The following is a 57,671-nucleotide window of genomic DNA, read 5'->3' on the forward strand; positions in this document are numbered from 1 at the left end:
CACCGACGGCGCGGGCGGCGGCCGTCACGGCCACGCCGCGCGAGCCAGAGCCGCCGCGCGAGCCCGAGCCCACGCGCGCGGCCGAGCCCCCCGCGGCAGCCCCGGAACCCAGGCCGCGCGACGTCGCCGTCGTGGGCGCCGCGGTCAGGCTCCCCACCGCGGGCGACCTGACGGCCTTCGCCGAGCTCCTCGTCCAGGGCCGCGACACGGTCCGGCCGCTGCCCGAGGGCCGCCGGCAGGACGCGGACGGGCCGGTCCCGCACGCCTCGTTCCTGGACCGTGTCGACGAGTTCGACCCGGCACCCTTCCGGATCTCGGCCCGCGAGGCCCCCCTGATCGATCCGCAGGCGCGCATCGTCTACGAGACCGTCTGGGAGGCCCTGGAGGACGGCGGCCGGATCGGCTCGCGCTCCCACGGCCGTACCGGTCTGTGGATCGCGTACAGCCACGACCACTACCACGAGGAGAGGGTGCGCCACGGCGTCCCCGACGGCCGGGGCCTCGGCCTGGAGGCGATGATCGCCAACCGGCTGTCCTACCTGATGGACTGGCACGGCCCGAGCGGACTGGTCAACACCCTCTGCTCCTCCTCGCTGGTCGCCCTGCACTCGGCGCTCCAGCACCTGCGGACCGGCGACATCGACACCGCCGTGATCGGGGCCGTGCACGCCGGCATCAGCCCGGAGTACTTCCGCTCCATGGGCGACCTCATGGCCCTCTCGCCCCGGCACCGCAGCCGCGCCTTCGACAGCACCGCCGACGGCTTCGTCCCGGGCGAAGGAGCCGTGGCCGTGGTCCTGCGCCGGTACGACGACGCCGTGCGCGACGGCGACCGGATCCGGGGCGTGGTCAAGGGAGCCGCCGTCAACCACGGCGGCCGAACCACCCGCTACTCCGCACCCAGCCCGCGCGCCCAGGCGGACGTGATTTCCGCCGCGTTGCGTGATGCGGGGGTGCCGGTGGAGTCGATCGGTCTGGTCGAGGCGCACGGGACGGGCACCGGGTTGGGTGATCCGATCGAGGTGGAGGGCTTGACGCGTGCGTGGCGTGCTCTGACGGGTCGTTCGCAGTTCTGTGCGATCGGTTCGTTGAAGGGGAACGTGGGGCATCTGGAGCCGGCCGCGGGTTTGGCGGGGTTGGTGAAGGTGTTGCTGGCGATGGAGCACGGTGTGGTTCCGCCGTCGTTGCACGTGGTGCGGCCCAATGATCACATCCGGTTCGAGGAGTCGCCGTTCTATCTGGCGGACCGTGCTCTGGAGTGGCCGAGGAGTGGTGGTCCGCGTCGGGCGGCGGTGAGTGCGTTCGGGATGGGCGGTGTCAACGCCCACGTGATCGTCGAGGAGCCGCCTGCCACACCCGTACGGGAGGTGGTGGCGCAGGACTCGTACGTGGTACGGGTCAGCGCCGCCGACGAGACGGCACTGCGCAACCTCGCCGGCACCTACGCCGGGGGACTGGAGGGCGGGTCCGCACGGGAGACGGGGGACTTCGCCTTCACGGCGAACGCCGGGCGTGCCGGGCACCGCTTCCGGGCGGTGGTGCAGGGTGCGGATGCCGGTGAGCTGGCCGCCGGACTGAGGAGTGTGGCGGAGGGCCGGGTTCCGGCCTCCCGCACCGGGGGTGTTCCCGCCCCGAACGTGTTCGTGTTCACGGGGCAGGGGTCGCAGTACGCGGGTATGGGCCGTGGTCTGTACGCGGCGGAGCCGGTGTTCCGGGCGGCGTTGGAGGAATGTGCGGCTCTGCTGGTGCCGCATCTGGACGTGCCGCTCCTGGAGCTGTTGTTCGGTGGTGAGGCGGGCCGGCTGGACCGGACCGGGTATGCGCAGGTCGGGATCGTGTCGGTGCAGGTGGCTCTGGTGCGCTGGCTGGAGTCGGTCGGTGTCCGTCCGGACGCGGTGGCGGGTCACAGTCTGGGTGAGCTGACGGCGGCGTGGGTGGCGGGGGTGCTGCGGCTGGAGGACCTGCTGCGGTTGACGGCTCTGCGCGGGCGGTTGATGGAGGCGCAGCCGGGCCGGGGGGCCATGGCGGTGGTCCACGCGGACGCGGATGCGGTGGTGTCGGCTCTGGCGGGTTGTCCGGGTGTGGAGGTCGCGGCGTTCAACGCTCCGCGTGTGGTGACGGTTTCCGGGCCCGCGGACGCGGTCGCCGCGTTCCGTGAGGGTTCGGGGCTGCGGTCGACACCCATGGTGGTCAGCCACGCGTTCCACTCGGCGTTGATGGAAGGCGCGGTCGCCCCGTTCACCCAGGCGGTGGCGCAGGCCCCGTTGTCGGCTCCGGGGATCGCCTTCGCCTCGTCGGTGTCGGGCGGGTGGCATTCGCCCGAGACGGCCGTCGACCCCGCGTACTGGGGTCGCGCGATACGGGAGCCGGTGCGCTTCAGCGAGGCGGTGAGGACGCTCGCCGGACTGCGCGCGGGCGCGGTGTGGGAGATCGGTTCCCACCCCCAGCTGACCCCGCTCGCGCGGGCTTCCTGGGGCGAACCGCAGCCGCTGTGGCTGAACACCCTGCGCCGCGAGCGCACCGATCAGGCCGAACTGCACGCGGCCCTGGCCGCCTATGTGAACGGGACCCCGGCCGATCTGGACTGGCAGGGTCTGCACGCCGGCAAGGGGCAGCGCACGACCACCATCCCCACCTACCCCTTCAACCGCCAGCGGTTCTGGATATCCACCGACCCGCACGGCACGAGCAACAACACGAACAACGAGAACGAGACGAAGAGGCACCTCAACCATGGCTAGCGAATACGGACTGAAGCGACACTTCAACGGCGGGGCGGCACGCCTGATCGGCGACCGGATCCGAGCCGTCCACCCCGGGTTCGACGTGGAGGGATACGCGGCAGAGGTCGAGGCGCGCATTCCCGGCAAGGAGCTGAAGGACCGCGTCCTCGTCCTGGCCGAAGGGCTGCGCACCCGCCTGCCCGCCGGATACCCCGACGCCCTGCCGATCCTCCTGTCCGTCCTCGGCGACGAACTCGCCGAAGGCGAGGGCATGTTCAACGCCAGCTGGTACCTCATGCCGGTCGCCCGCTTCGTCGAGGAGTACGGGCTGGACCACCCCGAGGCGTCGCTGGACGCCATCGAGGAGATCACCAGGCGGCACACCGGCGAGTACGCGATCCGCCCCTACCTCGAACAGCACCACGTGCTGACGATGGAGCGCGTCGCGCGGTGGGCCCTGAGCCCCAGCCACAACGTGCGCCGCCTGGCGACCGAGGGCGTCCGCCCCCGGCTGCCCTGGGCCCGCACCCTGACCGTGTTCGTCAAGGACCCGCTGCCGGTCCTGGAGATCCTCGAACCCCTGCGCAGCGACCCCTCCGAGTACGTGCGCAAGTCCGTCGCCAACAACCTCAACGACATCTCCAAGGACCACCCCGACGTCGCGCTCGCGACCGCGCTGCGCTGGCTGGAGGAGAGCCCGACCCCTGAGACCAACTGGATCGTCAAGCACGGGCTGCGCACCCTCGTGAAGAAGGGCGACCAGCAGGCCCTGGCCATCCTCGGAGCGACGGGCGGCGAGCACGTCAGGGTGCCCCGGCTGCGGATCACCCCCGGGTCGGTGACCATCGGCGACACCCTCCTCATCGGCTTCGACATCGAGAACACCGACGACCGGCCGCACAGCATCGCCGTCGACTACGTGGTGCACCACGTGCGCAAGAACGGACGCAGCATCCCGAAGGTCTTCAAGCTGACCACCCTCGAACTCGGCGCCGGCGAGCGGCGGTCCCTGGAGAAGGCGCACGCCATCAAGGAAGTGCAGACCCGCCGGTACTACCCGGGCGAGCACAGCATCGACATCCAGGTGAACGGCCTCGTCCAGGCCACCGGACGATTCGACCTCCGCACATGAGCGGCCTCCGGTCACGCCTGCGCGCCGCCGACCCGCTCGTCTGCGACCACCGGATCGGCGGTGTCCCGGTCGTCCCCGCCGCCGCCCAGATCGACGCCGTGCTGTCGGCCTGCGACGCCGGACGCCCCGACTGCCAGTGGACCCTGGCGCAGGTCGCCTTCCGGGCGCCCCTGCTCGTGGCGGGGGCCGACGCCGAGATCGAGGTCCGTGCGGGCCAGGACGGCCGGTGCACGCTCCGTTCCGTCCGCCCGGAGGGCGACGGCGGCCCGGTCGAGCACAGCACCGCCCGGGCGTCCGCCAGCCCGCTCCGGCCGCCCCGCTACGTCGACGTGGCGGCGCTGCGGGCCGGCTGCACGGAGCAGGTGCCGCTGTCGGCGGTGACGGCGTGGCGCGAGGCGAGCGGGATCGCGTACGGGCCGGCCTACCGGGTGATCCGGTCGGCGTACCGCGGCCCGGACCGCATGGTGCTGATGCTCCGGACCGCCGACGGTCCGGAGGCGGCGTCGGCGTCCCCCTTCGTGCCGCCGCCGTTGCTCGACAGCGTCTTCCAGGCGCTCGGCATGCTCGACGACGGTACGGCCGGGGCGTGCCTGCCCTGGTACGTCGGCCGGCTGGTCGCGCGTCGGCGGATCTCCGGCACGGTCATCGCCCTGGTCGAGCGGGAGGAGCCGGCCGACGCCGGGAGCCGGGGCGGCGCCGTACGGGGACGGGCCATGGTCTGCAACCAGCAGGGGGAGGTGCTGCTGGAACTGGACCGCATCACCCTCAAGTCCGCCGGACACGCGGTGCCGGCGAGCACCGGGGAGCCGGCGGCCACCGCGGCGCCGCCGGTGGTGTCGTCCGCGACGCCGTCCGTGACGCCGTCCGAGGTGTCGTCCGTGGTGCCGTCGATCGAGACCGTCGTCTGGCGGGAGACCGGCCCGGCCGTCGCGCCGCCGCGAACGGGCGAGGGGTCCGTGCTGGTCGTGTCCGCACACCCCCTCCGCGGCCCGGAGGGCCGGCACCTCCTGCACCTGACCCCGGGTCAGCTCTCGGCCGGGGGCGAGGACGCCCTGCCGGCCGGCGCCGACGTCCGGGACGTGGTCTACGTGGCACCGCGCGGGCTCACCGGCGGGGCCGAGGTGACAGGCGCCCTTCAGGAGGTGTTCGCGCTGGTGCGCCGGCTCGCGGCCCGCCCGCCGATGCCCGCCCTGCTGATCGTCACCGCCGGCGCCCACCAGGTGACGGCGCGGGACCTCGTCGACCCCTTCATGACCGCCCTGTGGGGCCTCGGCCGCACGCTGCGGGTCGAGCACCCCCGCAGCGGAATCCGCCTCCTCGACCTGGGCGCCGGAGAACGGACCGGCCCCGGGGGCGAGGACGCCGCCGCCGTGTGGGAGGCGCTCGGCCGGGACCGGCCGGAACTCGCCCGGCGCGGCGACACCTGGTACGAACCCTCCCTGCAACCCCACGCGCCCGCGGGCGCCCCCCGCCCGGAGCACTACCGGGGCGGCCGCTTCCTGATCACCGGCGGCATGGGCGGCATCGGACTGCGCGTCGCCGAGTTCCTCGCCGCGGAGGGCTGCGCCCACCTGACCCTGGCCGGGCGGACCGTGCCCGACCGGGGACGGGCCCGAGAACGCCTCGACCGGCTCGCGCAGCGCTGCGACCTGGCCCTCGTCGCATCGGACGTCCGCAACCTGCGCGAGGCGCTGCCCGCCGACGCACGCTACGACGGGGTGTTCCACGGCGCCGGAGTGCTGCGCGACGGACTGGCGCGCGGCCTCACCCCGGAGCAGGTGGACGCCGTACTCGGACCCAAGATCGGGGGAGCGCACGCGCTCGCCGACCTGGTCTCCGGGTACGAAAGGCCCGCGTTCGTCGCCCTGTTCTCCTCGGTCGCGGCGGTACGGGCCAACCTCGGCCAGAGCGCCTACGCCGCGGCCAACGCCTACCTGGACGGCTACGCCGCCCGCCAACGCGCCGAGGGCCGGCCCTGGTACAGCCTCGGCTGGGGCCTGTGGACCGTCGGCATGGGCGAGTCCGTCGCCCCCAAGGCCGCCGCCCACGGCATCCCGGCCCTCACCGAGGACGACGGCATCGACCTGCTCCGCACGGCCCTGACCCGGCCACCCGCGCACTACGTTCTGTCCGCCGCCGCGAAAGCGAGGGAAGTAACCATGACCGCTCCCACGTCCGCCCCCGGACTGTGGCCGTCGCTCACCCGGGCGATCAGCCAGGTCCTGCTCGTCGACGGCGTGGCCGCCGAGGACGACCTGCTGGAGCTGGGCCTGGACTCGATGATGGCCGTCGAGCTGGCCGCGGCACTGACCCCCGACGGGCTCGACGTCGACCCGATGGCGTTCTTCGAGCACACCAACCTCGGCGCCCTGCTCGCCCACCTCGAATCGCTCCCGCGCGACCTCCCCGCCCCCACCACCCGGCCCGCCCCGACCGCCGCCCCCGTCCCCGCCCCAGTTGCTGCTCCCGCCCCGGTAGCCACCCTTGCCCCGGTTACGGCCCCCGCGCCGGTGCCCGCCCCCGCCCCGGTCGCGGCTCCCGCCCTGGCCGCTGCCCCCGCCCCGGTAGCCGCCCCCGCCCCGGTCGCCGCTCCGGCGCCGGTGTCCGTCCCCGCCCCGGCCCGCGAGGTGCCCGCGGCGGCTCCGCGGCACCGGCCGGCGGCCGCCGACTCCTTCGTCCCCGACTGGGACCGCTTCAGGGACGCGCCGCAGACCCCGCCCTCCCCCATCCCGGCGCCGGCCCCCGCCCCCGCCCCCGCCCCCACACCGGTACCGGCAGCGGCACCGGCGGCCGACCGGATACCGAGGCGGACCCTGCCCGGCCGGCTGGCCGACGCCCCCCACGGCCGCTTCCTCGACCGCCGCATCGACGCCCTGTCGGCGGAGGACCGCCTGATCGTCGCCAAGGACGAGTACTTCTACGAGCCCGTCATCGAGGAGGCGACCGGCCCCCGGATCAAGTTCGACGGCCGCTGGTTCCTGAACTTCGCCTCCTACAGCTACCTCGGACTCATCGGCCACGACTACATCGACGACCAGGTCCTGCGCGCCGTCGAGCGGCACGGCACCGGCGCCCACGGCGTACGCCTGCTGGCCGGCACCCTGCACCTGCACCGCGAGCTGGAACTGGCCCTGGCCCGCTTCCTCGGCACCGAGGACGCCATCGTCTTCTCCAGCGGCTACATGGCGAACGTGGCGACCGTCGGCGCCCTCGTGGGCCCCGGGGACTTCGTCATCGGCGACGTCTACAACCACGCCAGCATCCTGGACGGCTACCGGCTGTCCGGCGCCTCGGTCATCACCTACGCCCACAACGACCTCGCCGACCTGGAACGTGCCCTGCGCAAGGCGGGCGACGCCGGCCGCCTCGTCGTCACCGACGCCGTGTTCAGCATGGACGGCGACGTCGCCGACCTCCCCGGCATCGTGGAACTCTGCGAGCGCTACGACGCCCCGCTCATGGTCGACGAGGCGCACAGCCTGGGCGTGCTCGGCGACACCGGCCGAGGCATCACCGAGCACTTCGGCATCGACCCGGCACGGGTCGACGTCAAGATGGGCACCCTCTCCAAGACGGTGCCGAGCGCGGGCGGCTACGTCGCCGGGTCCCGCGACCTCGTCTTCGCGCTGAAGAACAACGCCCGGGGCTGGATGTTCTCGGCCGCGGCGACCCCCGCCCAGGTGGCGGCGGCGAAGGCCGCGGTCGAGGTGATGGCGGCAGCTCCGTCCCTCACCCGGGAACTGCGCGCCAAGACCACCCGCTACCGCGACCAGCTGCGCGCCCTCGGCTTCGACACCATGGCCAGCGAGACACCGGTGGTCCCGATCATCTGCACGTCCGCCGAGCAGGCGGGGGCGATGGCCCGGCTGTGCCAGCTCGACGGCCTCTTCGTCCAGCCGATCGTCTACCCGGCCGTGCCGCGCACCCTGCCCCGGCTGCGGACCATCGTCAACCTCAGCCACTCCGACGCCGACCTGGACGCGGCCGTCGTGACGCTGGAGAAGGCCGGCCGCGCCTGCGGCCTCATCAACTGAGCAACGCCACACCTCGCACCGCACCGCACCGCACCGCACTGCATCGCAACCGACCGGACGGACACCACCGTGCGCCGACCGCGCGCACGGCGACGAAGGGGGTACCGAGATGACCGACATAGACACCACGGCGTTCTTCGGAGCGGTTCTGAAGACCATCGCCTCGACCCGCAACCACGGCACCGACCCGGGAGAGTTCGCGTCCGGAGTGGTGGAGCCCACCGTGCGGATCCGCAGCTTCGAGAAGGAGGTCGGCGACCGTCGGCTCACCACCACCGAGGCCGGGGAGGTGCTCGGCCTGCTGGAGACCACGCTGCGCACCAAGCGCACGGCGGACGAGGAGCGCGAGTACTACCTCCAGTACATCGAGAAGGCCGCCGGGATCAGCCGGGCGTCGCTGGGCGCGTACGTCTGATGAGCGCCTCCCGTCTCGCGTGGTACAGCCACGAGATCTGCTTCTGGCACGACCCCGGTCCCGGATCGGGGTACGTGCCGGTCGGACCGGGCGTCGAGCCGCTGCGCCAGTTCGCGGTCGACCCGGACCTGCGGCGTGCCGAAGGACTGGTGAAGGCGTCGGGCGTACTGGACCGGTTCACCTGCCTCACCCCGGCGCCGGCCTCCGACGAGGACCTGCTGCTCGTGCACGTACCCGAACACGTCGAGCGGGTCGAGGCGGCCTCGGCCGCCGGCGCGGGTGACGCGGGGGTCTACGCGTACGTCAACTACCACAGCGCGCAGGCCGCACGGCTCGCCGTCGGAGCCTGCGTGGAGGCCGCCACCGGCGTCGTGGAGGGCCGCTTCGACCGGGCGTACTGCCTCGTGCGGCCGCCCGGCCACCACGCCGAGCCGGACCGGGCGATGGCCCTGTGCCTGTACAACAACCTCGCGGTGGCCGCCCGCGCCGCGCAGCGCCGCGGCGCGCGCCGGGTGATGATCCTGGACTGGGACGTCCACCACGGGAACGGCATCCAGCGGACCTTCTACGAGGACCCCGACGTGCTGTACGTGTCGGTGCACCAGGAGGGGCTGTTCCCGGCCGCGTCCGGTCTCGTACTGGAGACCGGCGCGGGCGCGGGAGCGGGCAGCACGCTCAACGTGCCGCTGCCCGCCGGCTCGGGCGAGGGCGCCTACCTCGCCGTGATGGACCGGATCGTGGAGCCGGCCGCCCGCACGTTCCGCCCCGACCTGATCCTGGTGGCGGCGGGGCTCGACGCGAGCGGTCACGACCCCATGGGCCGGATGCTGTGCACCAGCCGCACCTTCCACAGCATGACCTCGATGATGTGCCGGCTCGCCGGTGAACTGACCGGAGGCAGGATCGTCTTCGCCCACGAAGGCGGCTACTCGGCCTGGTACCAGCCGACGCTGGTCCTGGGCACGGCGACGGCGATCGCCGGTCTCCCCGCCCCGCAGGACCCCTTCCTGCACTCCCTGGAACACCTTCCCGGCCAGCGCCTCCAGCGGCACCAGGAACGCGTGATCACCCACCTGGAGGAACACCACCCCCTGCTGGCGGGCGCCACCTCCGGGACCGCGCCGAGGGCCGTGCCCGTACCCGCGGCGGCGTCCTCCAACGGGGGGCCGTGATGGCCGGCTGGTGGATGACCGTGGGCAGCGGTGCCCGCCGGGCGGCCGGCACCGGCCCGGTGCCGGGCCACCGGGTCCGCCCCCGGTTCCGGATCGTGGCGCTCCCGCACGCCGGCGGGTGGCCCTCCGCGTTCCGCTCCTGGTGGCAGGTGCTGGCCGAGGACGTCGAGTGCGTGATCGCCCAGCTGCCCGGCCGCGGCGCCCGGATCAACGAGCCGCCGCTGACCCGCGTCGAGCCGCTGGTCGAGGCCCTCGCACGGGACCTCGCGGAGCTGGAGCCGCTGCCGTACGCCGTCATCGGGCACAGCTTCGGCAGCGTCCTCGGATACGAACTCACCCGCGCCATGGAGCAGAAGGGACTGCCCCCCGCCGTGCTGGCCGTCTCGGCCCGCCAGCCGCCGTGCTTCCCCAGCGAACCCCCGTTCGCGCACCTGCGCGACGACGCCGAGCTGATGGGGCACCTGACGGACATCGGCGGGATGTCCCCGGGGCTGCTCGACCGCGCCGACCTGATGCGGCCGTCGCTCCGTGCGATCCGTGCCGACCTGGAGGCGATGGAGACCTACCGGCGCCCCCTGTCCGGAACCCGCGTCCCCATCCTGGCGCTCAGCGCGGTAGACGATCCGGTGGTCATCGACGACCGGATGCACCTGTGGTCGCTGGAGACCTCGGGCGGTTTCGGCCGGCAGACCTTCACCGGCGGCCACTTCTACCTCTACACCCCCGCCAACGCGGCGACGGTCGCCGCCCACCTCGTGCCCGGCCTCGACGGACCACGGTCGAGGACGCTCACCCCCGCACCCCCGCCCCACGACCGTGTCGGGCACCGATGAGCACCACCCCGAAAGGAAGCACCATGAGCACCCACACCGAAACCCCCTTACTGGCCGGCCCCCGGGAGTGGCTGGGCCTGGCCGTACTGGCGCTGCCCACCCTGCTGCTGTCCATCGACGTGAGCGTCCTGCACCTGGCGGTGCCGCACATCAGCCAGGGCCTGGACCCCTCCGCCTCGCAGATGCTGTGGATCATCGACATCTACGGCTTCCTGATCGCTGGCTTCCTGGTGACCATGGGGACGCTCGGCGACCGCATCGGCCGCCGCAAGCTGCTCCTCATCGGCGCGGCCGCGTTCGGTCTCGCCTCCCTGGCCGCCGTCTTCGCCGACGGCCCGGCCACGCTGATCGCGGCGCGGGCGGCGATGGGCATCGCCGGAGCCACGCTGATGCCCTCGACCCTCGCCCTGATCATCAACATGTTCGCCGACGCGCGGCAGCGCGGCGTGGCCATCGCCGTCTGGGTCACCATGTTCTCGGTCGGCATCGCCCTCGGCCCGGTGGTCGGCGGCGCCATGCTCGAGTACTTCTGGTGGGGTTCGGTCTTCCTGCTCGGCGTCCCCATCATGGCGCTGCTCCTGGTGGCGGGCCCCCTGCTGCTGCCGGAGTACCGCGACGAGGAGGCCGGCCGGCTCGACCTGGCCAGCGTGGTGCTGTCGCTCGCCGCGATCCTTCCGGTGATCTACGGCCTGAAGGAGATCGCCAACGAAGGGTTCGGCCCGGTCCCGCTCGGGACGCTCGTCGTGGGCCTGTTCCTCGGCGTGGTGTTCATCCGCCGGCAGCGCACGCTGGAGAGCCCGCTGCTGGACCTCGGCCTGTTCCGCAGCCGGACGTTCCGCACCGCGCTGGTGACGCTGCTGCTCAGCATGCTCGTGGCCGGCGGCACCTACCTGACGGTGACGCAGTTCCTCCAGCTCGTCGGCGGACTGTCCCCGATGGAGGCGGGCCTGTACCTGCTGCCCGCGGCCTTCGCGCTGATCGTGACGGCGGTGGTGTCCCCGATGGCGGCGGCCAGGTTCCGTCCCGCGTACGTCGTCGCCGCCGGCCTGGCCCTGTCCGGCATCGGTCACCTGGTGCTGAGCACCGCCGACAGCTCCTCGGGCATCGCCCAGGTGGTGACCGGCTTCGCCCTCGTCTACGCCGGAGGCGGTCCGCTGATCGCCCTGGGCACGGACATCGTCGTCGGATCGGCCCAGCCCGAGCAGGCCGGATCGGCCGCGGCCCTCTCCGAGACGAGCACCGAACTCGGCATGGCGCTGGGCGTGGCCCTGCTCGGCAGCCTCGGGACCGCCGTGTACCGCAGCGGGGTGGACGTCCCCGCGGGTGTGCCACAGTCCGCCGGTGACACGCTCGCCGGAGCGGTCGAGGCGGCGCAGGGGCTCTCCGGGGACGCGGCGGCCACCCTGCTGGCCTCCGCCCGGGAAGCCTTCGCCAATGGCCTGAACCTCATCGCCGGCATCGGGGCGCTCCTGGCGCTCGCCTCCGCCGTACTGGTGGCTGTCGTCATCAAGCTGCCGGCCACCGCAGCGGACGGGGACCCCGCCGCCGCGGACGCTCCGGCCGACGGCGCCGTCCCCGCCGTCAACGTGGAGGCGTGAGTCGCCCCACGCCGGCGTGCGGCCCGCGTCGTCCCACGGCGCGGGCCGCACCCGTCAGACCCCGGCCCCGGAACCGTCCTGGTGGGCGGCGGCGTAGGGGGCCGTGGGGGCGATGGGGGTGATGACGTCGATCAGCACCCCGTCGGGGGCGGCCACGATGAAGTGCCTCTGACCGAACGCCTCACTGCGCAGCGGGAGTTCGGGACGCAGCCCGGCCCCGTCCACGAGGCGCTCGTACTCGGCGTCCACGTCGGCCACCTCGAAGTTGAGGAGCAGCCCCCGCGCCGGCCGCCGGAAGGCCTCCGGCACGGTCTCGTGCCCAGCCGAGACCAGGGCGAGCTCGTAGTGCGGCGGCTCGGGCCGCCGCAGGCTGACGTACCAGTCGCTGCTGTAGGTCGTCTCGAATCCGAACAGCGAGGTGTAGAACGCCACGGACTCGCCGAGCCGCTCGGTGCAGAGCACGGGATAGAAGCTGGTCAGGGAAGAAGGGACCATCGCGGAACCGAACCAATCTAAGCCGGACATACGGTCGTATCGTCCCAACGATGCGCCCGCCCCGTGCGTCACGCCCGTCCCGCTCGACGGGCCCTGGCCGGAAACCGTCCATGTCGCTTGCGCAGCACCCTTGTTGGGGCCCGAGGGCCCGTGTTGACACGCCGAACGGCATGTCACTAGCGTCAGTTCGCATACTGTTGGTACGCGAACGGAGATGGCGTTCCATGCTGAGCAGCTTCTGTCCCGTGATCTGCACCTCGCGGCCGGAGGAATCCCGCAGCTTCTACAACAGACTGTTCGGTTTCACCGCCACCCGCATGACCCCGTGGCAGACCGGCCTCAGCCGCCCCGGCTCGCCGCGCCACGAGCTCGCCCTGCTCGACCACGCGCACCCGGACCTGCCCGAAGCCCTCCGCCGACCGGTGCGCGCCGTACGGCTCACCCTCACGGTGGAGGACCGGCCGCAGGAGTGGGCGCGCCTCGCCGCCCTGGGGGCGGTGGGACACCCGGGCGGGAAACACCTGGTCGTCACCGACCCCAGCGGAGTCCGCATCGACATCGTCCCGTCGACCTGACGGGACCTCACCTCACTGCACCCGCAGCGCCTCCAGCATCCGCGCCAGCGCCCGCCAGGTGTCCTCCATGTCCGCGGGACCCTCCGACGCCGCCAGCCACAGGACCGCCTCGTTCATCGCCCCCGACAGCAGGTGCGTGAGCGGCGCCACCGGCTGGGCGGGAATGGTGCCCTCCGCCATCAGGACGGTGAGCGCCTCCGCCAGGTGGCGGCCCGAGGTGGCCTCGTTCATCGCCCTCCACTCCCGCCAGCCGAGCACCGCCGGCCCGTCGACGAGCATGATGCGCTGGAGCGCGGGGTCCGTGGAGGCGCTCAGGAAGGCCCGGCACCCCGAGACGAGCTGGTCCCAGGCGTGCGGCCGGGCGTCCGCGGCCGCCGCCACCTGCGCGGCGACCTCCTGCTGCACCTCCTCCAGCACCGCCCGGAACAGCTCCGCCTTGCTGCCGAAGTGGTGGTAGAGCGCCCCCTTGGTGACCCCGGCGGCCCGTCCGATCTCCGACAGCCCCACGCAGGCGTAGCCCAGGGCGGAGAAGAGCCGCCGGCTCTCCAGGAGCAGGGTCTGCCGCGTCTGCTCGCGCTGCCGCGCCCGAACCCCGTTCCTCATGGTGGTGCCCCCCGTCCCAGGCCCGTCGAAGCCCTGGGCACAACATACTTCGCGGCCGCCGTGCCCCTGTCCGTCGGTATCAGCACGCATCCGGGTGGGGAGGGGACACGTAGATCGCGGACAGCACCCCGTCGCCGCTCACCGTGACCGGGACGGGGGCGGTCGTGTCCAGCAGCTTCAGGTCGTACGGCAGGTCCCGCAGAGAGAGGTCCTCGCCGAGGTAGGCCACCGAGACCGTGCCGCGACAGGCGGAGGGCCCCGGCGGCGCGGTCTCGGGCACCCGGCCGTCCTGCGGGCCGGCCGCGTGGGAGGCGGCGCCGATCAGGGTGTACGAGTACTCGTAACGGGCCCCGCTGACGACGTTGGCCTCACGCGTCTTCTTCAAGTCGACCCAGTAGTGCGCGAGTTTGACCGCGACCGCCTCGCACGGGCGCCTGATGTCCTCCGGGGTGAAGTTCAGGCCGGAGGAGTCCAGCGTCAGACCCTTGGTCTGGTAGCCCCCGCTGGTGCTGCGCAGTTCCTTCAGGTACCCGGTCAGCTGCTCGACGACCATGCCGGCGGTCCGCACGCACTCCTTGGGCGCGGTGGACGAAGGGCTCGCGGCCGGGGCGGCGGACCCGGTGGCGGGCGTGTAGTGCGCGAGCCCGGAGGGCGTGGGAGCCGGAACCCGGGCGGCAGCCCCGCCGCCACCCCCTGAACATCCCGAGAGCGCCGCCAGCACGGCCACGAGGCCGGCGGGCAGTACGAACAGCGCACGCGCGCGGTGCATGTGTCCCCCTGGTGCGGATCGAGACGGCTTCGCCAGGCGGATCCTCTCAAGCCCGGAAGAACACGCGCAGGCGTTCGGACCAGGAACCGGGGCGGGGCAGGACCCGGTCGACCGCGCCGACGGTGTGGAGCCGTGCGGACGGGTCATTCCTCGTTGAGCCAGCCGCACACGTAGTACTGCTGGTCCGCGGCCCTCTCGATGATCCACTGGTTGAGGACGTCACCCGCGAGCGCACCGGTTTCGGGGTCCCGCCGGGTGATCCTCGCTTCCACGCTGAGCTCGCTCCGGCCCGGCGGGATCTCGTAGTGCAGGAGTTCCCAGCGGTCCACGAAGTATCCGTTGAGGGCGAACCCGAGCAGGGTCGAACGGAGCCGTGGGCACGTACCCCGGCGCAGCGACGTCATGTCGTGGTCGGCCAGCCCGTTCATGTAGAGGGTGAAGACGCGCTCGATGGCCTGCCGGTCCAGGGGCGTGCGGGTCGGCACGGGCGTGGGAGTCGGTGTGGGCGTCGGCGTCGGCGTCGGCGCGGGGCTGGAGCCGGGGCCGGACGTGGCGACCGACGGGGTGGGCTCGGCAAGGGGGGAGGACGAGGGCCGGGACGGCCGACCGGGCGTGACGGCCTCGGCCGAGCGGGCGGGGCCGGCGCCGTCCGAGGCTCCGGAGTCCGGTAACCACCAGGGCACCGCGACCAGGACGGCCACGACCGCCGCCAGGCCGCCCAGCACGTAGCGCCATCGCGCGGCGGCGCGGCCGGCATCCGGCGGCGCGGCCGCCCCCAGCCGCAGCGTGCCCGAGCCCGCGGGGCCCGGCCGGGAGGGCTCGGCCGCGCCCGCCGGTCCGGCGAGAAGCCCGTACGCCTCCTCGGCGGTGAGACGCTGCGCCGGGTCCTTCCGGAGCAGCCCCGTCAGCACGGGGGCGAGCTCCCCGGCGCGGACGGCGGGGGCGGGATCCTCGGTGGCCACGGCGGCGAAGACGGCCCAGGAGCCGGAGCCGCCGAACGGAGGACGTCCCTCCACGGCGGTGTACAGGGTCACGCCCAGGGACCACAGGTCGGATTCCGCGGTCGCCGGGAGACCGCGCATCTGCTCGGGGGACATGTAGACCGGGGTCCCCATGACCGCCCCCGAGCGGGTCAGACCCGGCTCGCCCTCCACGGCCGCGATCCCGAAGTCGGTCAGTACCACCCGGTCGCCTTCGAGCAGGACGTTGGCGGGCTTGATGTCCCGGTGGACCACGCCCGTCGCGTGCACGGCGCGCAACGCGTCCAGAACCTGCCGGCCGATCACGGCCGTACGGGCGGGCGCGAGCGGGCCGTCCTCCTTGACGAGGTCGTCCAGGGAGCGGCCGCGGACGAGCTCCATCACGATCCACGGGCGGCCGTCCTCGTCGGCTATCCGGTCGTGGACTGTGATCACCCCCGGGTGTTTCAGCCTGGCGGCCGCACGCGCCTCGCGGTCCAGCCGGGCGATCCACGCCTGCCGCCGGGAAGCGTCGAGGTCCTCGGGCAGCCGGAGCTCCTTGAGCGCGACCTCCCGGTCGAGTTGCTCGTCGTGCGCCCGCCACACGGTCCCCATGCCGCCCTGGCCGAGCAGTGCGGCCAGCCGGTACCGGCCGGCCAGCAGTCGTCCGCGATCGTCAGTCACGACCGGGAACCTAACCCAACGCCTCCGGCGAGGAGAACGCCGCCCCCGTGCCGGTCGTGCCGGTCGTCTGTCGGTGGCCTGCCGGTGCTGTCGGTGCGATGTCGGACGGGGCTGACACCGTTCGAGAGGTCCTGGCCGGACGACCGTCCGGCCAGGGGACAAGAGGAGGGGAACCCTCGTGCATGACGTACTGATCGTGGGAGCCGGTCCGGTGGGCCTGGCTCTGGCTTGCGAGCTCGGCCTCGCGGGCTGTTCCGTATTGGTGCTCGAACGGGAGCCGGGGGTCGGCTCCCCGTTACGGTCGGCCCCGCTCGGCAGGCGCGGGCTGTCCGCCGCCTCGGTGGAGGCGTTCTACCGGCGCGGACTGCTGGAACCGCTGCTGACGGCGTCGGGCGCGCAAGAGGTGTTCGGTGCGGCCCCCGACGAGGGTGCGCCGACGCGCCCCCGGCTGGTCGGCCACTTCGCCGGCATGATGATCGACGGGGACCAGGTCGACGTCACGGCCCTCCCGTTCCGGCTTCCCGGCCCGGCGCCCGAAGCCGTGATGACGGACCTCGAAGCGGTCGAGACGGTGCTGTCCGGGCAGGCGTCCAAACTCGGCGTGGAGATCAGGCGCGGCGTCACGGTCTCGGCCGTCACCCAGAACGGCGACAGCGTGGTCGCACGAGCCGGCGCGGACGCGTACGAGGCGCGCTGGCTGGTCGGCTGCGACGGCGGACGCAGCACGGTGCGCAGGCTCGCGGACTTCGAATTCCTCGGCACCGAACCGGAGTTCACCGGCTACACCATGCAAGCCGCTCTCGCCGATCCCGAGAGCCTGCGCCCCGGGTTCCACCTCACGCCGACGGGCATGTACCTCCGGCTGCCCGCCGACGGGCACATCGCCATGATGGACTTCGACGGCGGTGCGTTCGACCGTTCACAGCCGCTGACCCGCGACCACCTCCAGGCGGTCCTGCGCCGCGTGTCCGGCATCGACGTGACGATCGGAGAGGTCCGCATCGCGTCGAGCTTCACCGACCGGGCGATGCAGACGACGTCCTACCGGCGGGGACGCGTCCTCCTCGCGGGCGACGCCGCCCACATCCACTCCCCCCTCGGCGGCCAGGGGCTGAACACCGGCATCGGCGACGCCGTGAACCTGGGGTGGAAGCTCGCGGCGACCGTGCACGGGCACGCGCCGGACGCGCTCCTCGACACCTACGCCGACGAGCGCCATCCGATCGGTGCGGCGGTGCTCGACTGGTCGCGCGCCCAGGTGGCGACCATGAGGCCCGAACCGTACGCCCAGGCGATCCAGGCGGTGGTCCGCGCTCTCATAGGGACCCGTGACGGAGCGGCCTACGTCTTCGGGAAGCTGTCGGGATCGTGGATCCGCTACGACCTCGGCAGCGGGCACCCGCTGGTCGGCCGCAGCGCCCCCGACTTCCGCCTTGACGACGGCACCCGCCTCGGCGACCTCATGGAGGACGGACGCGGCGTCGTGCTCGACTTCAGCGCCGACCGGCGCCTGCGCGCTCCGGTCACCGGCTGGGAAGGCCGCATCCGCTACGCGGCCGGGACACCGGAGGACGACCTCGGCTTGGGCGCCGTACTCGTCCGGCCGGACGGCGTGGTCGCCTGGGCAGGGGATCGCCACCCCGACCGCGAGGAGTTCGAGCGGACCGTCCGCCGCTGGTTCGGCGCTCCGACCCCGGCCGGGACCCTCCCCACCGCCGGACCCGTTCCGTCCTGAGGACGCGCGGCCGGGCCGCGCACGGCCCGGCCTCCGCCGCACGGGCGGACGGGCGGACGGGCGGCGGCAAGTACGCGGTGCGGTCCGTTCGACTGAGCTGTTGTGGTCGATCCCGCCGCTGTAGGCTGTGTGTTCGGCTGGAACTCGTTCTTTGGCTCCCGTGGGTGATCTTGGACGTCTAGCGTGCTGACCGGCATCACCTGCACCGCTTCGCCCTGATCCTTTCCCGTCTGGAGCACGCTATGGCCAACGAGGTGGCACGCAAGGACGTCGTCGTGGTGTCCCTGGACGATGACATCGACAGCGGTGACTACCGCAGCCGGGCCTACCGGGAGTTCCTGGCCCGCCACACCCTCCCCGCCCGTACGAAGCCCGAGCCGCCCGCGAAGCCAGACGCCGACGAGCTGGTGGACGAAGAGGCCTACGAGGCGCGGTGGCAGCAGTTCCTGCGGAAGAAGGCCTACGAAGCAGCGGGCCTGAAACCCGTCGACGAGCAGCGGCTGCGTGCGATCCTCGGCGTGGACGGCGGCGTGGACGGCGAATCCGACGAGCTGTGGGTGAAGGCCAACGAGAAGGGCGACGAGCGTGCTGCCGCCAGCCTCAACGCGAAGGCCCGTCCGGACCTCGGGAACCTGGCCCGCGAGTACGCCCTGGCCACCGTGGGCATCGCCCCGGGCGGCACCCTGACCGTGACGGTGCGGGCCGAAGGTCTGGTCTACTACCGCGGAACCGGCCAACGCCGTTATGAGGAGGCGGAGTTCGGCGCCGGGACGGAGAAGGCGGAAGTCTTCCGCACCTCCGCCGAGGACGCCTGGAAGGTCGAGTCCTCCACCGCGCCGGCCGGCCCGGTCACCGGTGTGGTCAAGGCCTTCCACACGAACGGAGTCACCGGCGAGCCGCTCTCCGTGAGGGAGTACCCCTTCAGGATCGAACCCGCCACCGGCCGTACCACCGTCACCGTCGAGCGGGTCTTCCCCGCAGAGGCCTGGGAGCCCGTCGACGGCGGGTCGCGAATAGCGTTCCGCTGGAACAAGCTCGCCCTCGAAGTCGTCGAGGTCGCCTGCGCCGCCGATTCCCGGCCGGTCGTCGCGGGCCTGACCATCCGGGAGGAGGGCCTCACCGGGGCCGAGCGCGACTCCGTCCGCCGTGTCCGTACCGGCGAACGAGGAGACATCGTCGTGACCGACCCCGCCCCGCTCGACCTCGCCGCGCGGTGGGGCCGCGACACCGCGGAAGAGGCCTTCGGCGTGGCCCGGCACCTGCGCGGCCAGGCCGGTTCGAAGGCACCCCGCGGGACCCGCACCCCGTAGCCCCCGCTCCCCGTCACCGCGCGCCCGTCCGGATAGCCAACTTCCAATGGAATCAAGGGTTCCGGGGTGTGAGACAAGGGACAGAAGCACTGGCTTCCGGCCCCGTCCGAGCGCCGTTCGCTGACGTAGATTGGGGCCCATCACATTGATCGCCAGGAGAGTCGATGCACCTCTTTTCCCTGATCGGCGGGGTCGGACACCACCAGGGCGCATGGCGCCGTCCGAACAGCCGGGCTGAAGGGGCCACCTCGCTGGACTACTACAGCGACATCGCGGCAACGGCCGAGCGCGGCATGTTCGACGCGTTGCTCATGGCCGACGGCCTGTCCCTGAACAGCACCCACTTGGCGAGCGGCTGCTTCCCGCACATCGAACCGCTGACCATGCTCTCCGCCCTCGCCGCGCGCACCAGCCGGATCGGCCTGGTGGGCAGTGTGTCGACGACGTTCAGCGAGCCGTACAACGTCGCCCGCCAGTTCGCGACCCTCGACCACATCAGCGCGGGCCGCGCGGCGTGGAACATCGTCACCTCCGGACACGGCGAGGTGAACTTCGGAGGCGGGCCGCTGCCGCAGCACTCGGACCGCTACGCGCGGGCGGACGAGTACGTCGAGGTCGTGACCGCGCTGTGGGACAGCTGGGACCCTGACGCGATCGTCCTGGACCGCGCGAACGGCGTGTACGCCGATGCCGCGAAGGTCCGCCAGATCAACCACGTGGGCAAGCACTTCACGGTCGAAGGGCCCCTGAACGTCCCTTACAGCCCCCAGGGGCGACCCGTGCTCGTCCAGGCCGGCTCGTCGGGCACCGGCCGGTCCTTCGCCGCGCGCCACGCCGAGGTGGTCTTCACGGCCCAGCAGACGCTGGACGGCTGCCAGGACTTCTACGCCGACATGAAGGCCAAGGTCCGCGCCGCGGGCCGTGACCCCGAGCGGGTCAAGGTGCTTCCGGGCGTCCACCCGCTCGTCGGCAGCACCGAGGCCGAGGCGCTGCGGATGGAGGACGAGCTCCGCCACCTGATCCGGATGGACATCGGGATGGCGTGGCTGTCCAAGCAGCTCGGCGGCGTCGACCTCACCGGACTCGACCCGTCGAAGCCCGTACCGGAGGAACTGCTTCCGCCCGTCGAGGCGGTTCAGGCCCGCAGGAGCAGGTACGAGGTCTTCCGGCAGCTGGCCGTGGAGGAGAAGTACAGCATCAACCGGCTGATCGAGGCCGAGACGGTGTCCCAGGGACACCTCATGATGGTGGGCGCCCCGGAGCAGATCGCCGACCGCTTCGAGAAGTGGGTCTCGGAGGGCGGCGCGGACGGCTTCATGATGCTTCCGTCCTACCTGCCGGACGGCCTGGAGCTGATCGTGGACGGGGTGGTTCCGGAGCTGCAGAAGAGGGGGCTGTTCCGCACCGAGTACACCGGTACGACCCTGCGCGACCACCTCGGTCTCGAACCGCTCTCCGGGCCGGAAGGGGCGTAGCGCCGTGGCGGCGCCGCCACGGCGCCGCCACGCGCGAAGGGGCGGCGTGCACCGCACGCCACCCCTTCGACGACGGCCGCCGCACGGCCGGATCCGCGCTCGTCAGCGCCGCGGCGTGTGGAAGGCGCGCTGGTACCAGACGAGCGGCGCGCCGGACGGTCCGGTGCGGATCTCCAGGAGTTCGCCGAGGACGAGGTCGTGGTCGCCGGCCGGCACCACGTCGGCGCGCCGGCAGCGGAACGCGGCGGTCGCGCCGGGCAGGTACGGGAGGCCGGAGCCCGGCCACGCGTCGAAGCCCCCGGCGGCGGCGAAGCGGTCGGTGTCGCGCGTGGCGAAGACCCGGGCGGTGGCGCGGTGCTCCTCGCCGAGGAGGTTCACCACGAACTCGTCGGCCGTGGTCAGCGCCAGGTGGCAGCTGGACTCCCTCCCGATGCCGACCAGCAGCAGCGGCGGCTCCATCGAGACGGAGGTGACGGCGCTCGCGGTGAAGCCCCAGCGGCGACCGGCCGCGTCGAGCGTCGTGACCACGGTGACCGGGGCGGCCAGGTGCGCCATGGCGTCCCGGAATTCCGCCGCTCCCACGGCGGCCGTCGCGGTCCCGGTGGACATGGTCATGGAGTGCTCCTCTTTCCTCCGGTCCGTCCGTTGACGGAACCGGCGAAGTGACGTGTCGTGAAGCTGCTGGACGGCCCGGCCTTCCGGTCGCCCGGTCAGACGGCCGCGTTCCGCATCTCGCGCAGCACGTCCGCGAGTCGGTGGACACCCTCCGTGATCACCTTCTCGTCCGCGCTCAGGCTCAGACGGAAGCACCGGGTCGCGTGCTCGGCGAGGCCGGGCGTGCGCAGCGGGTCGACGAAGAAGTGCCGGCCCGGTACCACGAAGACCTGACGCTCCTTGAGCCGTTCGTACAGCGTCGTGTCGTCGAACCACGGGTGGTCCACCCACAGCCAGCAGAACATGCCGCCGTCACCGGAGTGCATGCGCCAGTCGATGTCCGACGGCAGCAGTTCGGCGAGCAGCTCCTCGACGAAGCGTTTCTTCTCGCGGTAGTACGGCGTGATCGCGGTGCCGGTGGTGGTGTCCATGCGCCCGTCGGCCAGCACCCGGGCGAGGGCGTGCTGGGCGAGCTGGGGCGCGTGCAGGACGGAGTTGGACATGAACGAGGCGAGCGGCCCGATGTACTTCGGGTGCCCGACCGCGAAACCGATCCGCTCACCCGGAAGCCCCGCCTTCGACGCGGAGAAGCAGTTGACGACGTTGTCGTCCAGCACCGGCTCGGTGTGCACCTGCGCGATCCGGGGGAAGGGGGAACCGTAGGCGTTGTCGACGAACAACGGCACCTCGCGCTCGGTCGCGAGCTCCGTCAGCGCCGCCAGGTCGGCAGCGGTCAGGGCCCGCCCGGTGGGGTTGCCCGGACTGGAGACCAGCAGCATGCCGATGTCCGTGCGCCCGCGCAGCGCGTCGATGTCGATGTCGTAGTGGAAGCGGTGGCCTTCCTCACGCCGGATCAGCGGGGCGACACCGGCGATGCCGTCGTCGTGCATGCACAGACCCTGGTAGCCGGTGTAGTCGGGCACCATGGGGAGCACGATCCGCCGGTCGCCGTGTGCGCCGGGGCCGGCGAAGAGGGCGGCCGCTGCGAAGCAGACCATCTGGCTGCCGGGGCCGACCACGATGTTCTCGGGGCCGATCTGCCAGCCGTACCGCTCCCGGAAGTAGCCGGCGACGGCCTCGACGAGGGCGTGACTGCCCCGCGAGGGCCCGTACCGGCAGCCGGCCTCGTCGAAGTCCTCGGCCGCGGCTTCCGCCAGGGCGGCCCGCCACATCTCACGCGCCGCGGGTACCGGGGCGGGGTTGCCCACGCTCAGGTTGAGCCATTCGTCGGCCGAAGACCCGGCCGTGCTCGCGGCGACGTCCTCCATGATGCTGCGCAGGCCGGAGAGTCCGGCCATCTTGGTACCGCTCAGTGACAACGGCATGGCGTTCTTCTCCTCTACACGCAATGGAATGGGCCGCGGCCGTACGTCCGGCAGGGCCGGGCCGGATGCCGCGGGAGGGGGTGCGCCTCCCCGACGGTCACCGCGGTTCGCCGGCGGCAACCGGCGGCGCGGACCGGCCCGGCTCGCGCTCGTCCAGGTCCGGCCAGCCGTACAGCTCGCCCTCGCGGGTCTGCCGGAGCCGGCGGACCCCCGGCACCAGCAGCACGATCACGACACCGGCCACGACGAACCCGAGCGCGATCTCCAGCGTGCTGGTCACGCCGATCGCGTCGGCCAGCGGGCCGGCCGCCGCGTATCCGAGCGGTGCCACCGTGAAGGAGATCAGCCAGTCGTACGACGAGACCCGGGACAGCACTTCCTCGGGGATCAGCTTCTGGAGCGCCGTCGACCACAGGCTGTTCAGGAGGGCCACTCCCGCCGCGCTCATCAAGGCCGCCCCCGCGATCACGAAGGTCGGGGACGGCCCGGCCAGCGCGGCGAGTTGCAGCAAGGTGAGCAGCAGCACGACATGAGCGGTGAACAGGGGCCTGCTCGGGCGGTAGCGCATGCTGACGGCGGCACCGATGAGGGCACCGACGGCCATGCTCGCGCTCACCAGGCCCCAGTTGGCGGCACCGCCCGCCTGACGGGCGACGATGACGGGTCCCAGGACCACGAACGCGCTGGAACCGACGTTCCAGATCGCATGGCCGCACAGGGTCACCCAGTACCAGGGCCGACGGACGACCTCGCTCCACCCGGCTGCGATCTCGGCGAAGATGTGGGTGCGGTCCCCGCGCGGCGCCGTCGGCGCGAGCGGGAGGAGCACCAGGGTGCAGGCGCTGACCAGGAAGGTCACCGCGTCCAGCAGGTACACCCAACCCGGCGAGGCCACCGCCACCACCGTGCCGGCCAGGCCCGGTCCCATCACCTGTGCCGCGCTGCGGGTCAGCTCCATCAGGCCGTTGGCCTGCTGCAGCTTCCCCTTGCTGATGGTCTGCGGCACCAGGCCGGTGATGGCCGGCTGGGTCACGGCCGATGCGGCACCGTAGCAGACCGCCGCTCCCAGCAGCAGCGGCACGCTGCCGTGGCCGGTCAGCAGCAGGACGCCGACGGCCACCTGCACCGTGCACAGGAAGAGATCACTGCCGCCGATCAGCCAACGCCTCGGCAGCCGGTCGGCGAGGGCGCCGCCTACCAGCATCAGCAGCGTACGGGCGACCATGATGGCGGCGATGACGAGGCCGATGTCGGCCGCGCCGCCGCCCGCCGCCAGGACCGCGAACGCCAGCGTCACCGGCATCAGCGCGTCGCCCAGCGCCGAAGTCGTACGGCCGATCCACAGCAGGCGGAAGTTGCGCTCGGCCAGGGCACCGAACTTGTCGGCGAATCTCATGCCGCGCACCGGAGCACGGACGGGGCGTGAGCGGGAACTTGCATCGGGGCACCACCGGTTCAGAGGTCACGTCAACGTTCATACCGAGGCGCCGGTTGGGCCTCAGGTCGTGATCAGTCAGGAAGAGCGGCCGCTTCGCCCCCGCGACCGTGGACGGTGCAGGGCGGGAACCCGGGGCGTACGGCACCCGGATCCGGCATGAGGCAGGGCAACCGTGCCAGGTGCGCCCGACGGGAATCCGCCCGGATCGGCACTGTAGGCCCGGCCGGCGATCGGGCTGCTCAAGAGGCGGAAGTTCCGCGCTACTCCTTAACTACGCCGTCGACCAGCGCTTCGTCAAGATCTTTCATGATCCTACAAAATCCCGTAGGGTCGGTTGTGTGTTCGCCCAAGGGGCCTAATATCTGCCGCATCCCTCCTCACGGGAGGGGAATCGGCCAACAGGCCCCACCGCACGGGCGCCGACCACAGCAGCGCGTCGCGACCAACGACGGCTGAGGCGCCATCGAGCCGGTCCAACAGGTGACCGCGCGACGGGCCCAATCGATCCTGCGCAAACATCGGGGGATGTTCCATGCTTGTTTTCATCGAGTCCATACGGACTGGCACCGGAATGTCCCATGTCAAATGGGCAGTCGACAACGGATTCGACACCGCTTACGTCACCGACCAGCCGCTTGAGGCCGCCAAGGCGCGGTTCTGCGGCGAGGTCGTCGAGGAGCTGGAGAACCGGGGACGGATCTTCCAGGTTCCTTCCACCATGACCACCGATGTGCCCGACGACCTCGTCGAGTGGATCCGCGAGGCGGGCGGCCCGACCGGTGTCGTCTGCCTGCTGGACCGGAGCGTGGAGTTCGCGGCGGTCCTGGCCGAGAGACTGGGGGTTCCGTACCCCAGCCCGGACGCGGTCCGCACCATCCGCGACAAGCGCTCGGCGCGCCGGTTCTACAGCGATGCCGGCGTCCCGAACCTGCGGTGGTGCGCCCCCGAGAGCCCACAGGAACTGGTCGACTTCGTCGAGGGCCTGGACGTTCCGGTGGTGCTCAAGAACAGCCGCGGGGCGGGCAGCTTCAACGTCACACTGGTCCGCAACGCCGAGGAAGCCGTCACCGCCTTCACCGAACTGAGCGCGGACGTCCCGTTCTTCGGCGGCGGGCTGCTGGCCGAGGAGTACGTCCGCGGCCCCCTCTACAGCCTGGAAACCCTGATCACGGACGGCCGCTGCCGCCACCTCGGCGTCACGGACCGCCAGATCGGCCCCAATCCTGCCTTCTGCGAGGTTTCCTACACCTTCCCCGTGCAGGTGCCGGAGTCGGTCGAGACCCGCATGCGGCAGACCGTCGAGACGTGCGTGGCGGCCCTCGACATCCGCCAGGGCATGCTCCACACTGAGTTCGCCGTGCTGGGGAACGACGACGTCGTGATCATCGAGATCAACATCCGCCCCCCCGGCGCCGGAATCCCGCTGATGGTGAACGACTGCCTCGAAAGTCCGCTCACCGCGATCCTCGCGGCCTCGGCGCTCGGCACCGAGCTGCCGCCGCTGGAGCAGAACGGCCGGGCCTCCACCACCATGACGGTCTACCCGGCGGCGCGCGGCAAGCTCACCGCCCTGCGCGGGGTCGAAGAAGCCCTCCGCGCGCCGTTCGTCGCGCAGGTCCTGCCTGGCGCACAGATCGGCGAAGAGGTCTTCCCGCCCATCGACTACCGGGGCGCGCTCTGCCAGATCCGTACGGTCGCCGACTCGGCGAACCTTTCCTACAACGCAGCCGCCATGGCCGCCCGGGACATCTGGGCGTCCGTGGAGTGACGGCGCGGCAGGTGACCGTCACCTGCCGTCCCCTTCCCGGAAGGACCGCCTGAAAGCGGTCCCCGAACACCCGGTCCGGTCGGACGTCCGGCCCCGCGAGAGCGCCGGCCACCGGTGCCGTCCGTACGGCCCGAAGGACTGAACGGACCGTACGGACGCGCCCACCGGCACGGACCGGAACACCCACCGCCCCCGGCACGCCGCCCGTCCTGACGGGCCGGCCCCGCCGCCGCGCGTGGCGGCCGCCACCGGCACCCCGTGCCGGGCCGGAACCGGGCCGGAACCGGGCCGGAACCGGGCCGGCCACACCCCGAGCCACTTCCCGCAGCCGAACACGCAGGCCCCGGCCATGCCCTCGGCCGCGAACCCGAACCCGAACGACCGCCAGGCGTTCCCGTACGCCTGCACCGACACGACCTGAGATCCGTCGCACCACCTGGCGCGACACGAACGACAAGGGTGGACCATGTCGCAAACCGCAACCAAGCTGAACGTGCGCCCCTCCGCCGGCTACATCGGGGCGTACGTAGACGGCATCGACCTGAAGACCGAACTCGACGACGCCACCGTCGAGGAGCTCCGCCAGGCGCTCTACAAGCACAAGGCGCTGTTCTTCCGCGATCAGCACCTGGACCACGCCTCGCACGTGGGGTTCGCCGGGCGGTTCGGCCCGCTCGCCGTGCGCGCCAGGATCCAGGACACCGACGAACTGAACCCGTTCCCGCAGATCCTGACGATCTCTCCGCAGCTCGACAAGAAGCTCGTGGGCGCCGACTACGAGGCGGTGTTCCGCAACAAGTGGGTGTCCAGCATCAGCGGCTGGCACGTCGACGCCTCGCAGGTCGTGAACCCGCCGGCCATCGCGTTCCTGCGCGCCGACGAGGTCCCGCCGTTCGGCGGCGACACCCACTGGACGAACCTGGTGGCCGCCTACGAGGGGCTGTCGGAGCCGATCCGGAACATGATCGACGGTCTCCAGGCGCTGCACACCTTCTGGCCCGCCCAGCAGCTGGACCCGCGCAACCCGGTCGAGAAGAAGGCCCTCGACATGATCGGGAACGAGCGGGAGGCCGTGCACCCGGTGGTGCGCGTGCACCCCGAGACCGGCGAGAAGGCGCTGTTCGTCAACCCGTCGCGGACCGCCCGCATCCTGGGGATGAACCCGGTCGAGAGCCGCAGGATCCTGGACCTGCTGTTCGAGGAGCTGACCCGGCCCCAGTACACCTGCCGGTTCGCCTGGGAGCCGGGCTCGTTCGCGATGTGGGACAACCGGACCACCGCGCACCTGGCCGCGGCCGACATCGACCACCTCACCGAGGAGGGCCACGTCCGCATCATGCACCGGACCTCGACCGTCGGCGACGTCCCCGTCGGCCCGGACGGCTTCGCCTCCTACGCGCTGGCGGGTGTGCCGCTGGTCGAGCCGAAGAAGGACACCGACGCCCCCGCGCACGAAGCCCAGTGAGCGCGGCCCAGCCCATGGTCGCGGCCGCGGCCCCGTCGGTCGTGCCCGGGTCGCTGACCCGGGCCGCCGACGCCGCCGCGGTCTTCGACCGCTACCCGCAGTACCGGGCCGGGATGCGCTGGCTGACGGAGTTCGTCACGCAGCCGCACCCCGACCTGGGCCGGTCCGGCGCGGTCTGCCCGCGGCTGGAGCCCGCCATCCGCGCCAACACGGTGTGGCTGGTCGCGCTGTCGGTGCACGGGACGACCCCCGCCGACGCCGCTGACGCGGGACGGCTGCTGCTCGACCTGTTCGAAGAGGTCGCCGCCGGGCCGCACAGGTCGACCACCACCCTGCTCGGCTTCTTTCCCGGCCTGCCGAGCGGGCAGACGGCCGACTTCATCGACGGCGGCCACCGCCTCCTGAGGCCCGAGGCCGTCGAACGCGGCCTGATGCTCGGGGAGTTCCACGCGGACAGCGACGTCGGCGGCGTGCACAACCGGGCGTTCCCGGTGATGCAGAGCCCCGAGCCGATGTTCGTCGTCCGCGCCATGACCCCCCACGACCTGCTGTTCGCCGACCAGCCCGCCACCCCGCCGGCCGACCGGTTCAGCTACCTCCTGGCGTACCAGCGCCACATCGGCCCCCGGCTCAGCCCGGCGGCGCGCGAAACCCTCGAGGCCAAGGTCAGTGCCGCCCGTCAACTCCTTCATCCGGAGAGTCATCGTGACCCTGCATACCCCGGCCGCTCTCTCTGAGCTGACCCTTGCCGCGGCGCTGGAGACCGTCTACCGCGAACACCGGACCTCTGCCGCGGTCGTCACCACGTCCGGTTCACTGACCTACCAGGACCTCGCCGAGCGGGCGCACGCCGTCGCCGCCGGCATACGTGCCGCGTGGCCCGCCCCGCAGGTTCCCGCCCCGGCGCAACCCCCGGTCGTGGCCGTGGTCATCGAGCGCTCGCCCGAGTTCGTCGCCACGGTGCTGGGCGTCCTCGCCGCCGGGGCCGTGTACCTGCCGCTCGACCCGGACGCGCCGGACGCCTTCCTGCGCGACGTGTTCGCCGAGGCCCGTCCGGCGCTGGTCGTCACCACCGCCGACCGGGTCGCCCGGCTGCGCGAACACACCACCGCGCCGGTCAGCTCGTACCAGGACCTCGCCGCCCACCGACCGACGGGCCCCGTCACGGACGCGGCGGCGGACCCGTCCCGTCCGGCGTACGTCATCTACACCTCGGGGTCGACCGGCGCACCGAAGGGCGTACTGGTCCCGCACTCCGCGCTGCTCAACTCCACGGCGGCGCGCACCGACCAGTTCGGCCCGGCCGGCCGGGTGCTGCTGCTGCACTCGCCCGCGTTCGACCTCACCACCGGTGTCCTGTTCTGGACCCTGCTGACCGGCGGCACCCTCGTCATCGACCCGGCGGGACTCACCGACGTCGCCCGCACCGTCGACCTGGTGCACGAGCACAGCGTGACACAGCTGATCTACCCGGCGTCGCTGTACAGCGTCTTTCTCGACCGAGCCTCGAGCCGACCCCCCACCGGTCTCAAGGCCGTCGGGATCGGCAGCGAACGGTGGAGCCCCGCCGTGATCGAGCGGCACGCCCGGCTGCTGCCGGACACCTCCCTGTTCAACGAGTTCGGTCCGACGGAAGCGTGCGTGGTCTCCAGCTACGGCCGCGTCTACGACGCCGCGACCGGGCAGCTGACCCCGATGACCATCGGCCGCCCGGTCCGAAACACCGGCTACCTCCTCCTCGACGCCGAGGGCCGGCCCACCACCGGAACCGGCGAACTGGCCATCACCGGAGCCAACCTCGCGCTCGGCTACCTCAACCGCCCGGAACTGACCGCCGAGCGGTTCGCGACCGTCGACGGCGAACGGGCCTACCGCACCGGTGACCTCGTCCGCCAGGACCCCTCGGACGGCTTCGTGTTCCTGGAGCGCGCCGACCGCCAGGTGCAGGTCGGCGGGCACCGCGTGGAACCGGGCCACGTCGAGTCCGTCCTCATGGAGCACCCCCGGATCCTCGCGGCGCACGTCACCGGACGCACCGACGCCTCGCTCTCCGGGTCGACCTCCCTCGTCGCCTACCTCGTCCCGGTCCCGGTCCCGGACGCGGACGCGGACCCCGGGCCGTCGGCCGCCGCGCCCGCGGGGGACACCACCGGCGAGGACTCGTTCATCGCCGACTGCGACCGCCACCTGCGTGCCCGCGTCCCCGCCTACCTCGTCCCCTCCGCGTACGTCGTGGTCCGTGAACTGCCCCGGACCCCGGCCGGGAAGATCGACCAGACCCGGCTGCCGGCACCGGCCGTGACCGGCGCCGCGCCCGCGGACGCCCTCGAAGAGAGCCTGGCGGCCGCGGCCGCGGGCATCCTCGACCTGCCGGACGTCCCGGTGGACCGGTCGCTGCTGATGCTGGGCGCCAACTCCCTGGCCCTGATCCGGCTGGTCGCGGTCGTCGCCGCCGACCACGCAGTCGACCTTCCCGTCAGCGCGCTGTTCGCGACCCCCACCATCCGGGCCATCGCCGACCTGGTCCGGGCCGGGGCCCCGTCCGACCGCCCGCGGATCCGGCCCGGCACGGCCCCCACGGAGACCGGGCCCGACGGTGCGGCCGGCTACCCGCTCAGCGGCCAGCAGGAGCAGATCTGGGTCCTCACCCGGCTGACCGACGACTCGCTCGCCTACAACACCCAGTTCTCGCTGCGGATGCACGGCCCGGTGGACATCACCGCGCTGCAGCACTCGCTGTCGCACATCGTGGCCCGCCACGAGATCCTGCGCAGCACCTTCCACGACGGCGCCGACGGGCCGGTCCAGGTCGTCCACGAACCCTGGCAGGCGAAGGTGCAGGTCGTCGACCTCACCGGACTGCCCGAGCAGGACCGCCCCGCCGCGCTCGAAGCCCGGATGCGCGCCGAGGTCGCCATCGGCTTCGACGTGGCCACCCTGCCGCTGGTCCGCTGGCAGCTGTTCCGCCTCGCCCCCGACGAGTGGCGGCTGCTCCAGGTCGAACACCACTTCGCGCACGACGGCTGGTCCGCCCAGCTGTTCCTGACCGAGCTCCGCGACGCGTACGACGCGATCGTCGACGGCCGCGCGCCGGAGCTGCCGCCGCTGCCGGTGCAGTTCCGCGACTTCGCGGCCTGGCAGCACGCCTGGCGCAAGAGCGGAGACTACGCCGACCAGGTGGCCTACTGGTGCGACCGACTGTCCGGCTGCCCCCGCGACGGCGCGACGTTCGCAGCGGACAGGCTCCGTCCGGTCGCCCGGTCCTACCGCGGAGGCCGCTTCAGCGCCCACATCCCGGCCGAGGTCGTGCGCGGCCTCGACGAGCTGGCCGCGCGGCACGGCGTCAGCCGCTTCGCGGTGTTCCTCTCGGCGTTCGCGCTCCAGGTCTGGCAGCACACCGGCGAAGAGGACATCGTCCTCGGGTCGGCGCTGGTCAACCGCCGCCAGCCCGGCACCGACCGGCTGCTCGGAATGTTCGTCAACGCGCTCCCGCTGCGCGTCCGCGTCGACCCGGCCGGCTCGCTGAGCGAACTGCTCCGGGCGACGATGGACGTCGTGCTCGGCGCGCAGGACCACCAGGAACTGCCCCTGCTCGACCTGCTGGCCCGCCTGGACCTGCCGCGCGACCCCGGCCGGAACCCGCTGTTCAACCTCATGTTCGCGTTCCACGACACCCCGCGCCCGTACCTGCGGATGGGGCCGGTGCAGGCGAGCCTGGTCATCGAGCACAACGCGTCCGCCAAGGGCGACATCAACGTGGTGTGCGTTCCCGACCCCCGCCACCCGGACGGCAGCGGGCAGGGCGGCATGACCATCCTGTGGGAGTACGACACCGACCTGTTCGACGCGGACACCGCCGAAGAACTCCTCGGCGGGTACGAAACGCTCCTGGGCCTGCTGGCGCGGGCCGCAGACCGGCCGGTCGGCGAACTGGACCTCCTGGGTCCCCAGGAGACGGCACGGGTCCTGGCGATGAGCACGGGCCCCGACGACGAGGTCCCGTACGACACGCTGCACGCCGGCTTCGCGGCCGCGGCGGCCGCGCACCCCGACGCGGTCGCGGTCGAGCACGCGGGCTCCTCCTGGACGTACCGCCAACTCGACCTGTACGCCCAGGAGATGCGGATTCGGCTGGCCGACGCGGGCCTGCGGCCGGGCCAGGTCGTCGCGATCACCGGCACCGCCGGCATCGGCCTGGTCGCGTCGATCCTGGCCGTGCTGCGCTCCGGTGCCGTCTACGTGTGCATCGACCCGGCGCAGCCCGCGGCCCGCACCGCCGCGATGTACGAGGACGCGGCCCCGGCCGTCATCGTCGCCGGCCACGCCGCACCGTCCGGCACGACCCCCTCCGGGGCGCCCGCGGGCGTTCCCGTCGTGTACGCGGACGGCCTGTCCGCCGGCCCGGCGACGGACACCGGCGCCCCGGCCGACGCGGACACCGCTCCCGCCGACGGCGCCTACCTCGTCTACACCTCGGGTTCCACCGGCACCCCGAAGGCGGTCCTGACCAGCCACGCCAACGCGTGCGCCGCGGTGCACGGCCGCACCCGGTACCTGGCGGCGGCGGGCACGGAGCCCGGCGTACCGGTCAAGACCCTGGTGACCCTGCCGGTGATCTTCGACGTCGCGCCGCACATGATGCTGTGGACGCTGTGGTCGGGCGGCACCATCGTGCTCCCGGACACCGCCGAAGACGCCCGGGACCCCGACCGCATCCGCTCCCTCATCGAGCAGCGCGGGGTCACGCACGTCAACTTCACCGCCTCGTTCTACCGCCAACTGGTGCGGACCCTCCCGGTCGCGTGGAACCCGCGGCTGCGGGTCGTGGCCATCGGCGGCGAGGCCTGCGGTGCGGACGACCTGCACGAACACGCGCTCCGCGTGCCGGGCGCGGCCCTGGACAACGAGTACGGCCCCACGGAGGGCACCGTCTGGTGCTCCGCGCAGCGTCTGCACCCCGCGCCCCAGGGCGCCGGGACGCGGCTGGGCGTCGGCGGCCCGCTGGCGAACTACCGCCTGGTGGTCCTGGACCCGGACGGCCGGCTGCTGCCCGCCGGCGCGGCCGGCGAGCTGTACATCGGCGGCACCGGGGTGGCCCTCGGCTACCACCGCCGCCCCGAGCTGACCGCCGAGCGGTTCCAGGTCCTGGCGGCCGGACCGCTCGCCGGGCAGCGCCTGTACCGGACCGGCGACCGGGCCAGGCTCCGCGCCGGCAGCTTCGAGATCCTGGGACGTCTTGACGACCAGGTCAAGGTCCGCGGGTTCCGGGTGGAACTCGGGGAGGTCACCGCCTGCCTGCTGGGGCACCCGGACGTCGCCGACGCCGCCGTGCTCCTGCGGGGAACCGGCGACACGGCACGGCTGGCCGCGTACATCGCCGCCCCGGCCGGCAGCACCGTCCAGCCGGAGGACGTGCGGCAGTGGGCGGCACAGCAGCTGCCCTCCTACATGCTCCCCACCAGCGTCGTGGTCATGGACCGGCTGCCCCGGACGTCCACCGGGAAGATCCAGGCCTCGCAACTGCCGCAGCCGCCGGAGCAGTCCACCGGTACGGGTCCGGCGGCCGAGCCCGAAACGCCCCGCCAGCAACTGCTGCTCCAGGTGTGGAGGGACACGCTCCAGCAGCCGCGCCTCGGCCTCGACGCCGACTTCTTCGAGGTCGGCGGCGACTCCCTGCAAGCCATCCGGGTCGCCGCCCGGACCCGCGCGCTCGGGGTGGACATCAGCGTCGCGGACCTGCTGGCCGCGACGACCGTCCGGGCCCTGGACCGCCGGATCGGCGACCGCCCCGACACCGACGTCCTCGCGGTGACCGAACGCCGGCCGGCCGGGACCACCCTCGCGCTCACGGCGATCCAGGCCTGGTTCTTCGACCAGCGGTTCGCCGACCCGGACCACTTCCACCAGGCGCGCCTGTTCGAGTTCGCCGAAGGCGGCGACCCGGACACCCTGCGCACGGCACTGTCCTGGGTGCTCCGCCGCCACGACGCGTTCCGCACCCGCTTCTCCCACGACGGCGAAACCTGGACGGCCGTCCTCGACGAGGAGCCGGCCGGCGACCTGCTGAGCGAGCACGTACTACCGGACGGCGACCAGCCGCTCGCGCAGCGGCTCGATGCCCGGCTGCGCGGACTGCACCGGCAGATCGCCATCGACAGCGGCAGACTGGCGGACTTCGCCGTCGTGCGCGACCCGGACAGCTCCTCCACCTGGGTCTACCTCATCGCGCACCACCTGATCGTCGACGTGGTGTCCTGGCAGATCCTCACCGACGAGATCACGTGGGCCCACCGGGCGCTGCGAGAGGGCCGCGAGCTGCCCGACGGCGCCGCCCCCGGCATCCCCGCCGGGCCCGGGGCCGCTGCCGCGGCCGTCCCCGAGACGTACTGGGAGACCCTGGCGAAGGCGGACAAGCCGCTGCTCTCCGGCGCCGGAACCGCCGCCGCGCCGACCGGATCGGGCGACCGGATCCAGGTGAGCACCCGGCTCTCGCACCGGGTCGCCACCTACCTGGGGCAGGAGACCCGCCGCCTGCACGACATCAGTGCCCAGTCGGTCCTGCTGGCGGCCCTGCACCGCGCGCTGGCCCCGCACAGCGACGGGTCCGACCTGTACGTGTGGCTGGAGGGACACGGCCGGACCCTGTCCGGCGAGGGCGGCCCGGAGAACGCGGTCGGCTGGCTGACCTCCCTCTACCCGGCGCTGCTCACCGACCTCGAAGCGGGCCCGACGCGCCTCGTCGACGCCGCGACCGCGGTCGAACGGCAGCTCGCCGAGGTCCCCGACGCCGGGACCGGCTTCGGCCGGGCGCGGCACCTGCACCCGGACTCGCCCCTCGGCCGGCAGCTGGCGTCCGTCGCCTCGCCGCAGGTCACGTTCAACTACCTCGGCGGACACCAGCTGCCCGCCGGCGAGCAGGTGCTGCGACCGGCCCCGGCCCCGGAGGGGGCGACCATCGCCGCCGCCAACGTGCTGCCGACCCCGCTCGACGTGACGGTCGCCCCGGCCGCGGACGGCACGGTGACCTGCCGGCTGTCCGTCGACCCGGCGCTGCTGTCCGCCGGGGAGACCGCGCAGGTCGCGGAACGGTTCGCCGCGGAGATGGAGCGCGCCGCCCGGATGGTCCCGCTCAGCACCGCGCCGGTCGACCGGCCCGCGCGCACGCTGTTCATGATCCACCCGGTCGACGGGCGGATCGACTGGTACGCGCCGATGGCCGGTGTCCTCGGACGCGGCTGGGACTGCTACGGCCTGCCGCACGACTACACCTGCGAGAGCACGACGATGGAGGCGCTGGCCGGCCGCTACCTGGACCAGATCCGCGCGTCGATGCCCTCCGGCCCGTACACCCTGGCGGGCTGGTGCATGGGTGCGCCGCTGATCTACGAGATCGCCCGCCAGGCCCATGCGGACGGCGACGGCGAGCGCATCGACGACCTGATCGTCATGGACCCGACGCCGGCCGAACCACCGGGCAACCCGGACGCCGCCCTCGTCGACCACGCGCACGTCGAGCTCCCGCACCAGACGAAGCCCGCCATCGCCGAGGCGCTCGCCGCGACCCGACGGCTGCCGATCCCCGAGCGGGCCGCGGCGCTCGTCGACCGGCTCGGCCCGAACGGGCCGGGGGCCCCCGATCACCAGCTGCTCGGCAAGCTGCGGATGCGGCTGGGCTTCCACGCCGCGATGGACGCGTGGCGGCCCACCGGGCAGGTACCGCGGCTGACGATGTGCCTGCCCGAGGTCATCACGGCCGGCCACGAGCAGGCCCCCGACAGCTGGCGCACGCTGGGCGCCACGGTCGCCGTCACCACCATCCCGGGCGACCACGTCAGCATGCTCAGCGCCGGTGAACTCCACCAGGCCGTGGCCCCGGCCGCCGGCCGCACGCACCACCCCGAGGAGGACTCGTGAACGGCACACCCGAGGTCCGCGCACTGCGCCCGGGCCTGTGGCCCGCCACGGCGGAACAGGGCCCGGACGGAGTGCTGGCCATCGGCGGCGTACCGGTGACGGACATCGCACAGCAGTACGGGACGCCCGCGTACGTATTCGACGAGACCGACTTCCGGGACCGCTGCACCACCTTCCGCGAGGCGTTCCACGACTTCGACGTCTACTACGCGAGCAAGGCGTTCCTCACCCGCGCCAGCGCCCGCATCGTCGAAGAGGCCGGCCTGAGCCTGGACGTCTGCACGGAGGGCGAACTCGCCTACGCCAAGGCCGTGGACTTCCCGGCCGAGCGCATCCTGCTGCACGGCAACAACAAGTCGAAGGCCGACCTGGCCGCAGCCCTCGACTACGGAGTCGGACGCATCGTCGTCGACTCCGTCGAGGAACTCGACCTGCTCGAGGAACTCGTGCCGTGCTTCCCCGGCAGCAAACCCGGCGTGCTGCTGCGGGTCACGGTGGGCGTGCGGGCCGACACCCACGCGCACATCGCCACGGCGCACGAGGACCAGAAGTTCGGATTCTCCCTGGTCAGCGGCGACGCGGAGCGCGCCGTGCGCCGTGTGGCGGACAGCGACCTGCTCGAACTGCGGGGCCTGCACAGCCACATCGGCTCGCAGATCCTCGGCACGGCCGGATTCGAGGCCGCCGCCAAGCGGCTGGCCGAGCTGCGGGCCAGGCTGACCCTGGACGGGATCCAGCTGCCCGAGCTCGATCTCGGCGGCGGCTTCGGCACCGCCTACACCGAGCACGACGTGCCCACTCCGGCCAAGGAGATGGCCGACACCCTGCGGGCCGCGGTGGAGAAGGAGTGCGCACGGCTCGGAGTGCCGATGCCGCGCCTGGCCATCGAGCCCGGCCGCGCGATCGCCGGGCCGGCCGGGGTGACGCTCTACCGGGTCGGCGCGGTCAAGTTCCGCGAGGGAATCCGCACCTTCGTCGCGGTCGACGGAGGCATGAGCGACAACGTGCGCACCGCGCTGTACGACGCCGCGTACTCGGTGCAGCTCGCGGGACGCGTCTCGGACGCCCCCGCGACGCTGGTCCGCGTCGTCGGCAAGCACTGCGACGCCGGAGACGTGGTGGTGCGCGAGGACCACCTGCCGTCCGACGTCAGGGCGGGCGACCTGCTCGCGGTGCCCGGCACCGGCGCGTACTGCCGCAGCCTCGCGCACAACTACAACCAGATCCCGCGACCGCCCGTGATCGCGGTGGCCGGGGGGCGAGCGCGAGAGATCGTGCGACGCGAGACGATCGAGGACCTCATGCGGTTCGACATCGGCTGACCACAGACCCGCCACGGCGGCCTCCCCCTGGCCGCCGTGGCGCCCAGCCCCTGTACCGGTCGTGCCAGCAAGGAGCCACGATGACCAAGCAGCGTCCCCAGGATGCGTACACCAACAGCATCGAGTCGCCGACGTACCAGAGCGCCTCCTACTACTTCAACAACGCGGACCACGTGAAGGACGGCCTGCACGACAGGTCGGTGCCCGCGGGACGCTACGGCCGCTACTCCAACCCCACCTGGGTCGAGGTGGAGAACAAGCTGAGCGAGCTGAGCGGCGCCGAGAGCTCCCTGGTCTTCGCCTCCGGCATGGCCGCGCACGTCACCGCGTTCCTCGCGCTGCTCCAGGCGGGCGACGAGGTGGTGCTGCCGTCCGAGTCGTACCGGCAGGTGCGCAACGTCTTCCACCACATCCTGCCGAAGTTCGGCGTCGTGGTGCACGAGTTCTCCATCCGGGACCCGGAGGAGTTCGTCGAGAACGTCGCGGCGCTGCGCGGCCGGATCAAGCTCGTGCACCTGGAGATGCCGTCCTCGCCGCACATGTACCTGATCGACGTGGCCCGGGTGCGGGAGGCCGTCGGGCCCGAGGTGATCATCACCCTCGACAGCTCGTTCTCACCCCCGCCGAACTACCACGCCCTGCGGTGGGGCGTGGACCTGGTGCTGTTCAGCGCCACCAAGTACCTCAGCGGGCACGGCGACATCGTGGCCGGGGTGGCATCGGGCCGCGAGGAGCTGATCGAGAAGCTGCGCTGGTACCGGGACACCACCGGGCCGATCCTCGACGGCAACTCCGCCTTCCTGCTGCGCCGCAGTCTCTACACACTGGAACTGCGCATGGAACGGGTCAACGCCATGGGCCTCGAAGTCGCCCGCTTCCTGGAGGGGCACCCGGCCGTCGAGCGCGTCTACTACAACGGCCTCGAGTCGCACCCGCACTTCGAGCTGGCCCAGCGGTACCTGAACGGCTTCGGCGGGGTCATCACCTTCGAGCTCGGGCTGAGCGAGGAGCAGACGGCGAAGTTCGTCGACCGGCTGCGCGTGCCGTTCATGGCCTCGAACTTCGGCGCTCCGCACACGCTCGTCGAGCAGAGCACGTTCTTCACCTACTTCGAGTACTCCGACGACGAGCTGGTGAGCATCGGCGTACCTCGCGGCACGGTGCGGCTGGCACTCGGCTACAGCAACGACGTCACGGACATCGTCAAGGACCTGGACCAGGCGCTTTCTCACGTGATGTCCCTTAAGGAGGAATAAGACGCCGCCTGAGCTCGGGCAAGGGCAATTGGCCGTCCAACAGGCGGACGTGCGGTGCGGTATCATCTCGTATGGCGTAATGGAAGTCAGCGCCTGTGCCGCACCGTGCAGGTTGAACCTGTGGTTACCGCGCTGTCGATTGGGCCGCGCGCGCAAGCACTTGTTCACGCCGGGCGTGCCCGCTCCCAGGATTTCCCAGGAGCGCTTTCCTTCTGATTGTGCGCTACCGGGTGGCGACAATCTGCACTGCCCGAACGAGCCTCACCGACCTCACCGGTGTTTTGCAGGCTCCTTTCTGGAGACGACGTGAAAATCCTCCCTGAGATCTCTCGTACGCTGAGCGAATACCTCCTGATCCCCGGCCTGACCACCGAGGCCTGCACGCCGGACAACGTGGATCTCGGAGCGCCCCTGGTGCGTCACCGGCTCGGCGAGGAGGCGCGCGTACGGATCGCCACGCCCATGGTGAGCGCCGTCATGCAGGCGGTGTCGTCACCGACGCTGGCGGTGGCGCTGGCGCAGGTCGGCGGGCTGTCGTTCATCCACCAGAACCAGTCGGTCGAGGACCAGACCGCGGACGTCCTGGCCGTCAAGCGGCACAAGGCCGGCTTCCGCACCAGCGAGGTCACCGTATCGCCGCAGACGCCCCTCGGCGAGGTCGCCCACCGCCTCTCGGAGACGGAGCAGGGCGTGGCCGTGGTCACGCAGAACGGCGCCGTGGACGGCGAGTTCCTCGGCATCATCAGCCTCGACGACTTCCACCTGGAGCGGCACGGGGCTTCGGAGAGCGCCGGCAACCGCATGCGCGGCCGCGCCGACCTCGTCACCGCTCCCGCCTCCGTCACGCTGTCCGAGGCCAACGAGCTCATCTGGAAGCACCACCTGGACGTGCTGCCCGTGCTCGAGGACGACCGCATCGCCTCCCTGGTCCTCAAGCGGGACTACCAGGCCCACAAGACGTACCACCGCGCGACGGTGGACGGCGAGAAGCGCCTGCGCGTGGGCGCCGGCATCAACTCGCGCGACTACCGGGACCGCATTCCCGCCCTGGTGGAGGCCGGCGCGGACGTGCTGTGCCTGGACTCCTCCGACGGCTATTCCGTGTACCAGGCGAAGACCCTGGAGTTCGCCCGGGAGAAGTACGGCGACGACGTCTTCGTCGGCGCGGGCAACGTCGTCGACGGCCGGGCGTTCCGCTACCTGGCCGACGCGGGCGCGGCGTTCGTGAAGGTGGGCATCGGCGGCGGCGCCATCTGCACCACGCGCGAGCAGAAGGGCATCGGCCGGGGCCAGGCCTCCGCGCTGCTCGACGTGGTCGAGGCGCGCGACGCGTACGCCCAGGAGACCGGCGTGTACGTGCCGCTGTGCTGCGACGGTGGTCTGCTCAACGACTCGCACATGGCGATGGCCCTGGCGATGGGCGCGGACTTCATCATGCTCGGCCGCTACTTCGCCCGGCTCGACGAGAGCCCCTCGCGCAAGCTCCAGATCGGCGGCCAGTGGTACAAGGAGTACTGGGGTGAGGGCTCGCGGCGCGCGCAGAACGCGGCCCGCTACGGCCAGCGCGGCCAGATGGTCTTCGAGGAGGGCGTCGACGGCTACGTCCCGTACGCGGGCAGCCTGTACGACAACGTGGAGCGCACCCGCGCGAAGCTGATCTCCACCATGATCAGCTGCGGCTCCACGAACCTCCGGGACTTCCACCGGGACGCGGTGCTGGCCCCCGTGTCGGCGGAATCGTTCAAGCAGACCGGCGCCGAGATCGAGGTGCGTCGACCCGCCATCGACGCCGGGGAGTAAGGACAGGAGGGACGGCCCCGTACGCCCGGCACCAGTGCCGGGCGTACGGGGCCGTCCGCCTTCCGTCTTCCGCCGACTGCTCGTCCGCCGACTGCTCGTCGCCTATCCGCCGCCTATCCGTCGCGCCGGAGCAGGGAACCGGCGTACGCCTGGGCGGCCGGCGGGACGGCGAGCGAGGGATGCAGCGCTGCCATGCCGGCGTCCCGCCACAGCCGCGACAGCGCTCCCGTGCCGGTGGTGGCACCCACCCCCGCGCTCTGGAAGAGGTCCTGGACCGCTTCGTTCAGGAGCCCGGCGGCGGTGGCGTGGTCGCGGCGGCAGCGGGCGGCGAGCAGCGGCGTGAGCGCGTCGGGCTCGTCGCAGGTACGGGCCGCCCGGCGCAGCAGGAGATCCGCGGCGTCGATCTTCCCGGAGGCGGTCGCCAGTGCCGCGTCGCCGGCGCGCAACCACCCCGCCGACGGGTTCCGGCTCGCGCTTGCGGTCCACGCGGCCAGCGCCGCGCGTGCGGTGCCGAGCAGCGGAAGGGCGAAGAAGAGGCCGCTGATCGCCTCGTGCGGCACGCGGTAACAGTCGCCGTCCGCGGGCGGGGAGGCGGGCGTGAACAGCTGCTCGCGGGTGAAGGAGTGCTCCTCGGGCACGAACACCTCGTCGTCGAGGACGAGGGTGTCGCTGCCGGTGCCCCGCAGGCCGACCGCCCCGCTCCAGGTCGGCTCGGTGGTCCACGCCGAGCGGGGCACGAGCAGGAACCGCGGGCCCGGAGCGCCGTCGGGCACGGCGGACAGCAGCGCCCATCGGGCGTGGTGGACGCCGCTGCAGTAGGGCCACCGTCCGGACAGCAGCCAGCCGCCCGGGGCGGGCGTGGCCTTGCCGGCCGGCTGCAGGGTGCCGGCCATGGGCACCTGGGGGCCGTGCGCCCACACGGCCCGCTGACCCGCGGGCGGCAGGAATGCGGCCATCCGGCTCATGGAGGTCATGACCGCGGCGCACCATCCGGCGGACGGGTCTGCCTCGGCCAGGCGCAGCAGGGCGGGCAGTGAGTCGCCGAACCGTCCTGCGGCGCCGCCGAAGGCACGGGGGACGAAGTGGGCGAGCAGACCGGTGCCGACGAGGGCCTCGACGACGGCGTCGGGCAGCCGGCCCGCCCGGTCGGTGTCGGCGGCGTGCTCGGCGGCGCACAGCGCGGCCGCCTCGACCTCGGGCACGGGTGTGAACAGTGGGGGCATGGGCGTCATGTGGGCTGGCCTGGAGGGGTACGGGTGACGGTGCACACGGGGCGGCGTCAGGACTGCGGCTGGAGGATGACGGTCGGGATCGGGCGCGGGGTCGCCTCCTGGTACGTGTCGTAGGCGGGCCACAGGCCGGTCATCAGCTTCCACAGGTGTCCGTGCTCCTCGCCGGTCGCGGTGCGGGCCCGCACGGTGAACTGCCGGTCGCGGACCTGGACGAGGGCCGTGTCGTGCCGCTGGAGGTTGAGGTACCAGTCGGGGTGGTTGTCCGCGCCGAGGTTGGAGGCGACCACGACGTAGGCGTCCATGTGGCGGCCGTAGATGACGACGGTGCGCCGCGGCAGGCCGCTGCGGCGGCCGACGGTGGTCAGCAGCAGGGTCTCGGCGCCCTGCCAGTCATGGCCCTCGCCCCCGGAGGTGGCGGCGTACTGGCGGGCGTGGTTGGCGATCCCCGCGACGCGGCTGTCGGTGGGGGCGATGGCGAACGGGTCCGGTGCGGTCATGGCAGGCACGCTTCCTTCATTCTGGTGGCCTGAACGTGGCAGGAATCCGGGGCGCGCAGGATGAGCCCGGTCCCGGTCATCAGCCAATGAATTCACCGCGAAGAGCGGTCGAATGACGAGAAATCAGAACATCGCAGCCGTTATCGCGGTCCCGTCGCCCGGCAACCGGAAGCGACCCGGTGAATGCACCGGAAGCAGAAATGAGGGGGAGTTTCCTCGTACTTCACCCCGACTGCGGTAAAACACGAGACTGCCCTGTCCGGCGAGTCGAGTCCAACCCCGCTTTCCTGTGATGATCATCACAGGCGGGATGCGGGACCTGCGGCGCGGCGATGGTGTTAGCTGGCAACTCAATAGACCTATGGCCGTGTAATTACCAGGGACTTGAGGGCGAAACGAAGGTTGCCCGGGAATGGGGATTCCCGGGTGCTGCCGAGCGGGCGGGCCTTCCTCGTCCGGTGGCCGCGCTCCGGCTCACCGCTCCTCCCTGCGGGCACTGGCCCCGCTCGACCGAAGACTCCCGCGGACAGCCGGCGACCGCCACCCGGTACCGCCCTGACCGGGGACCGTCTTCCGGCCGACGCCGCACTGGAAGGTTCGACACCATGACTTCGCGCCTACGCCCCCTGTTCGTAGGGGTCGACCGCTACGTTCTGCGCGCATGCGGCCTGCGCGGCATCCCCGCCGTCGTCGTCTACGGCCCGTACTGGAGGGACAGCGGGATCCCGGACCTCCCGGACTGCGTCACCGCCGTCTTCGTCGAGGACGAGTGCAGCGCCGAGGCGGTGCTGACCGCACTCACCCGGGCGGGCCTGGGCGAAGAGCGCTTCGCCTCGGTGAGCACCACGAACGAGTACGCCCTCATCAACGTCGCCGTCCTCGCGAAGGCCCTCGGCGCCCCGGGGATACCGCCGGCCGTGGCGGTCCGCTTCCGCGACAAGTTCGCGCAGAAGGAAGCCGTGCGGGCCCGGGGCATCCGCACCGCCCGGGCCTTCGTCCTGGAGGACATCCACGACGAGGAGATCCCCGAGCTGCCGTTCGAGGCGGGCGTCATCAAGCCCGTCACCGGCGCCGCGACCCGGCAGACGGCCACGGTGCGCAGCACGGACGAACTGCGCAAGACCGTACGCCGCTTCCGGTCGGAGGCGGGCTCCGCGCGCACCTTCGTGGTGGAGGAGTTCCAGCGGGGGGACGAGTGGCTGGTCGACGGCGTCGTCCACGACGGCGAGGTCCGCTTCATGTCCGTCGCGGAGTACACCGACACCTGCCTGGCCGTGGTCGAGTCGCAGGCGACCATGCAGGACCGCCGGTTCGACCCCACGACGGAGGAGTGGGCGTTCCGGCTCGCGGAGCCCGTCGTCCGCGCGGCGCTGGAGGCGCTGGAACTGACCGACGGCATCTTCCACATGGAGCTGTTCCACCACGAGGGCGAGGTGTCCTTCAGCGAGTGCGCCGCGCGCCGGGGCGGCTTCGTGCAGGAACAGGTCGAGGCGAAGTTCGGCGTCGACCTCGGCGATGCCGCGCTGTCGCTGGCGCTCGGTGAAGCCCCGGACGTGACTGCCGACGTGCGCCCCGGGATCGTGGGCGGCACGTACATCACGACGTCACCGGGACTGCTCCTCGCCGTGCCGTCCCGGGACGAGGTCATGAGCCTCCCCGACGTCGAGTACGTACTGCTCGGCCACCTGGTGGGCGCTTCCCTGCCGGCGAACTCCGACACCACCAAGCGCATCGGCGAGGTCGTCATCACGACGGACACGCTGGAGGAGTTCCACAAGAGGTCGCAGGAGGTCCTGGCCTGGTTCGCCGACCGCATCACGGTCATCCCCGCCGGCATCAAGCGCAGGGACCTGCACCGGATGCAGTCCGAACTCGGCTTCGACACCGGGCTGACGGCCACGTACCGGCGCGGCGAAGCCTGACGGCCTCCGGGGAGAGCGGCCGAACACCCCTCTCCCCGCCCCCCCCACCACCCCGGCGCACCATTCGAAGAGCGAGAAGCCCCTTTTGCCGACCACCGCCACACCCCCGACGCGGACCGCCACCCCCCGGCGCTTCCTGATGTGCCCACCGCGGCACTTCCACGTGACGTACTCGATCAACCCGTGGATGGACCCGGCCGAGCCGGTGGACGCTTCGCTGGCCCAAGCCCAGTGGCTGGAACTCAAGAACCTCTACGAGAGTTTGGGCCACACCGTCGAGGTGATCGATCCGCTCCCCGGTCTCCCCGACATGGTCTTCGCCGCGAACGGTGCGACCGTGATCGACGGCCGCGTGCTCGGAGCCAGGTTCCGGCACGTGGAGCGCACCGCGGAAGGCCCGGCGTACCTCTCCTGGTTCGTCGAGCACGGCTACGGTCACGTCCACTGGCCCGAGCACATCAACGAGGGCGCCGGCGACTACCTGCTGGTCGGGCGCACGGTGCTGGCGGGCACCGGCTTCCGGACCGACCCCCGCTCGCACGCCGAGGCCCAGGAGTTCTTCGGGCTCCCGGTGATCGGGCTGACCCTGGTGGACCCCCAGTTCTACCACCTGGACACCGCACTGGCCGTGCTCTCCGACACGGAGATCATGTACTACCCCGAGGCGTTCACCCCGGGCAGCAGGAGCGTCCTGCGCGAGCTGTTCCCGGACGCCGTCCTCGCGACGGCCGAGGACGCCGGGGTCTTCGGCCTCAACGCCCTGTCCGACGGCCGCCACGTCTTCCTCCCGGACGCCGCCGTGCACCTCAAGGAGCGCCTGAGGGAACGCGGCTTCGAGCCGATCGGAGTCGACATCACCGAACTCCTCAAGGCGGGCGGCAGCGTCAAATGCTGCACCCTCGAACTCCACTGACGCCCAGTTCCGCGATGAGACGCCCGTAGGCCTCGAAGGCCGGCTTCGGGGTGTAGTCGTCGTACAGCAGGCCGAAGTGGGAGAAGAGTCCCTCGGCGCGGCTGTCGGCGTCCCGCAGGGCGAAGAGCGAGTAGCCGTCGATGTTCAGTTCGGCGGCGAGGGCGGCCGTGGTCCGGATGACGGTGTCCAGTGTGGCGGCCTGGTGCTGCTCGGTGCGTCCGGGGCCGGTGGGCCAGCCGTTTTCGCAGATGCGGATCGGGACGGTGTCGGGGATGCCCGCCTTCGGCAGGCAGGTACGGCGGTACGAGGTGAGGACGGCGGTGACCGCGTCCGCGAGCCGGCCGGGGGCGACGGGGCGGAACACGTCGGGGAAGAAGTCCAGTCCGACGTAGTCCAGGCTCTGCCGAAAGGCCGGGCCGGCCAGGGCTCCCAGGTCGGACCAGAAGGTGTCGGCGGGGTCGAAGGACGGGACGGCGTTGAAGCCGACGGCCACGCGGCGGCCGAGGGAGCGGGCCTCCTCCTTGGCTGCGACCACGCCCTGGACCAGCGCGTTCAGCACGTTGGGGGTGCTGCCGTCGACGGGCGGGAGGTCGAGGTTGGGCTCCTCGCAGATCTGGACGCGGGCCAGGCCGGGCCCCCCGTCCCGGACGGCCCCGCGGACGAACTCCGTCCAGCCGTCCAGCCGGCCGGAGGGTTCGCGGAACTGCAGCACGAGGTCCAGGGTGCGGCCGCGCCGGAGACAGGCCTGCGGATCGGCGGGCGTGGGCCCGTACGGGGTCACGGTCTTGGCGAACGAGCGGTAGGCGCGCACCGAGAGCGTGTCCGCGTCGCCCTGCAGTGCGTCGAGGGCGGCGTTGATGCGCTCGGGGTCGTCGGGGGAGACGGGATGGACGATGCCCTGCTCGTCCCCGAGGAGACCGCCGGGATAGATACCGAAGGTCATGGCCATGTCAGTCCTCCAGGTTCCAACAATATTGGTGTCACTCCAATTTTGTGGTGACACTATCATGTGGGGTGTGGGACTCAGAGAGATCAAGAAGCAGCAGACCCGTACGGCGATCGCCGACGCGGCCCTGCCCCTGTTCCTGGAGTACGGCTTCGACCGGGTGACGGTCGCCGAAGTGGCACGGCGCGCGGGCGTGTCCACCAACACCGTGTTCAACTACTTCCCGGCCAAGGAGGACTTGTTCTTCGACCGCGGGGCGGAGGCCGAGGAACACCTGGCCGCCGTGGTGCGCGACCGGGCGCCCGGCACCTGCCCGGTCGAGGCCGTCCGAGAGGACCTGCTGTCCGGCCTCCGGGAGAACCATCCGATGCTCGGGCTGCAGCCCGGGGCGACCGCGTTCTGGCAGGTGGTCCTGGACAGCCCGGCCCTGCTCGCCCGCGAGCGCGAGATCGGCGAACGCGCCGAAGCCGCCTTGGCGGCCGCCCTCACCGGGCATCCGCCGCACCCCGCGGACGCCTCCGGCCACCCCGCCCCCCCGCCGCCCGCGCTCCTCGCGGGGGCCGTCGCCGGCACGCACCGCGCGGCGCTGCGCGAGCTCCGGCGGCGCATCATGGCCGGCGAAGCGCCCGAGGGGGCCCGCGACGCCGTGGTGTCGGCCGTGGTCCAGGGGTTCGGCCTGCTCTGCCGAGGACTCCACCCCGCTGCCGGACCGACGCCGGCGGGCTAGGGCGTATCGCCCTACTCCCAAGAGGCCGAACGGCTGGGGGCGGGGGCAGGTCCTTCGGCCTTGCAGCTGGGCGTCCCGTCGTCACTCGGCATGGAATGCCCGGCCGCCGTCCGGTGTTCGCTCGCATCGGTCGCCCGGCGCGGCGAGCGACGGGCTGAGGATCACGGACCGGACCGGACCGTCCCGGGTCCCGGGGCGGACGCCGCGACCGAGGTGCTGCCGCGAGAAGACCTCACTGAATCAGTTCCATGCACGGATGGTCTGGGGATGTCGGACAGATGTGAACCTGCATGCCGTAGCCCCCGGCGAGGACGACCCTGGTGAAGTTCGCCGGGGGATTTCCCTGCGGCAGGGGCGGTGTGTCGCCGGCCCGGTCCTCGACGGGGGCCCAGCTCCCGCTGGCACCGTCCCACTCGGTCGAGGCGATCGTCAGCAGCGGGGCCATCTCGGTGTCGCACTCGGGGCAGCGCCGGGGCACGGGGTCGGTGAGCCCCCAGCTGCTCCAGCCGCCGACCTTCCAACCGGGGGAGACCGAGAGGTGGTTCAGGTAGAACTCCTGCGGGGCGGGCCCGTAGGAGCTGTCCACCGCTGATCCGGCCGCCTGCCACCTGTTCCGGTCGCCCAGCTGCTCCTGCAGCTCCTCGCTCAGCTCCAGGTGGTTCGGGTACTCGGTGACCTGCTCCGGTGCGAACAGGCAGGGATCGGGCAGGTAGTCGGCGAATTGGATCGCGGAGGGCTCGGGAGGAGCGCCGAGGACATCGGTGACCTCGGCGGCGGACCGCCAGAACAGTACGGGCCTGGGGTTCGCCGGGTGGTCGAAGGGACACCAGAGGACCTGGAGGAGATCGGCCCCGGGCGGCCCGAGCGTGCGGAGCTGAGGAACGTCACGCACGTACAGCTGGGCCACGGGCAGCATGGCGGTCGGGCCCTCGGGCCACGGGCGGCCGGCCTGGAGCCGGGCGTCGGTCGCCAGTTCTTCAGGAGTGGCCCAGGGGCCCTGAGGTTCGCGGCGCCGCCGGTCTTCCAGTGCCGCCCGGTGGCGGCGCAGCAGCCGTACGTCCGCTGGTGAGGGGCCTGCGCTCGCACCGTGTCCTTCGTGCGGCTCCTCGCAGTGCGGCCACGGCTCGTCGGCGGGCCACAGCAGCGGCCCGCCGACGGAGCTGTCGTGCACGGACGGGGATCCGGGGCGGGGGTGCAGCCGGGTAGCCGTGCGTGCCAGCGGGGCCAGTCGAGGGAAGAGCGCCGTGACGTCGAACAGCCGCGGCGGGGTGGTGCGACTCATGCCGGCTCCCGTAGGCACCAACTGGTTGGCATCAGTTTCCGAGGTTGAGCAGCCCGGTGTTCCCCTTGGTGTTGGTGACGCCGGTGATGGGCAGCAGACTCTGCGTTCCGTCTGCTCGCTGAACCGCGGCGCTCATGGTGACGCCCGTGGGGATCGTGCTGGCATCGTTCCTGTAGAGGGGCGTCACCTGGAAGTAGACCGCATCATCGGGCCCCATGGTGGCCGCGTCAACCGCGTTCTTCACTTCCGTCTCGTAGGTCCGCATGCTGGGCGTTCCGGTGTTCATTCCCACCTGCCAGCAGGGCACGAGGTTGCTCTGCCCGCCGTCCTCTGTCTGCCCTTTCCCGCCGAGGATCCTGGCGATCAGGTGACACCGGGCGAGCCCGTACGGTGCCGGGGCACCGGGAGCGGCGTAAGGGCGGGCGAAGGTCTGCGCATCCTGCCAGCCGGTGATGTCCCCCGAAGCCGGGCTGCCGTCGCCGAGTTTCTTCCGCAGGCAGGCCTGAGCCCCGGCTGCCCGGGTACCGGCCGGGCCGGTCGGGTCGGTCTGGTTGCGGTGCGGGACCGGCTGGGTGCTGTTGAGGATCCACCCGTCGCCGGAATTGGCCTGCATCATTTTCAGGCATGCGGCCTTCGGCTTGGTGAGGCGCTCCGTCCTGCGCGCCGGCTCCGCAACGCAGATGTCGCCGTTCAGGAACTGGAAGTGGGATACGCCGGCATCGATCTCGGCTGTGTAGAGTCCCTCGTCCTGGTTCTTGTCGCTCGTGTAGCCGCCCTGCCAGCTGCCGCGCAAGGCAAGGTTGCCTTGACTGGTGTACTCGTGGGCGTAGTTGTTCGGCCCCTTGATGGTGACGAGCCACCTGTAGCCGATGGCCGACCCGCCCAGGACGTCGAACCCGGTCTCCATGGCGAACGGGTGGTGGTTGGACTTCTCCTTGAGCCTGACCCAGGTGATGCCGCAGGGTACGGGCTCGGCGGGCTTGAGCCGGCTCTCGGCCTGCTGGGCGGCGCGGCGCATCACGAGGTCCTTGTGGGCCGCCGGGATGGGAATGGTCTTCCCGTCGGCCAGCCGCACGGTGACGTCGCCCGCGAGGTCCGGGGTCGTGGTGACCAGCTCCGTCACCCGCACCGTGGTCATCTTGGACGTAATGGTGTGTTCCGTCGGGCCTTCCGTGACGGCGCTCCCGCGGTCGGCGGGATGCGCGGGCGCGGAGGCGGCCGTCGCTGTGCCACCACTGAACGCGACAGCGGCGGCCGTCGCGGCCACAGCCGCCCCTGACAGGGCACGGCGCAGCCTGTTCGGCTTTCGGTCCCGCCCTCTGCGGTGGCGACGTAAGCCTGATATGGGCATGCCATCCTCTTCTCCGTGTGTGCCGGTTGATGCGGTCTCGGTACGCGTACCGGATGAGCCCGGGGCCGTGCGGGCGCTGCCGGGCCGGCCGTGGGGCGCAGTCGGCCACCGGCTGGCGGCCTGCTTCCGTCGTTCATAGAGCCGTTCGGGCCGGCGCACAAATATCCGGGCCACCCCGGCCGCCCAAGGCGTTTGATTCTGGAATCCGCGAATTGGCCGGATGCCGTGACCATGTGACGGCGGTCGGCAGCGTCGGCGGATGATGAGGAACTGCTGCGCCACTCGCTGACTGTCGCGGGGACGGCAATGGATTCAAGGCCGACCGCCCATCTGCGGGCTGGTCGCAAGGGACTAGATGTGCGTAATGAAACTCTGATGAAACCACTCACGGCAATCCTGCCGAACAGCCCATGACTGGCCACGGGTTGCTCCCCCGGACCGTCTGATTCCGTCATCGTCACTCCGCCGTTGCCGACGCTAAGTTCGACCTGATCAAGAACCGCTCAGCATCACACCGACCACACCACCGGCCGGGACTCCCGCCTGCCCCGACGCGGAGCCTGGTCCGAGGGGGGATGAACACGATGCGTCATTCACGATCATCCGGGCTCCGCAGGAGCGGGCTGACCGTCCTCACCGCGGTCGCTGCCTTCGCTCTTGCCGCCCCGACGGCGACGGCGACGGCGGCACCGGCCCCGGCTCCGGCCAAGCCGGCCAACCCGGCCGCTCCGGCGGCCGGTCAGCCCAAGCTCGGCGATTCCTGTACGCCCGCTGACCTCGGCAAGCGCTACCCGTACATCAAGTCCACGCAGGTCGTTCCGACGATCACGCATTTCAAGGGCTGGTACGTCACCGAGGGGTCGACGGGCTCCCAGACGATCGAGACCAGTACACAGACAGTGGTCACGGTCCAGGTCGGCCTCTCCGCCAACATCCAGGGCGGCTTCCAGGTCGAGCTGCTCGGCCAGGTGGGCGGGAGCCTGGGCCTGAACGTGCAGATGGCCTCCAGCACCACCAGCAGCGAGTCCAAGTCGATCTCCTGGGACTTCCGCAGGCCCGGCTACTACGCCCTGTACGAGGGGACCCGCAAGGTCACCGGGCAGTACGGCAGCCTGAACTGCAACCGCGTCGACACCGGCAACGGCACCTACGCCACCAAGTGGGTCGATGGGCCCGAGAGCGGCAGCTACACCACCTACACCACCCTCGAAGAGGGCGCGGTCCGCTGCGAGGACACCGTCCCGGCCGGCAGCATCATGCGCAAGGCACAGGACCTTCTCGACTGCGGCTCCCCCGCCGCCACCGCGAAGCACCACGCCGGCCCCGTCCCCTCGGCCAAGGCCGACCAGGCCAAGCACGACGCCGACAACGCCGCCACAGCCGCCCAGAGCCTGAAGGCCACCCAGGCCACCCGGGCCGCCAAGCCCGCCCCGCAAGCCGCCCTGGACTGCAGGCCCGGCGCCTACAAGATCGACGTACCCGGCAAGCCCTTGAACTGGAGCGCACCGCTCCTGGCCAATGACGGCATCCGCCTGCGCGAATCCACGTTCTTCAGCGCCCACCTGGACAACTGGCGCCTGTGCAACGTGACGGAGAACAACGGAGTCCTCGAGGCGTCCCTGTGGAACTGGGGCAACGGCGGATGCGCGACCATCCCGGCGAACATCGCCAACCAGGAGCAGGCCTACCTGACGACGGCCGCCTGCGGGGAGGACGACCTCCAGCGGTTCTACATCTACCGCGACGTACCCGGCAGCCCGAAGATCGGTCTGCAGAACAAGTACACCGGCTCCATGATGGGGCACGACCGGTACGCGGACGGGGAGTTGATCCGCCAGTACACCAGCGGCAGGCAGGACGGTACGGGCACGTACACCCTGACCGGAGTGTGACGGCGTCCACCCCGTGATCGCGGCCCGGTACGCGCCCTGGGCCTCCCGGTCGGCGGTCTCCACGGGTCACTGCAACACGTGGTCGTGCTGATCAGGCCGCGAGCGGTTCATGCAGGCGCTCGGCCGGGACTTCCCGGCCGAGCGTTTTGCGCGGGCAGTCGCTGAGCCGGCACGAGGCACTCCTCAGGCAGGCGAGATCAGGTTAAACCCTTGGGCGTGATGACCGACGAAGGCCTTCTTCCAGCTCGCCACCACCGCTCCGGCGGGCGGCTCCCCCCAGGTGTCCGGCGCCCGGGCGAGGAAGGCCTGGTCGTTGATCGCGCTGTGCGCCCAGTCGTCCTCGCCGACCACGACGCGGCGCACCGTGTCGATCTTCACGGTGGTGCAGCGTACGAGCCGACGCCACTCGGGGGGGTCCTCAAGACCGATGTCGACCGGGCCGGACTGGTCCCCCCGGGGTGAGCAGGACGACCCTGCGCCCGGTGAGCTGCCGCTTCGTCGCGGGCCAGTAGGCACTCGCGGCCACCTCGTAGTGGCCCGCGGCGACGGCGATCGCATAGCCCGGCTCACGCCTGCCGCGCGTGGTCGTCATCGTCGACTCGCAGCCGAACCGGACGTGGGCACCCTCGACCGGATCCCCCCGGTAGCGGACCCGTCCCGTCACGTAGGCCGGTCCCGTCGAGCGGGCGACCCGGTGGACGCGCCCGGCCTCCATCCGCCACGGCGTCAGGAGCAGCGCCTCGGTGTGCCCGTACAGGCCCCTCCACACCCCGGGGCTGCTCGTGGAGGCGTCCGGGGCGTCCCAGAAGGCCTTGATGTCGTCGGGGGCCACGGCGACACCCTCACCGGGCTCTTCCCACAACGGGGCGTCGGTCTCGTCGGCGCGGTCCTTGGCGAACGTGTTGCACATCTGCGTCGCGACGTCGTCCGGCATGTCCTCCAGCAGCACTTTGAGGGCCGTTACGCTCTCCAGGGTGATGCCCAGTACCGCGGCCGCGGCCGCCGCGGGGCCCGCGAGCAGCAGCACGAGCGCCGCCATGCCGATGGTCCCGATGTCGACCCAGGGGGAGCCATCGGCCTTGGCCTGGTTCAGTGCCAGATAGACCTCGTCACGGACCCTCTTGGTGAGGTGCTCGTGCAGCCCCCGTCCTGCGGCGACGCGCTCGTCGTCGAGGTAGCGGTAGAGGCGCCGACGTCGGGCACGGCCGGCAGTTCCTCCGGATCTTCGGCGCCCCGTCGACGGGCTTGGGCAGCGGGGCAGCACCGGGGTTGAGGGCGAAGTAGTCGCCCTGTGCGTCGTAGGGGCGTCCGTCGGGGCCGGTCGTGTTGAACCCGGTGAAGAAGGCGTCGTCGACGGATTGGGTGATCGTGCCGGGCCAGCCGTACGTGAGCGCGTCGGACCGGAAGCGGGGGCGACCCAGACCTCCTGGTACAACTCGTGCCGCCAGGCGACCCAGGCGCGCGGATACCGTCGAACGCGAGCGAGACACCGGCCGCCGAGGCGCCGAATGCCTCCGTCCCGCCGAACGCCACCAGCCCGGCGGAGGTCGTACGAGCGGTGAACCCGTCCTGGTGCTTGACGGCCACGTGCAGGCCCGGCCTGTTGTGGTAGTTCGTGCGGCAGATCGCGGTGCTGCCCGGACGCACGGGGGTGGGCGCCGACACGCTGTCCGCGACGGCGGCCGTGGCCGGGTCCACTGCGGCGACCGTGAACGAACCGGGCCCGCCCGACCGCTCGCCGTAGACCATGAAGAGCCGCCGTGACCCGGGTGCGGTGCACAGCCCGGGCTCCGGCAGGACACGGATCGGGAGTTCGGCGTCGCTCCAGGTCGAACCCCCGTCGTCGCTGGTCACCGGGTGCGCGAGACCTCCGGAGTCCTCGGCCCACAGCAGGGCGAGCCCGTCCGCGTACACGGTGAACGCGGACGTACCGACGAACCCCTGGTCGACGGGCAGTGGCACCGGAGCGGTGAACGCGGTGCCGTCGAGCGTCGAGGCACGGCGGTAGCTCACTCCGGGCTCACCGCACGCGACGTGCAGGCGGCGGCCGTCCGACGCGAGCGAGGCCGCACCGCCGCAGGGCAGCCCCGTGGCGAACGTCGTCGGAAATGAGGGGTCCCCGAGCACGTCCACCGACTGCAGCATCAGGGTTCCGTCGGACGCCTGGTACGCCAGCCACAGCTCGTCGCGCCACCATGCCGCCGCGGGGGTGCCGGAGGCGTCGTTTCCCACCTGCTTCGGCTCTCCGAGCATCGCGGCTCCTCCCGGGAAAGGGTCCCGACGATGATGACCGGACCACCGCCGGTCCGGCGGCTGCGGCACGCACCACTACGGCTACCGGACCTGCGCTTTGGCCCACCGGGTGCGTGGGTGGGCGCGGTGCGCCCCGCCGGAGGACCAACCGGTAGGCGAGTTGACCGTTCAGCCTTCGGTGCCCGGCGGATCGGCTTCGGAGACGGCGGCGAGGGTGACCTGAGCGGTCCATGACCAGGGCTCCCGGGGCGCATCCCAGCTCACCTCGACGTCGGCTCCGTGGAAGTCGCGCGCGAGTTCCGTCACCATCCGTGCCGACGCGGCCCGCGCGTCGTGCGGGTCGGTGCCGGCGGGCACGTTCAGCCGCCCGCAGAGCATGCCGCCCTCCACGGTGAGGACGCTGTGGCGCCACCCCTCCGGCGTCGCCAACAGCACGATCCCCTTCGGCACGCCCCAGGCGGGCCGCCTCTTCTTCTCCCTCTTGCGTCTGGCCATGCACCCATCCAACATCGCCGCGGTCGTGGCGATGAGGTGGGGGCCTGCTCGGCTCCTGCGAGCCGAGGGCGCCTCCAGGGGTGCTCTCCGTAACGGGTCCCGGTGGCAGTGTCAGTGCCCCGTGGCACTGTGCGGCCCATGATCGACATTTTCGAGGGCGCCGACCGGGTCGACTGGTCGTCCATGGGCCACGCCTACGGCACGGCCGAAGAAGTCCCGCTGTGGCTGGAACAGATGGCCTCGCCCGACCCCGAGGTCCGGGAGCGCGGCTTCAGCGGCTTCTACGGCGCGGCCCACCACCAGGGTGACGTCTACGGGTGCACGGCCGCGAGCCTGCCGTTCCTCCTCGCGCTCGCCGGGGATTCCCGGGCACCCGACCGCGCGGCCGTCATCCAGCTCCTGCTCAGCATCGGCAGCAGGGCACTGGACTGCGGCCCCGACCAGGTCTACTTCAGCCCGTCCGGCCACGAGTCGACGCCCTACGCGGATGTCGTTCCCCGGATGTGCGAGCGCGTCGAGGACTTCGTCCGGTACGCCGCCGACCCGGACCCGCGGGTGCGGCAGGCCGCCCTCCCGGCCCTGGGGCTGTTCCTCGACGACGCCGACCGGGCGTTCGCCGTGCTGCGCGCGCGGCTGGCGGCCGAGAGCGGCACCGTGGAGCGGCTCCTGGTCATCGAGACGGCCGCGACACTGGCCCGGCGGCTGCCGGACGCGTACGGGCCGGTGACGAACTGGCTCGCCGCCCTGGAGGCCGACACCGCACCGGCCGCCGACATCCGGCTCGCCGCCCTCGTCCACCGGAGCGCCTGCGCACCAGAGGAGATCGGCGCCGGCCTCGTCCCGACGGCGATCGACCTGCTCCGCCAGCTCACGCCCGAGCCCGCGCCCCGGAGCGAGACCGAGGCCGGAGAAGCCGCATCCGGAGCCGAAGCCGGGACGACCGACCGCGGGCCGTGCACCTGCGCGGACGTCCCGGCCGCACCGGCACCGGACCAGGACCTCCCCCCGCACATCGCCGCAGCCTTCGCCGACCTCGACCGGCACGGCCGCAGGCACGCCCCGACCACCGAGCTGCTGACCACCCTCCACAGCATCCTGGACGCGCGGATACCCGAGCGCACGGCCCTGCTGACCGCCCAACTCCGCAGCCCGGACCGGGCCACCCGCTACGACGCCATCGCCATGGCCAAGAGCCTGATCGACACGTGGCGCGGCGACCACTCAGGCCTCGTCCGGCTGCTCGCCGACTGCCTGCTGCCCCAGGACCCGTACACCGCCGCCGAAGCGGCCGAGACCCTCGGCCGACTCCCCGCCGCCCTCGCCGAACCCGCCCGCGAAGCCCTCGCCGCCCTCGTCGAAGCCCACCGCGCCACCCACGGGCCGACCGTGTGGGCCACACCGCACCCCCTGCTGCGCCGCGCCCACCAGCAGGCCGTCACGGCACTGGCCCGCCTCGGCGACGAACGCGCCCTGCCCGGGCTGCTGACGGCACTGGACACCGACACCGACGCCTGGCGCGCGATCCGTGTCACCGGCCACTTCCCCCACGCCGCCGGAGAGCTGCTGCCCCGACTGACCCAACGCCTGGCCGACGCTGACTTCTCCCGCGAGTGGACCTGGTCGGAACGCCGCGCGCTGGTCACCGTCCTCGGCCGGCTCGGCGACCCGGCCGCCGTGCCCGCACTCACCGCGGCCCTCACCGCCTCCGTCCGCCACGAGCAGTGGCACGGTGCGGCCGAGGCCGTGAGCGCGCTGGCCCGCTTCGGCACCGACGCCGCCTCCGCCCTGGACACGGTCCGCCCGCTGGCCGACGCCAAGGACCCCGAGGTGCGCTTCGCCGCCGCAGAAGCCCTGTGGTCCCTCGAACGCGACCCCGGGGACTCCGTACCGAGGCTGACCGAACTCCTCGAAACCCACAAACACCGCGACGCGGCCGACGTCCTCGCCCGGATCGGAGCACCGGCGGCCGCGGCCCTGCCCCTCCTGCGGCAGATGCTCGAAGCCGGGTACGAGTGGACCCGGGTGCACGCCGCCGCCGCGATCCACGCCATCGGCGGCCCGGCCGAGACGGAGCTCGTCCTGCCGGTGCTGCTGGAGGCGTGGGAGCAGAACGACTCGACCGCCGGCCACGTACTGGAGTGCCTGCAACGGATGGGCTCCGCCGCCGTCCCCGCCCGTCCCCGGATCCACGCGGAACTCGCCCTGGCCCGCCGCAGCGGCGGCCCCTTCACGAGCATCGAGGACGACGAGGCCCTCCAGCACGCCGCCCGAACCGTCATCGGCCGGCAGGCCTGAGGCGGGTCCACCCGGGCAGCGGCCGATCGGCGCCTCGACCCGGCCGTCGAGGAGGTGCTGGTCGGCGCGCCGGGTGAACGCGCCCTTCCCGCCGATCTCGGCGAGTGGCCCCCGGTGGCGGTCACGCTGCGAGGTGACCTTGAGGGTTTCGAGGGAGTTCGGGTGGCGGGCCCGGAGGCCGGCTCGATCCGGCCAGTCTGCTCCATGGCCCCGGCACCGGAACACCAGGCGCGATCCCGCCTCGTTCCGGACAGCCGGCCCAACAGCCGGCGGCGGTATCCCCGGCGACGGTCGGTCAGGGTTTGGCGGCGATCTGCTTGCTCACCTCGTCGCGGACCGCGGCCGCGGTCGCGGCGAAGGCGTCCAGGTCGACGGAGGCCGGCGGGGTGTCCCGCTCCGTCACACGGCACGACAGGGGTTCGCCGCCGGAGGGGGTGATGGCGCGCGGGCCGACGACGGTCTTCTGCGGGAACTCCCACCGGCGGTCCAGGCCGTCCAGCATGTGGGTGCGCGCCGGTACCGGGCTGAGCACGGACCCCTGCACACCGGTGACGGTCGGCATGTCCGCGGCTTCCTCTTGTCGGTGCTGGCGGGTCCCTCGTAGGCCGCGAAGACGGGGACCGGGCTGTCGATCCAGTCGGAGAGTCCGCGGGCCAGGCCTTGGTCGGGCTCGGCGTGCTCGGTCTCCTTGTACTTTCCCTTGAGCAGGGAGGGCGGCAGGACCACCCGGTACGGACCTGGCTGCGAAACGGCCCCGGGCTTCCCGCCGCCCCAGCCGATGGGCTTGGCACCCGTGTCGCCGCTGCCGCAGGCCGACGTCACGACGCTGACCGCCATCGCGCACACCGACAGCCGTACCCGGTGCTTCACTTCGTACCCCCGTTGGCCCCGTGTACCTGGGTGCCCGACCGGTCGACTTGACGGCAGGCCGACACCACCCTGGACGCGGCGGACCAGGTGCTGGACGTCGTCTGCCGCCCGGTCTCCCCGGCGGAGCGGGAAACGTTGGTGCGGGATGCCGCCGCGGACCTGGCCCACATCGGCATCCCGCACCGCCCGACGGGTCGGTTGTGGCTGCCGCGCTCAGTGGGTGAGTTGGAAGGTGTGGAGGACCTACGGGAGACGGCGGCGCCGACGGCGTCGCGCAGCGCGGCGAGCCTCAGCTGCAGTGCCTCCTGCGCGAGCCCGCCGGTGGGCCGGGCCGGCCCCTGCGGCTGGGGGCCGGGCAGGAAGCCGCCGTCGGGGAGGCCGGCGGCCATCCCGATCCGATCGATGCCCGCTGCGGTCAACCCGTCGCGCCGGGCAGGGCCGTGAAGGTCGCGCTGGCCGACCGCGAGGACACCGCCCCTTCCACTGCGAGTTCTCCGTCGATGGAGATCGTGCACTGGAGCCAGCCGTCGGGATGCTCGGGGTTGGACGTGATGATCGTGAGCATGGGCATCGCGTCGATGCCAGACATCACGACCTCCTGCTTCCACGGCGTGACGCCGGCCTTGACCTGCTTTTGCTCTCCTTTCAGAGGGTCGCCGACGGCATAGGCCACCTCGAAGGAGCCGGTGCCGGTCACCTCGTAGGTGACCCTGGTTCCGCGCTTGCGCCGAAAAGGGAGGAACTTGCTGTTCATGTGCGGCCTCTGAGAAAGCGGACAAGGCGAACTCCCAGTGATCCTCGCACGTGCTGCCGGACGACCGCGGAGGTACCGGGGGCGCGGACGCGGGCTCGTGCGCCCGCAGCGGCGCATTGCCCGGTCAGGGCGCCACGCCGATCCTGGTGCAGCGGCATCGGCCGCTGCCGAGAACTCTGCTTGGGCCGCGGCCCCGCGACCACCCTCCGACCGGCTGCCACGCACATCCGACCGGCTGTTCTCCGGTGGCCAGGTGAACCGGGGATGGCGCCGTCAGGTCCTGCGGTGGGGGAGGACGGCGTCGACCTGGTACCCGCCCTCGGGAGTGGGGCCGCTGACCAGGGTCCCGCCGAGGTTCTCGGTCCGTTCCCACAGGCCGACCAGTCCGTCTCCGGAGCCCGGCAGCCGCTCGTCCAGACCGATGTCCGACACCAGGTCCGCGAGCCGTCCCGGGGTGTGGCGGCGCGTGTCGTCGCCGTCCGCACCGACCTGCGGGCTGCCGCCCTGTACCGCGATCAGGCTGACCTGGTGGGAGAGCACGTCGTGCATCTCCCGGGCCAGCCGCGCCGCTCGCGCTCCGGAGCCGGGCAGGACGACGGCACCGCCTCCGAAGCCGTAGCCGAAGCCGGGCAAGAGCTGGCCGGCCGTGCGCGACGGCGGCCGAGCCGTAGCGTTCAAAGTCGGCCTGTTGCAACGCTCCCGCTCCTGCTGTTGCGTTCCCTTCTGAACCGGTGCAACGATTCAACCTCTCCTACCTGCATATTTACGAGCCGTGCGCACCTTCGGCG

The 57,671-nt window shown here is 72.2% G+C and carries 41 protein-coding genes (1 of these 41 running past the window's edge); 23 read left to right on the forward strand and 18 right to left on the reverse strand.

Annotation, left to right across the window (positions count from 1 at the left end):
• From OG553_RS36975 to OG553_RS37005, 7 genes are all read left to right on the forward strand, one after another.
• Positions 1-2,741, forward strand: partial view of a beta-ketoacyl synthase N-terminal-like domain-containing protein gene (locus OG553_RS36975; RefSeq protein WP_331728485.1) — the 3' end only. The gene continues 3,463 nt to the left of window position 1, outside the view; 2,741 of the gene's 6,204 nt are visible here — the last part of the coding sequence; the start codon falls outside the window, past its left edge; the stop codon is at positions 2,739-2,741.
• Complete coding sequence (locus OG553_RS36980; RefSeq protein WP_331728487.1) at positions 2,734-3,855, forward strand: DNA alkylation repair protein; 1,122 nt, start codon at positions 2,734-2,736, stop codon at positions 3,853-3,855. Before OG553_RS36975 ends, OG553_RS36980 begins: the two co-directional genes overlap by 8 nt.
• Positions 3,852-7,889, forward strand: a complete 4,038-nt coding sequence (locus tag OG553_RS36985) for a bifunctional SDR family oxidoreductase/pyridoxal phosphate-dependent aminotransferase family protein (RefSeq protein ID WP_331728489.1) — start codon at positions 3,852-3,854, stop codon at positions 7,887-7,889. The genes OG553_RS36980 and OG553_RS36985 overlap by 4 nt, the downstream gene beginning before the upstream one ends.
• 109 nt (positions 7,890-7,998) lie before the next feature.
• Positions 7,999-8,304, forward strand: a complete 306-nt coding sequence (locus OG553_RS36990; protein ID WP_331728491.1) for a hypothetical protein — start codon at positions 7,999-8,001, stop codon at positions 8,302-8,304.
• Positions 8,304-9,476 carry a class II histone deacetylase gene (locus OG553_RS36995; RefSeq protein WP_331728493.1) on the forward strand — a complete coding sequence of 391 codons (1,173 nt, stop codon included), beginning with the start codon at positions 8,304-8,306 and terminating at the stop codon, positions 9,474-9,476. Before OG553_RS36990 ends, OG553_RS36995 begins: the two co-directional genes overlap by 1 nt.
• Positions 9,476-10,309, forward strand: a complete 834-nt coding sequence (locus OG553_RS37000) for a thioesterase domain-containing protein (protein ID WP_331728495.1) — start codon at positions 9,476-9,478, stop codon at positions 10,307-10,309. Before OG553_RS36995 ends, OG553_RS37000 begins: the two co-directional genes overlap by 1 nt.
• Positions 10,310-10,332: 23 nt before the next feature.
• Entirely contained in the window at positions 10,333-11,907 is a 1,575-nt protein-coding gene (locus OG553_RS37005) for an MFS transporter (RefSeq protein ID WP_331728496.1), read from the forward strand.
• 54 nt (positions 11,908-11,961) lie between these two features.
• Here the strand turns inward: OG553_RS37005 and OG553_RS37010 are convergent, their stop codons facing one another.
• A complete protein-coding gene (locus tag OG553_RS37010) occupies positions 11,962-12,402 on the reverse strand; it encodes a VOC family protein (RefSeq protein ID WP_331728717.1) in 441 nt (146 codons plus the stop codon).
• A 224-nt stretch (positions 12,403-12,626) separates the two neighbouring features.
• Here OG553_RS37010 and OG553_RS37015 point away from each other — a divergent pair, with 224 nt between their 5' ends.
• Positions 12,627-12,977: a VOC family protein gene (locus OG553_RS37015; protein WP_331728498.1), complete on the forward strand. Its 351-nt coding sequence runs from the start codon at positions 12,627-12,629 to the stop codon at positions 12,975-12,977.
• Positions 12,978-12,989: 12 nt separating this feature from the next.
• Here the strand turns inward: OG553_RS37015 and OG553_RS37020 are convergent, their stop codons facing one another.
• From OG553_RS37020 to OG553_RS37030, 3 genes are all read right to left on the reverse strand, one after another.
• On the reverse strand, positions 12,990-13,580 hold the full coding sequence (locus OG553_RS37020; protein WP_331728500.1) for a helix-turn-helix domain-containing protein: 591 nt from the start codon (positions 13,578-13,580) through the stop codon (positions 12,990-12,992).
• Positions 13,581-13,659: 79 nt separating this feature from the next.
• Positions 13,660-14,349 (reverse strand): hypothetical protein, encoded by a 690-nt coding sequence (locus OG553_RS37025; RefSeq protein WP_331728502.1) that lies wholly within the window; start codon positions 14,347-14,349, stop codon positions 13,660-13,662.
• A gap of 143 nt (positions 14,350-14,492) precedes the next feature.
• Positions 14,493-15,992: a protein kinase domain-containing protein gene (locus tag OG553_RS37030; protein WP_331728504.1), complete on the reverse strand. Its 1,500-nt coding sequence runs from the start codon at positions 15,990-15,992 to the stop codon at positions 14,493-14,495.
• Between the two features lie 178 nt (positions 15,993-16,170).
• Between OG553_RS37030 and OG553_RS37035 the strand changes: the two genes are divergently transcribed.
• The 3 genes from OG553_RS37035 to OG553_RS37045 all read left to right on the forward strand — a co-directional run bounded on the left by OG553_RS37035 (position 16,171) and on the right by OG553_RS37045 (position 20,512).
• Positions 16,171-17,727 (forward strand): FAD-dependent monooxygenase, encoded by a 1,557-nt coding sequence (locus OG553_RS37035; protein WP_331728506.1) that lies wholly within the window; start codon positions 16,171-16,173, stop codon positions 17,725-17,727.
• Positions 17,728-17,969: 242 nt separating this feature from the next.
• Complete coding sequence (locus tag OG553_RS37040) at positions 17,970-19,037, forward strand: hypothetical protein (protein ID WP_331728508.1); 1,068 nt, start codon at positions 17,970-17,972, stop codon at positions 19,035-19,037.
• Positions 19,038-19,201: 164 nt separating this feature from the next.
• The gene (locus OG553_RS37045) at positions 19,202-20,512 is read left to right on the forward strand and encodes an LLM class flavin-dependent oxidoreductase (RefSeq protein WP_331728510.1); all 1,311 of its coding nucleotides are present in this window, start codon (positions 19,202-19,204) and stop codon (positions 20,510-20,512) included.
• A gap of 102 nt (positions 20,513-20,614) precedes the next feature.
• Here the strand turns inward: OG553_RS37045 and OG553_RS37050 are convergent, their stop codons facing one another.
• From OG553_RS37050 to OG553_RS37060, 3 genes are all read right to left on the reverse strand, one after another.
• The gene (locus OG553_RS37050; protein ID WP_331728511.1) at positions 20,615-21,127 is read right to left on the reverse strand and encodes a flavin reductase family protein; all 513 of its coding nucleotides are present in this window, start codon (positions 21,125-21,127) and stop codon (positions 20,615-20,617) included.
• A 95-nt stretch (positions 21,128-21,222) separates the two neighbouring features.
• Positions 21,223-22,491, reverse strand: coding sequence for a valine--pyruvate transaminase (locus OG553_RS37055; protein WP_331728512.1), 1,269 nt, complete (start codon positions 22,489-22,491; stop codon positions 21,223-21,225).
• A 97-nt stretch (positions 22,492-22,588) separates the two neighbouring features.
• Complete coding sequence (locus OG553_RS37060) at positions 22,589-23,887, reverse strand: MFS transporter (protein WP_331728513.1); 1,299 nt, start codon at positions 23,885-23,887, stop codon at positions 22,589-22,591.
• Positions 23,888-24,500: 613 nt separating this feature from the next.
• Between OG553_RS37060 and OG553_RS37065 the strand changes: the two genes are divergently transcribed.
• The 7 genes from OG553_RS37065 to OG553_RS37095 all read left to right on the forward strand — a co-directional run bounded on the left by OG553_RS37065 (position 24,501) and on the right by OG553_RS37095 (position 39,454).
• Positions 24,501-25,697 carry an ATP-grasp domain-containing protein gene (locus OG553_RS37065; protein ID WP_331728515.1) on the forward strand — a complete coding sequence of 399 codons (1,197 nt, stop codon included), beginning with the start codon at positions 24,501-24,503 and terminating at the stop codon, positions 25,695-25,697.
• Between the two features lie 466 nt (positions 25,698-26,163).
• Positions 26,164-27,162: a TauD/TfdA family dioxygenase gene (locus OG553_RS37070; protein ID WP_331728516.1), complete on the forward strand. Its 999-nt coding sequence runs from the start codon at positions 26,164-26,166 to the stop codon at positions 27,160-27,162.
• On the forward strand, positions 27,159-27,899 hold the full coding sequence (locus OG553_RS37075) for a DUF6875 domain-containing protein (protein ID WP_331728517.1): 741 nt from the start codon (positions 27,159-27,161) through the stop codon (positions 27,897-27,899). The genes OG553_RS37070 and OG553_RS37075 overlap by 4 nt, the downstream gene beginning before the upstream one ends.
• On the forward strand, positions 27,868-35,076 hold the full coding sequence (locus OG553_RS37080; protein ID WP_331728518.1) for an amino acid adenylation domain-containing protein: 7,209 nt from the start codon (positions 27,868-27,870) through the stop codon (positions 35,074-35,076). Before OG553_RS37075 ends, OG553_RS37080 begins: the two co-directional genes overlap by 32 nt.
• Positions 35,073-36,398 carry a diaminopimelate decarboxylase gene (gene lysA / locus OG553_RS37085; protein WP_331728520.1) on the forward strand — a complete coding sequence of 442 codons (1,326 nt, stop codon included), beginning with the start codon at positions 35,073-35,075 and terminating at the stop codon, positions 36,396-36,398. Before OG553_RS37080 ends, lysA begins: the two co-directional genes overlap by 4 nt.
• Positions 36,399-36,478: 80 nt before the next feature.
• A complete protein-coding gene (locus OG553_RS37090) occupies positions 36,479-37,654 on the forward strand; it encodes a PLP-dependent transferase (protein ID WP_331728523.1) in 1,176 nt (391 codons plus the stop codon).
• Positions 37,655-37,960: 306 nt separating this feature from the next.
• Complete coding sequence (locus OG553_RS37095; protein ID WP_331728526.1) at positions 37,961-39,454, forward strand: IMP dehydrogenase; 1,494 nt, start codon at positions 37,961-37,963, stop codon at positions 39,452-39,454.
• 113 nt (positions 39,455-39,567) lie between these two features.
• Here OG553_RS37095 and OG553_RS37100 read toward each other — a convergent pair whose 3' ends face one another.
• Positions 39,568-40,677, reverse strand: a complete 1,110-nt coding sequence (locus OG553_RS37100) for an acyl-CoA dehydrogenase family protein (RefSeq protein WP_331728528.1) — start codon at positions 40,675-40,677, stop codon at positions 39,568-39,570.
• A 56-nt stretch (positions 40,678-40,733) separates the two neighbouring features.
• Complete coding sequence (locus OG553_RS37105) at positions 40,734-41,183, reverse strand: nitroreductase family deazaflavin-dependent oxidoreductase (RefSeq protein WP_331728531.1); 450 nt, start codon at positions 41,181-41,183, stop codon at positions 40,734-40,736.
• Positions 41,184-41,788: 605 nt separating this feature from the next.
• On the opposite strand from OG553_RS37105, the gene OG553_RS37110 reads away from it, so the two are divergent.
• Positions 41,789-43,105 (forward strand): ATP-grasp domain-containing protein, encoded by a 1,317-nt coding sequence (locus tag OG553_RS37110; RefSeq protein WP_331728534.1) that lies wholly within the window; start codon positions 41,789-41,791, stop codon positions 43,103-43,105.
• A gap of 139 nt (positions 43,106-43,244) precedes the next feature.
• Positions 43,245-44,018 (forward strand): dimethylargininase, encoded by a 774-nt coding sequence (gene ddaH / locus OG553_RS37115; RefSeq protein WP_331728719.1) that lies wholly within the window; start codon positions 43,245-43,247, stop codon positions 44,016-44,018.
• Here the strand turns inward: ddaH and OG553_RS37120 are convergent.
• Positions 43,990-44,967, reverse strand: a complete 978-nt coding sequence (locus OG553_RS37120) for a hypothetical protein (protein WP_331728537.1) — start codon at positions 44,965-44,967, stop codon at positions 43,990-43,992. The genes ddaH and OG553_RS37120 overlap by 29 nt on opposite strands.
• Before the next feature lie 67 nt (positions 44,968-45,034).
• Between OG553_RS37120 and OG553_RS37125 the strand changes: the two genes are divergently transcribed.
• On the forward strand, positions 45,035-45,691 hold the full coding sequence (locus tag OG553_RS37125) for a TetR/AcrR family transcriptional regulator (RefSeq protein ID WP_405983255.1): 657 nt from the start codon (positions 45,035-45,037) through the stop codon (positions 45,689-45,691).
• A gap of 232 nt (positions 45,692-45,923) precedes the next feature.
• Here the strand turns inward: OG553_RS37125 and OG553_RS37130 are convergent, their stop codons facing one another.
• Positions 45,924-46,973, reverse strand: coding sequence for a hypothetical protein (locus tag OG553_RS37130; RefSeq protein ID WP_331728541.1), 1,050 nt, complete (start codon positions 46,971-46,973; stop codon positions 45,924-45,926).
• 31 nt (positions 46,974-47,004) lie between these two features.
• A complete protein-coding gene (locus OG553_RS37135) occupies positions 47,005-48,240 on the reverse strand; it encodes a DNA/RNA non-specific endonuclease (protein ID WP_331728545.1) in 1,236 nt (411 codons plus the stop codon).
• 668 nt (positions 48,241-48,908) lie between these two features.
• Between OG553_RS37135 and OG553_RS37140 the strand changes: the two genes are divergently transcribed.
• Positions 48,909-50,216 carry a hypothetical protein gene (locus OG553_RS37140; protein WP_331728722.1) on the forward strand — a complete coding sequence of 436 codons (1,308 nt, stop codon included), beginning with the start codon at positions 48,909-48,911 and terminating at the stop codon, positions 50,214-50,216.
• A gap of 183 nt (positions 50,217-50,399) precedes the next feature.
• Here OG553_RS37140 and OG553_RS37145 read toward each other — a convergent pair whose 3' ends face one another.
• From OG553_RS37145 to OG553_RS37155, 3 genes are all read right to left on the reverse strand, one after another.
• Complete coding sequence (locus OG553_RS37145) at positions 50,400-50,594, reverse strand: hypothetical protein (protein ID WP_331728548.1); 195 nt, start codon at positions 50,592-50,594, stop codon at positions 50,400-50,402.
• Positions 50,595-50,634: 40 nt separating this feature from the next.
• Entirely contained in the window at positions 50,635-51,480 is an 846-nt protein-coding gene (locus tag OG553_RS37150; protein WP_331728551.1) for a hypothetical protein, read from the reverse strand.
• A 1,157-nt stretch (positions 51,481-52,637) separates the two neighbouring features.
• Positions 52,638-52,964, reverse strand: a complete 327-nt coding sequence (locus OG553_RS37155) for a hypothetical protein (RefSeq protein WP_331728554.1) — start codon at positions 52,962-52,964, stop codon at positions 52,638-52,640.
• Positions 52,965-53,102: 138 nt separating this feature from the next.
• Here OG553_RS37155 and OG553_RS37160 point away from each other — a divergent pair, with 138 nt between their 5' ends.
• Positions 53,103-55,259, forward strand: a complete 2,157-nt coding sequence (locus tag OG553_RS37160; protein WP_331728557.1) for a HEAT repeat domain-containing protein — start codon at positions 53,103-53,105, stop codon at positions 55,257-55,259.
• A gap of 295 nt (positions 55,260-55,554) precedes the next feature.
• Here the strand turns inward: OG553_RS37160 and OG553_RS37165 are convergent, their stop codons facing one another.
• From OG553_RS37165 to OG553_RS37175, 3 genes are all read right to left on the reverse strand, one after another.
• The gene (locus OG553_RS37165; RefSeq protein ID WP_331728560.1) at positions 55,555-55,821 is read right to left on the reverse strand and encodes a hypothetical protein; all 267 of its coding nucleotides are present in this window, start codon (positions 55,819-55,821) and stop codon (positions 55,555-55,557) included.
• 723 nt (positions 55,822-56,544) lie between these two features.
• Positions 56,545-56,883: a hypothetical protein gene (locus OG553_RS37170; RefSeq protein WP_331728563.1), complete on the reverse strand. Its 339-nt coding sequence runs from the start codon at positions 56,881-56,883 to the stop codon at positions 56,545-56,547.
• A gap of 273 nt (positions 56,884-57,156) precedes the next feature.
• Positions 57,157-57,561, reverse strand: coding sequence for a histidine kinase (locus OG553_RS37175; protein ID WP_331728566.1), 405 nt, complete (start codon positions 57,559-57,561; stop codon positions 57,157-57,159).
• Positions 57,562-57,671 lie beyond the last annotated feature (110 nt).

The sequence above is a fragment of the Streptomyces sp. NBC_00158 genome (genome assembly GCF_045160885.1).
Classification (GTDB): domain Bacteria; phylum Actinomycetota; class Actinomycetes; order Streptomycetales; family Streptomycetaceae; genus Streptomyces.

Bases quoted from the DNA above. Each gene is read 5' to 3' on its own strand.
- OG553_RS37120 (WP_331728537.1), bottom strand. From the start codon at position 44,967: ATGGCCATGACCTTCGGTATCTATCCCGGCGGTCTCCTCGGGGACGAG.
- OG553_RS36985 (WP_331728489.1), top strand. From the start codon at position 3,852: ATGAGCGGCCTCCGGTCACGCCTGCGCGCCGCCGACCCGCTCGTCTGC.
- OG553_RS37110 (WP_331728534.1), top strand. From the start codon at position 41,789: ATGACTTCGCGCCTACGCCCCCTGTTCGTAGGGGTCGACCGCTACGTT.
- OG553_RS37130 (WP_331728541.1), bottom strand. From the start codon at position 46,973: ATGAGTCGCACCACCCCGCCGCGGCTGTTCGACGTCACGGCGCTCTTC.
- OG553_RS37090 (WP_331728523.1), top strand. From the start codon at position 36,479: ATGACCAAGCAGCGTCCCCAGGATGCGTACACCAACAGCATCGAGTCG.
- OG553_RS37100 (WP_331728528.1), bottom strand. From the start codon at position 40,677: ATGCCCCCACTGTTCACACCCGTGCCCGAGGTCGAGGCGGCCGCGCTG.
- OG553_RS37140 (WP_331728722.1), top strand. From the start codon at position 48,909: ATGCGTCATTCACGATCATCCGGGCTCCGCAGGAGCGGGCTGACCGTC.
- OG553_RS37160 (WP_331728557.1), top strand. From the start codon at position 53,103: ATGATCGACATTTTCGAGGGCGCCGACCGGGTCGACTGGTCGTCCATG.
- OG553_RS37105 (WP_331728531.1), bottom strand. From the start codon at position 41,183: ATGACCGCACCGGACCCGTTCGCCATCGCCCCCACCGACAGCCGCGTC.
- OG553_RS37155 (WP_331728554.1), bottom strand. From the start codon at position 52,964: ATGGCCAGACGCAAGAGGGAGAAGAAGAGGCGGCCCGCCTGGGGCGTG.
- OG553_RS37020 (WP_331728500.1), bottom strand. From the start codon at position 13,580: ATGAGGAACGGGGTTCGGGCGCGGCAGCGCGAGCAGACGCGGCAGACC.
- OG553_RS37015 (WP_331728498.1), top strand. From the start codon at position 12,627: ATGCTGAGCAGCTTCTGTCCCGTGATCTGCACCTCGCGGCCGGAGGAA.
- OG553_RS37065 (WP_331728515.1), top strand. From the start codon at position 24,501: ATGTCCCATGTCAAATGGGCAGTCGACAACGGATTCGACACCGCTTAC.
- OG553_RS37025 (WP_331728502.1), bottom strand. From the start codon at position 14,349: ATGCACCGCGCGCGTGCGCTGTTCGTACTGCCCGCCGGCCTCGTGGCC.
- ddaH (WP_331728719.1), top strand. From the start codon at position 43,245: ATGTGCCCACCGCGGCACTTCCACGTGACGTACTCGATCAACCCGTGG.
- OG553_RS37000 (WP_331728495.1), top strand. From the start codon at position 9,476: ATGGCCGGCTGGTGGATGACCGTGGGCAGCGGTGCCCGCCGGGCGGCC.
- OG553_RS37010 (WP_331728717.1), bottom strand. From the start codon at position 12,402: ATGGTCCCTTCTTCCCTGACCAGCTTCTATCCCGTGCTCTGCACCGAG.
- OG553_RS37045 (WP_331728510.1), top strand. From the start codon at position 19,202: ATGCACCTCTTTTCCCTGATCGGCGGGGTCGGACACCACCAGGGCGCA.
- OG553_RS36990 (WP_331728491.1), top strand. From the start codon at position 7,999: ATGACCGACATAGACACCACGGCGTTCTTCGGAGCGGTTCTGAAGACC.
- OG553_RS36980 (WP_331728487.1), top strand. From the start codon at position 2,734: ATGGCTAGCGAATACGGACTGAAGCGACACTTCAACGGCGGGGCGGCA.
- OG553_RS37165 (WP_331728560.1), bottom strand. From the start codon at position 55,821: ATGCCGACCGTCACCGGTGTGCAGGGGTCCGTGCTCAGCCCGGTACCG.
- OG553_RS37170 (WP_331728563.1), bottom strand. From the start codon at position 56,883: ATGAACAGCAAGTTCCTCCCTTTTCGGCGCAAGCGCGGAACCAGGGTC.
- OG553_RS37050 (WP_331728511.1), bottom strand. From the start codon at position 21,127: ATGACCATGTCCACCGGGACCGCGACGGCCGCCGTGGGAGCGGCGGAA.
- OG553_RS36995 (WP_331728493.1), top strand. From the start codon at position 8,304: ATGAGCGCCTCCCGTCTCGCGTGGTACAGCCACGAGATCTGCTTCTGG.
- OG553_RS37070 (WP_331728516.1), top strand. From the start codon at position 26,164: ATGTCGCAAACCGCAACCAAGCTGAACGTGCGCCCCTCCGCCGGCTAC.
- OG553_RS37040 (WP_331728508.1), top strand. From the start codon at position 17,970: ATGGCCAACGAGGTGGCACGCAAGGACGTCGTCGTGGTGTCCCTGGAC.
- OG553_RS37055 (WP_331728512.1), bottom strand. From the start codon at position 22,491: ATGCCGTTGTCACTGAGCGGTACCAAGATGGCCGGACTCTCCGGCCTG.
- OG553_RS37005 (WP_331728496.1), top strand. From the start codon at position 10,333: ATGAGCACCCACACCGAAACCCCCTTACTGGCCGGCCCCCGGGAGTGG.
- OG553_RS37060 (WP_331728513.1), bottom strand. From the start codon at position 23,887: ATGAGATTCGCCGACAAGTTCGGTGCCCTGGCCGAGCGCAACTTCCGC.